The following is a 54153-nucleotide window of genomic DNA, read 5'->3' as shown; positions in this document are numbered from 1 at the left end:
AGCTCTCCTCCTGCGCGGCCCGCCCGTCGTCGCCGGTACGGAAGAAGTCCATCCCGGTCTCGCCGACGCCGCGGACCCGGTCCCGGCCGGCGAGCGTCTCGATCTCGCGCAGCGCCTCGTCCAGGTCGGCCAGCCGGGGCGCCTCGTTCGGGTGCAGCGCGACGGCGGCGAGCACCGGGGCGTACCGGTCGGCGACATCGGCGCTCCACCGGGACGAGTCGACGTCCACCCCGACCTGGACGAGCCGGTCCACGCCGGCCCGGGCGGCGACGTCGATCGCGGCGGCCACCGGGTCGTCACCGGAGGTGCCGCCGGGAGGCATGCCGAACTCGCCGACGGTGATGTCGAGGTGGGTGTGGCTGTCCGGCACGGGTACGGGCAGCGGCTCGGGGGCGGGCGGGAACTCCCCGGCCCGGCGGGCGGCGCGCTGCTTGCGGGTCTCGGTCTGCTCGGTCATCGCGGCCAGCATCACACACCCGCCCGGGGCGGCGTTCCCGGACCGCCATCGGCTGTTCACGTGCCCCACATCTGGCGGGCTTAGCGTCCTCCGGTGACCGTCACCGACCAGGCCGGCGGGCCCGCCTCCGACCGGGCCGGGTTGCGCGTGACGTACGGCGGCCGGGTGCATCCGGCCGAGGAGATCGCCCGGGGCGCGGCGTACGAGTTGTTCAGCGCCGACGAGGCGCCCGGTTTCGAGTGGTGTCCCCGGCCCGGCAACGGCTATCCGTGGCGCCGGTTCGTGCACGCGACCGAGGTCGACGCGGTGCACGGGGGCGCCGGTTCGGCCGACGACACGGACGCGCCGCTGCTGATGCCGGTGCACCGGGACCGGGGCTGGGCGTACCTGCACCAGCTCAGCCAGCAGCCTGGTGCGGCGGCCGATCCGACGCTCGCCGCCGTGCGGGCGTCGGCGGTGATCCGGCCGGGTACCCGGATGGTGAAGGTGCTCTCCGCCCGGCAGCTCGCCGGGTACGTGCGGGGCGTGCTGCCGCACGGCTTCTGCTACCGGGAGCACGACGTGGCGCACCTGCGGACACCGGCCGGGATGGCGGTGCTGCGGGGCGACTCCGAGGGCGGCGACGTGGCGTACGCGCTGCGCTGGCGGGCCGCCGACCCGGCCGACTACGACGTGCCAGTGGGCCCGGAGCACCGGGGGCTCATGGCGTTACCGCCCCGGGACCGGCTGGGACCGCCGGTGCTGGGTACCGGTTTCGTGCCGAGCGACGGGCAACTCGTACCGGAGTTCGTCACCCGGGAGTTCGCCGACCTGCCGATGCCGGCGAACGCCACCCTGCTCGCCTATCCGGCCGACGGGGTGGAGGTGGTCCTCTACACCTACCAGGCGGAGCAGCGGGGCTGGCTGCGCCTGGCCGGCCCGCAGTGGCGGCACCTGCTCGCCGCGGTGCCGGGTCTCTCCGCCGACCAGGAGTACGTGCCGACCGGCGAGGCGCCGCACTCCACCCGGCTCGTCGGCACGTACGCGGGGTCGGAGTACGAGGCGGTGGCCGACCAGCCGGGCGGGTTCCGGGTGCTGGCGATGACCCGGGCGGCGGTACCCGGTGGACGCGGCGGCCCGGCGGGTACGCACGGCGGCCTGGCGCGGGGTGCAGTGCCTGGTGCTGCGGGAGGAGGGCGGCTGGCTGCGGTTGCGGCTGCGCCGCCCGGATCCGGACGCGGTGGTCGCGACCGGCGCGCAGTGTCTGGAACGCGGCGTGTACGAGGTCTGGGCGCCGGGTGCCGAGCTGACCGACGACCGGGTGGTGGACCTGCCCTATCCGGCCCGGCACGAATAGCCGGGGGCAGGTCGGGAAGGCGTGCGGGGTCCGAGAACCCGCGCGAGGGGGAATCCCGACATGCCTTTCGTCACCGTCGGTACGGAGAACTCCGCACCCATCGACCTGTACTACGAGGATCACGGTTCCGGTCAGCCGATCGTGCTGATCCACGGTTTCCCGTTCAACGGGGCGACCTGGGAGAAGGTGAGCGGTCCGCTGCTGAACGCCGGATACCGGGTGATCACGTACGACAGGCGTGGATTCGGCAATTCCGCGCAGCCGGCCATGGGCTACGACTACGACACGTTCTCCGCCGACCTGGACGTGCTGATGACCGAACTGGACCTGCGGAACGCGATTCTGGTCGGGCACTCCATGGGCACCGGTGAGGTGACCCGCTACCTGGGCGCGTACGGGTCGGACCGGGTGGACCGGGCGGTGCTGATCGCGCCGTTGGCGCCGTACCTGCTGAAGACCGCCGACGACCCGCAGGGGGTCGACAAGAGCATGTTCGACGGATTCCAGCAGGCCGTCCTGGCGGACCGGTTCGCCTATCTGACCGCGTTCTGCGACGCGTTCTTCGACTCCGGCGGGAAGCGGGACCGGGCGGTCAGCGACGAGGCGTACCACGCCCACTGGCAGATCGGGGCCCAGGCGTCGGCGAAGGGCACCCACGACTCGGTGGACGCCTGGCTCACCGACTTCCGCCCCGACCTGCCGAACATCGACGTGCCGGTGCTGATCATCCAGGGCGACAAGGACGCGGTGCTGCCGTACCCGGCCACGGGCCAGCGGCTGGTGGACATGCTGTCCGACGCCCGCCTGGTCACGTTGCCCGGCGCGCCGCACGGCATCCCGTGGACCCACCCCACCGAGATCAACAAGGCGCTGATGGAGTTCATCGGCAAGCCGCGCATGGCCCGCGCCTGACCGGCGCACACGACCGCGGCCCGGGGAGATCCCCGGGCCGCGGCTCGCGCGTGTGCTCAGCCGGCCAGGCGGGCCAGCTCCTCCTCGACGATGGACGGGTCGAGCTTGCGGAACACCGGCTTCGGCGCCGCGAGCGGCCGGCCCACTTCCAGGGGTACGGACTCCCAGCGCGCCCCGACCGTGTAGTCACCGGTCAGCACCGGGTACGACGGGCCGCCGTCGAGGTCGTCGACCTCCTCGACGACAGGCATCGGCGCGTGCACGCCGGTGCCGCCGAGCAGCTCGTGGATCTTCTGGGCGGAGTGCGGCAGGAACGGGGTGAGCAGCGTGTTGGCGTCGCTGACCACCTGGAGCGCGACGTGCAGGATGGTGCCCATCCGGGGCTTGTCGTCAGCGCCCTTGAGCTTCCAGGGCGCCTGCTCGGAGAGGTACTTGTTGGCCTCGGCGACGACCTTCATGGCCTCGCCGATGGCCTGCTTCTGCCGGTGCCGGGCGATCAGGTCGCCGACCACCGCGAAGCCGGCCTTCGCGGTGTCCAGCAGCGCGTGGTCGGCCTCGGTGAGCCCGGCCGGGTCGACCGGCGGGATCACGCCGAAGTTCTTCGCCGCCATGGACACGGACCGGTTGACCAGGTTGCCCCAGCCGGCGACCAGCTCGTCGTTGTTGCGGCGCAGGAACTCGGCCCAGGTGAAGTCGGTGTCGTTGCTCTCCGGGCCGGCCACCGCGATGAAGTACCGCAGCGCGTCGGCGTCGTAGCGCTCCAGGAAGTCCCGGACGTAGATGACCACCTTGCGGGAGGAGGAGAACTTCCGGCCCTCCATGGTGAGGTATTCGCTGGAGACGACCTCGGTGGGCAGGTTGAGCCGGCCCAGCTCGCCCGGCTCGCCGTCGCGGGCGCCCTCACCGGAGTAGCCGCCGAGCAGCGCCGGCCAGATCACCGAGTGGAAGACGATGTTGTCCTTGCCCATGAAGTAGTAGGAGCGGGCGTCCTTCCCTTCCCCGTCCGCCGACCACCACTTGCGCCACGCCTCCGGGTCGCCGGTGCGCCGGGCCCACTCGATGGACGCGGACAGGTAGCCGATGACCGCGTCGAACCAGACGTAGATCCGCTTGTCCGGGCGGTCGCGCCAGTCGTCGAGCGGGATCGGCACGCCCCACTCCAGGTCGCGGGTGATGGCCCGGGGCTGGAGGTCGTCGAGCAGGTTGCGGGAGAACCGCAGCACGTTCGGGCGCCAGCCCTCGCGGGTGTCCAGCCACTGCCGCAGCGCGCCGGCCAGGGCGGGCAGGTCGAGGAAGAAGTGCTCGGTCTCGACGAACTCCGGCGTCTCCCCGTTGATCTTCGACTTGGGGTCGATCAGGTCGATCGGGTCGAGCTGGTTGCCGCAGTTGTCGCACTGGTCGCCGCGCGCGCTGTCGTAGCCGCAGATCGGGCAGGTGCCCTCGATGTAGCGGTCGGGCAGCGTCCGGCCGGTGGACGGGGAGATCGCCCCGGTGGTGACCTTCGGGACGATGTAGCCGTTGCGGTGCAGCCCGGTGAACAGCTCCTGCACCACCGCGTAGTGGTTGCGCGTGGTGGTGCGGGTGAACAGGTCGTACGACAGGCCCAGCGCCCGCAGGTCCTCGGCGATCACCCGGTTGTAGCGGTCGGCCAGTTCGCGCGGGGTGACCCCCTCGGCGTCGGCCTGCACCTGGATCGGGGTGCCGTGTTCGTCGGTGCCGGAGACCATGAGCACGTCGCGACCGGCCATCCGCATGTACCGGGAGAAGACGTCGGAGGGAACGCCGAATCCGGATACGTGGCCGATGTGGCGCGGGCCGTTGGCGTAGGGCCAGGCGACCGCGGCGAGAACGTGACTCATGAGCAGCAAGCCTAGTGATTGCCGTGGGCGTGCCGCGAACCAATGGGGTGCGCGCTCCGACCGTACGTCCGATTTGTCGCCGACACGCGGCGTGCGCTGCCCGAAAAGCCGGACGTACCGGTGTGAAATGAACATCGTGACCAGCAGACCAGCGGCGCCCGAGCCGTCGGCGGCCGCCACGCGGCGGGCGGCGCGGCCCACGCCGCCCGGCGCACCCGTCGCTCCGCAGCCACGGCTCGACCCGGCGGACCCGCCGGTGGAGGTGGAGCCGACCACCGGCGCGCCGGTGGACGCGGTGCCGAACCGGGTGCCGGTACGCCAGCCGCGCTGGCAGCGCGAGGCCGCGCCGTCCGGCGGCTGGGCGCCGATCGAGGAGGTCCACTGGGACGGCACGCCACTGCGCGACGAGCCGCGCCCGCGTCCCGGCCGGCCCCCGGCACGGCGGGAACGCGCCCGCCCGGCCGCGCCGCCGAGCCCGCCCGCCGGGCTGGCCGTGCTGCTGACGCTGAGCCTGCTCGCCGCGTTCTTCGCCTGGGTGAGCGCCGGGCCGTTCTGGCTGGCGGTGGGGCACTCGACCGGCGGCACCGTGATGATCACGGAGTGCGCGGGCGGCGGGCTCACCCAGCGCTGCCGGGGCATCTTCTCGGCCGACGGCGACCGGTTCCAGGCCCACGGGGTACGGGTCAGCGGCGTACCGGCCGGACGCACCGACACCGGGAGTTCGCTGCGGGCGCGGATGACCGGGCCGGGCGGGTCCACCGCCTACGCGGACACCGGGGTCGGACGGCACCTGCGCTGGCTGCTGGGGCTGGCCCTGGTGGCCGGCTGCGCCGCCGGGATCGCCAGGTGGACCGGGGCGACCCGGCTCGTGGACGAACGGCAGCGACGCCGGGCGGTCGGTCTGGCGCTGGCCGGCCCGCTGCTGATCACCGCCGGCTTCCTGGCCGCCGCCTGGTGAGGCGAGGTGTTGAGAGGGGCCCCCTCCTCTACCGCAGGCGTTAAGAAGGGGCCCTTCCTTTCAGCTGTGCACGACGGCGTACACCTCGCGCCGCCGCAGCCCGTACGCGGTGGCGACCTCGGTGATCGCGTCCCGCCGGGACAGGCCGGCCGCCTCGCGCTCGGCCACCGCGGCGCGCAGCGTCTCGTCGTCCGGCCGGACCGCGGGCATGGCCGGTGCGCCCGCCACGACGAGCGTGATCTCGCCCCGCGGATCGCCCTCGGCGGCCCACCCGGCCAGTTCGCCGAGCGGCCGGCGGACGACCTCCTCGTAGGTCTTGGTCAACTCGCGGCAGAGCGCGGCGGGCCGGTCCCCGCCGAACGCCTCGGCCAGGTCGGCGAGCGCACCGGCGATGCGGTGCGGCGCCTCGAAGAACACCAGCGTGCGGTCCTCGGCGGCGAGCGCGCGCAGCCGGGAGCGGCGGGCACCCGGGGTACGCGGCAGGAAGCCCTCGAAGCAGAACCTGTCGCAGGGCAGCCCGGACAGCGCCAGCGCGGTGGTGACGGCGCTCGGCCCGGGCGCGGCGGTGACCGGCACACCGGCGTCCAGCGCGGCCCGGACCAGCCGGTAGCCGGGGTCGGAGACGCTCGGCATGCCGCCGTCGGTGACCAGCGCGACCGTGTAGCCGGCGGCGAGCACCTCGGCCAGCTCCGGCGTACGCCGCTCCTCGTTGCCCTCGAAGTACGAGACGATCCGGCCGGGCACCGTCACGTCCAGGTCGCGGGCCAGCCGGGTGAGCCGCCGGGTGTCCTCGGCGGCGACCACGTCGGCGGCGGCCAGCACCTCGCGGAACCGGGCGGACGCGTCGGCCGGATTACCCAGCGGCGCACCGAGCAGCACGAGCCGCCCGACCTCGGACATTTCCCCCACTGCGTGCGCTCCCTCATCGACGGCCGTACCAATTTCGGAGACGACAGACGCCACCGGGCACCCTCGCAGCCTACGATCGCCGGGTGACGAGTGCGTCGACAGCACAGAGCGCGAGCCCGGACCCTTCCACCACCGACCGGGGCGACGGCGCCGGGCGCGGGCTTCCCGCCGCCGTACGGCGCCGGCTCGCCACCGTCGACGACCGCATCGGCCGAGGTCAGGCGTGGCTGGCGACAGCTGTGGTGGTGGGCATCGCGGCGATCCTGCGCTTCGTGGGGCTCAGTTTCCCGCCCGGGAAGATCTTCGACGAGACCTACTACGCCAAGGACGCGTACGGGCTGATCGACCGCGGCTTCGAGTGGAACTACAAGGACAACGGCCCCTCGTACGTGGTGCATCCACCGCTGGGCAAGTGGATGATCGGCATCGGCGAGTGGGCCTTCGGCTACCAGGACGCGGACAGCGGCGTCTCGGTGCCGGGCCACCTGATCACCACCTCGCCCGAGTTCGGCTGGCGGTTCGGAGCGGCGGTGGCCGGCACGCTGTCGGTGCTGCTGCTGGTCCGTGTCGGGCGGCGGATGTTCCGCTCCACGGTGCTCGGCTGCGCGGCCGGCCTGCTGCTCGCGCTCGACGGCTACCACCTGGTGCTGTCCCGCACGGCCATCCTCGACATCTTCCTGCTGCTGTTCGTGCTCGCCGCGTTCGGCGCGCTGGTGCTCGACCGGGACGCCCGGCGGCGGCGCTGGGCCCGGGCCCTGGAGGGCGGGCTCGACCCGACACAGCCGGGCCGGGCCGGCCGTCCGTCGTCGGGCTGGCGGGACTGGCCGTGGTGGCGGCTGGCGGCCGGTGTGCTGCTCGGCTGCGCCTGCTCGGTGAAATGGAGCGCGCTCTACTTCGTACCGGCGTTCGCGTTGCTGGTGCTGCTCTGGGAGGTGGGCGTCCGCCGCTCGTCCGGGGTACGCCGGCCGTGGCGCGACGCCGTGCTCGACGAGCTGCCGTGGCTGCTCGCCGCGGGCGTGCTGATGCTCGTGACCTACGTGGCGACCTGGTCGGGCTGGCTGCTCGGCCAGGACGGCTACTACCGCCTGGCGGAGCGCTACCCGAACAACCCGGAGCTGAGCGACACCCCGTTCGTCGGCGCGCTGATCAACCTGTGGGAGTACCACAAGGCGGCGTACGGCTTCCACACCCAGCTCGACGACCCGCACAAGTACCAGTCCTGGCCCTGGCAGTGGCTGCTGCTCGGCCGCCCGGTGGCGTTCCACTGGTCCGGGGACGGCAGTTGTGGCGCGCCGAGCTGCGCCTCGGAGGTGCTGCTGCTGGGCACGCCGCTGCTGTGGTGGTCGTTCCTGCCGGCGCTGGCCGCGACCGCCTGGCTCGGCCTGGCCCGGCGTGACTGGCGGGCGGGCGCGATCCTGCTCAGCGCCGCCGCCGGCCTGCTGCCCTGGTTCTGGTTCGCCCTCGACGGCCGGACGATGTTCTCCTTCTACGCCGCACCGGCGGTGCCGTTCCTGGTGCTCGCGGTGGTCTACGTGCTCGGCGCGATCGCCACCCCGGCGCCGGTGACGAACACGGCCGCGCCACCGGACCCGCAACAGGTCCACGACCGCCGGCTGGTGGGCGGGATCATCGCGGGCGCATACGTGTTGCTCGTGGCGCTCTGTTTCGCGTACTTCTACCCGATCTTCGTGGGCCGGGTGCTGCCGTACGCGGACTGGTCGGCGCGGATGTGGATGGACGGCCGCTGGATCTGACGCGGGACGCCGGGGACTGCGCGGCGCCGGGCACAAAGAAGCGCGCCCCGATCGCCTGCCACGGGGGAAGCGGGCGATTGGGGCGCGCAAGACAGAGCTTAACCACACTCCGGCAACGGCACAACGGGTGCGGGCCGGTCAGATTTCCGACGAGTGCACCACCGGCCGAAAGGTTTACATGGTGCAGCTAACGGTGGGTGGCCGCGTGCGAGCGTGACGGCCCCGGCGGACGCCGGAACGGGCCCTCGGAGGGCACCTCCGACCCGGATGATCTTCCAAAGTGGGTCTCACTACACTTCGCCCGGTGATCAACAAGAGACGATCGACGGCCGTCCTCATCGGACTGCTGGCGGCGGCCGCGATGATCGGGCCGAGCCCCGCCGGGGCCGACGACGAGACCACCGAGCCCGTCGCCGAACCACCCAAGGTCGAGCTGGTCCTCGACGTCAGCGGATCGATGCGGGCCCGCGACATCGACGGCCGCAGCCGGATCTCCGTCGCGCAGCAGGCGTTCAACGAGGTCGTCGACGCCCTGCCGGACGAGACACAGCTCGGCATCCGGGTGCTCGGCGCCACCTACCGGGGCAAGGACAAGAAGCAGGGCTGCCTGGACACCCAGCAGATCGTGCCGGTCGGCCCGGTGGACCGTACCCAGGCCAAGGCCGCAGTGGCCGGGCTGCGCCCGACCGGTTTCACACCGGTCGGGCTGGCGCTGCGCTCCGCCGCGCAGGACCTGGGCACCGGCAGCACCGCCCGCCGGATCGTGCTGATCACCGACGGTGAGGACACCTGCGCGCCGCCCGACCCGTGCGAGGTGGCCCGCGAGCTGGCCGCCCAGGGCACCCGCCTGGTGGTCGACACGCTCGGCCTGGCGCCCGACGAGAAGGTACGCAAGCAGTTGCTCTGCATCGCCGGCGCGACAGGGGGCACCTACACCGCCGCGCAGAGCGCCGACGAGCTGACCGGCCGGATCAAGCAGCTGGTCGACCGCGCCCGGGACACGTACACGGCCGCTCCGGCTGTGGTGGGCGGCGGCACGGCGTGCGAGGGCGCGCCGCTGCTCGCCCCCGGCGTCTACAGCGACCGGGAGGCGTTCTCCGAGCACCGCTGGTACCGGGTGCCGGTGCGTCCCGGGCAGGAACTGCGCGCCTCGGTGAGCGTCGCGCTGGACCGGCCGGTCAACCCGGACTACGGCGTGCTGCTGCGCGCCACCGCGCCGGACGGGCGGGAACTGGTCCGGGGCGTCGACGCCGGCAGCGGGCGTACCGACGTGGTCTCCGCCGGGCTGCGCTGGTCGGCCGCCGAAGAGGAGGAGGACGGGCCGAGCCCGGAGCCGAGCGCCGGCGGGGAGCAGGCCGTACGGACCGTCTGCCTGGTCGTCAGCAACTCGTTCGCGGCCAAGCCCGGCACCCAGGCCCGGCCCGGCATGCCGGTGGAACTGACAGTGGACGTGGTGGCCGCCTCTCCCGCGCCGGACGGGCCGGATCTGGGCCGCGGCTGGGTGCTGCTGCTCCTGCTCACGCTCGCCGGACTGCTCACCGGGCTGGTCGCCGGACTGCTCACCCGCTGGTGGGTGCACACGTGGAGGGTGAACTGAGCATGCGTACGCTGATCCGCGCCGCGGCGGCGACCACCGCCGTCGGACTCGCCCTCACCCCGGCGGCGGCCCTGGCCGCGCCCAGCCCGTCACCGGGCGCGACCACGGTGACCAAGGCCGGCACCTCGTTCCTTACCGCCACCACAGTCACCGCCGGCCAGCCGGTGCAGGTGGGCGCGTCGACCGGCGACCACCTGTACTGGTCGTTCCGCGCCGACGCCGGGCAGGTGCACGAGGTCACCGCGACCGTCACGTTCCCGAAGCCACGCAGCGGCGCGTCCACCTGGGCCGTCGACGTCTTCGACGGGCTGCGCCGCCGGCAGGCGTGCACGGCGGGCGCGCAGACCCCGACCGCTGACGCGTCGGCGACGAGCGTCGCGCTGGGCTGCACGCTGCGCCGGGTACGGCCGTGGGCCGAGCCCTGGTCGGGCGACCCGCTGCCCGGCACCTACTACGTCCGGCTCTCCGTCACCGACCTGCCCGAACCCGACCTCGGCCTGCCGATCGACGTGGAGATGCTCGTCGGCGCGACCGACGAGGGCGGCGCGTCCGGCGACGACGGCGACCTGGCCGCGCCGCTGGTACCGAACACCAGGGCCGGCACCGTGCTCAGCGCCGAGCCGACGCCCGAGCCGGTGGCCGACGAGGAGATCGACCTGACCGGGTGGCTCCCCGAGGCCGGATCACGCTGGGTGTGGACCACAGTGGGCGGCGTGCTCGCCGCCGTGGCCGGCGTGGTCGGCTTCGGGCTCACCCGGCGGCCGCGCCGCCCCTGAGGACCGCAGCCGGTGGCCGCCGCGAACCCGACGCGGCGGCCACCGGACGCGCTCACGCCTCAGCGGTACGCGGGCCGCGCGGCACCCAGCCGATGAACCGGTCCTGGAGCGCGGTGACCGGCACGGAACGCAGATCCTGCGTCGCCGCGGCGAGGCAGGATCCGAGATAGACGCTCAACGACGCCCGGTCCACCTGGTACTCGCGCAGCAGGTGATGACGTTTCGTGGCGCAGGGCCAGTCGTCACCGCACGAGCCGCAGGTCCAGTCGGGGGTCACCGGCGCGTGCTCGCCGCCGGTACTCCCCGAAACCTCCGCGCCAGGCGTCATCGGCCGCTCCTTCCGAGTCGGGAATGGTGGTGATGGACCGGTTGCCTCCCCGCAACGTGCCTTCAGCGCAGCGGCATGCCCAAGCGTTACGGTACGTTCACCGCGTGTCCCCGTCATCCACCTCTCGTGCGTGATCTGCTTCCGGCCGAGGTCGCCGTGGCGGTGGCCGGCGCGGCCGACTGGGCCGGTGAGCTGCTCCCGGCCGAGCTGCCCGCCCTGGGCGAGCGCGCGGTACCCGGCCGGCGGCGCGACTTCACCGCCGGGCGGGTCTGCGCCCGGCGGGCGCTCGGCGCGCTCGGCCTGCCCGCCACGCCGGTGCCGGCCGGCGCCGACCGGGCCCCGATCTGGCCGCCCGGCGTGGTCGGCGCCATCACCCACACCCGCGACTACTGCGCCGCAGCAGCCGCCCGCGCCACCGGCGTGCGCGCCGTCGGTATCGACGCCGAGCGTTACCGGCCGCTCTCCCCGGGGGTACGCCGGAAGGTGTGCCGCCCCGACGAGGAGGCGGACCTGGCCCGGCTGCCGCCCGGCACGCCCTGGCCGACCGTGTTGTTCAGCGCGAAGGAGACCGTCTACAAGGTCTGGCACCCGCTCGTCGGCACGTGGCTGGGCTTCGCCGACGCTCGCGTCGTGCTCGACCCGGAGACGGGCACCTTCCACGCCGCCATCGCCCCGGCCCGGCTCGCCGCCGCACCGGTGCCCGATCCGCCGTCAGCGGTGACCGGACGGTTCGCCGTGGACGACGACCTGGTCCGCACCGCGGCCGTCCTGCTCCGTCGATGAGGCACTGCCGGGCGGGTTGTGCCCGGCTTGTACCGTCGTTCCGACTGAAATTCCGAAGGCGCCCAAGGAGTACGGTGAGCCACCCTCAGCCTCCGTCCGGGTCACCGGACCCGAACCAGCAGCCGCAGGAACCGCCGACGCAGGCGTTCCCCACCGCCCCGATGCCTCCGGTGCCGGGCAACCCGTACGCGCCACCGCCCGCTCCGACCTCGGGCTCGCCCTACCCGCCGCCCTCGGACGCGCCGCAGCCGCCCCTCCCGGGCGCGCCGTACCCGCCGCCGGGCAGCGAGTACCAGCAGCCGGGTGCCGCGTACCAGCCGCCGGGCGGTGCGTACCCGCCGCCAGGTGGCGAGTATCAGCCCCCGGGCGCCGCGTACCAGCCCCCGGGCGGCGAGTACCAGCAGCCGGGTGGCTACCCGCCGCCGGGTGGTGGCGCGTACCCGCCGCCGCCCGGAGCGCCCTTCGGACCGCCGGCGAAGAAGTCGAACAAGAACGTCTGGATCACTGTCGGCATCATCGCGGTGATCCTGCTGCTGCTGTGCTGCGGTGGCGGCATCTTCGCCATCTACAGCGGCGCGAAGAAGACCCAGGAGGCGATCGACTCGCTGCCCACCCCGGGCGTCACCTACGGCCAGCCCACAGGTGACACACCGACGGGCGCTCCCACCGGCACGCCGCAGCCAGGCAACAGCGACGACAAGACGTTCAACATGCCGGCCGGCGACAAGCTGGTCGTCAACGACGACCGGGGCACCATCGAGATCACCGTCGGCAACTTCCGGACCAGGAACGCCGCCTGCAGCGAGGTCATGCCCGGTCCGAAGAACGGCATGTTCCTGATCGCCGACGTGACCGCCGAGATCACCAAGGGCACCGGCTCGATCAACCCGTTCTACTTCACCTGGGTCGCAGCGGACGGCACCGAGGAGAGCGGCATCGGCGGCGCCTTCTCGGGTTGCGGCAAGCTGATGACCTCGGGCACCAACCTGCCCGAGGGTTCCAAGCGCAGCGGCCAGCTCATCTTCGACGTGAAGGACCAGAACGGCGTCGTGGAGTACAAGCACCGCTTCCGTTCCGCCGGGTCCTGGAAGCCCTGACCCGAACGAGACCCCGCACGGGGGCCGGTCCACTACGGACCGGCCCCCGTGTCCGTTCGGACGGCGCCGGCAGCCGAACGGACATTTCCATGTGCGCGAGCCGGCCCTCGGTCGCCAGGCTCGGAGCATGGCGAACGAGACGACGATCCCGCTGCTGCCGTGCCGCTCCCTGGACGACGTGGCGCCCTTCTACCAGGCCCTCGGCTTCGAGGTCACGTACCGGCAGGAGCGCCCGAACCCGTACCTGACGCTGCGGCGGGAGGATCTCCATCTGCACTTCTTCGGGATGCCGCAGTTCGATCCCGCCGACTCGTACGGCTCCTGCCTGGTGGTGGTGGACGACCTGGTCGACATCCACCGGTCCTTCACCGACGGCATGCGTGCCACGTACGGCAAGGTGCTCGTCTCCGGCGTGCCCCGGATGACCCGGCCCCGGCCCCGCCGCAACCAGGAGGGCCACTTCGGGTTCAGCATCGTCGATCCCGGCGGCAACTGGATCCGGTTCGTCGGCCGGAGCGGTCCCACGGAGACCGACGACAGGGGCGGGCTGGCCCGTACGCTGCAGAACGCGGTGGTGCAGGCCGACTCCCGCGGCAATCCCCAGCAGGCCGCGCGGATCCTCGACGGCGTGCTCGCCCGCCCGGATGCCGCCGACGACCCGGCCGTCCTGGTGGAGGCGCTGGTCTACCGGGCGGAGCTGGCGCTGCAACTCGACGAGCCGGAGTCCGCGCGGGAGCTGGTGCGGCAGGCCCGCTCGGTCCCGCTGGACGACGGATCGCGCGACGCGCTGGCCGACACGCTGCGGCACGCCGAGGACCTGATCGCGAGCATGCCGCCCGCATAGCAGCCCGGCGTTGGCGGCCCGGGTCGAAGCGGCGCGGCCGGCTCGGTCGCGGCAGCAAAGCCGCCCGGGTCGAAGCGGTGCGGCCGGCTCGGGTCGCGTGGCGGAGGCGGGCCGGTGGCGGCGGTTTGCCGGCCGGGTCAGCGGGGACGCGACGCGACAGGTGGCGAGCGCCGCCACGCGACGATCCGGGGAGGCGGCATGAGCGTCGAGCGCGCGAAGAACGACCTGGAGGACCTGGCCGGTCCGGCCCGGGCGCGGCTCGGTGACCTGAACCAGGACGAACACGCCGAAGCGGACCGGGTACGCGAGCAGGACGAGATCCGGGGCAAGCGCCCCGGCGAGCACATCCAGGCGGACGCCCGCGACGCCGACGACAACTTCTCCGCCTGACCCTGCCCCGCCGGAGATCTTGGTACGAAACGGCCCCTCCGCCGAAACCTTCCAAGATCTCCCCGGACTGGCGTGGATGGGCAGTGTCGCCTGGTGGGGCGACTCGTGGCACCAGCAGCCGACCCCGATGACGCTCACCGGCGCGGCGGACGGGGTGTCGGCTGTCGAACTGAGCGCCGAGTACGGCGGCGGCTGGGGATGGCGGATCGTCCTCGACACCGCCGACCCGGCCCTCCTGCGGCTGCGGATGGAGAACGTCGTCCCCGCGGACCAGGCCGGGCCCGGCACACCGGCCGGGCCCTACCCCGCGATGCTCACCGAGGTGGGCCGGGCCTGAGCCCGATCAGGCGTCGAGGATCTCCCGCAGCCGGCGTGCGAACGCCTCCGGCTGCCCGGCGTGGCCCATCCCCTCGCCGAGGAACCCGCCGTGGTGGCTCGGGAAGACCGCGGCCTGTCCGCCGAGCAACTCGGCGGTGGCCACCGACGTCCGCGCGGTGAGGGTCTCCGCCGACTCCTCGCCCACCGCCACCACGACCCAGGTGGGCGCGGCGCGCAGCGCGTCGACGTCCGGCCGGTAGACGGTGACCGCCGCGGACCGGTCGGAGAGCAGTGGGTCGTCCCGGCTGCCGTCGTCCTCGGCCGGCATCCCGAACGCGGCCGGGTCCGGCGCGGGCTGCGCGAAGTAGTCGTCGGTGAACTCGCCGCGCCACGACGTCATGACGATGAACGCCGCCATGCCGGCACCCCAGCCGTTCTTCCGGTACGCCTCCTGGCAGGCGGCCATGGCCCGGCCGGTCGCCTCGGCGTCGGGGAGCAGCGTGACCAGCGGCGGCTCGTGCGCCACGAGCGTGGTCACCACGTCCGGGTAGGCGGCCACCAGGGCGAGCGCGGTCACCGCGCCGCCGCTGCTGGCGAACATGTCGACCGGGCCCACGCCGAGGGCGTCGACGATGTCGCGTACGTCCCGGGCCTGCACCTCGGGCAGCGAGTCGTTCCGGCCGTCCTTGCGGACGCTGCGGCCGAGCCCGCGCGGGTCGTACGTGATGACGGTCCGGTCCGGGAAGTACGACGCGAGCGTGGTGAAGCCGTCGGCGCACATGGGCTGAGCGATCATGAACAGGGGACGGTGCCCGGCTTCGGCCGCCGTGGGGGCGTGGACGTCGTAGACCAGGTCGACCTCGGGCGTCTGGAGAGTGAGCGTCTTCATGCCTGTGTCGACCGGCGCCGGCCCCGGAAATCATCGGTCCGGCGCACACGTGTTCCGGGCGCGGCTCGCGGCGGTGTCGACGCCCACCGCCGCGAGCAGTGCCGTAGCGGTCAGCTCACCGTGCCGGTGACGGTGCTGCCGGACTTGGTCACGTAGTAGGTCAGCTTCGTGCCGCTCCAGAAGTGGAACGTCAGCGTGACCCGCTGGCCGTCGTTGACCTCGGCGAAGAACTCCGGCTTCAGCGCGATCGTGTTGCCGGTGTAGTTCGGCGCGAACGTCACGTCGAACTCCTTGTACGAGGTCCAGTTGTGCGGCCCGGCGTTGCTGCCGTCGGCGTACTTCGCCTCCATCGTGGCCAGTTGGTCACCGCGGAACTGCGCCGGCAGCGTGAACGCGGCGGTGGTGCCCGTGGCGTTGGAGAGCACCGGCGGGTCGTACGTGATGATGCTGATCCGCCACGGCACGCCCGCGGAGAAGCGGGCCTGGAGGTTGGCGTTCACCCCGTACGCGCGGGAGCCGACCAGCCGGGTCAGCGCCGACGCGGTGAGCGTCAGGGTGCTGCCGGAGACCGTGTAGTCGGTGCCGTTCACCAGGTCGGTGGTGCCCTGGCGCAGCCCCTGGAACGTGGTGCCGTTCAGGTTGAGCGTCAGGCTCTTGGCGGTGATCGTGCCGGTGCGCGGCACGTACACCTGGTCGCTGGACGCGGTGCCGGAGCGGGTCGTCCAGCTCGACTTGATCTGCGCGAACAGCTCGGGGTCCTTCCACACGAACGACGTGCGGTCGAAGTGCTGGCCGTTGTCCCAGAGCTGGGTGGTCAGCTTGCGGCTGCGTGCGTAGTGGCCGAGGAACTCGAAGAACTTGAGCTTCTCGCCCTGCTCGATGGTGCCGGTGTGGCGGTCGAAGCCGAGCAGCCCGTACTCGCCGATGATCACCGGGATGTTGCGTGTGACGAAGGCGTTGTAGACCCGGTCGAACTGGTCGGTCAGGTCCTGCTGCACAGTCGCGTCGAACCGGGTTCCCCCGGCGACGTTCACGCTGAACGGCCAGTACCCGTAGAAGTGCACGGTGGCGATCAGGTTCGGGTCGTTGAGCGCGTTGAACGTGCTGACCAGCTCGTTCACCCGGGCCTGCTCGGCCGAGGTGTGCAGGGTCGGCAGGACCAGCAGCCGGGTGGCGTTGCCGCCGCCGGACTGGCGGACGACGCGGTGGAACGAGGTGTTCAGCTCGTTGAGCAGCGTGGCGTTCTGCGCGTCGCCGGAGCTGCCGGTGAACTGCGGCTCGTTGACGCTCTCGAAGGTCAGTCTCGGCGAGGAGTCCTTGAACGCGGCGGCGATCTGCGTCCAGAGCGCGTTGTAGCGGTTCAGCACGCCTGTGCGGTCGGTGGGCATCGTGTTGATCCACTGCCACGAGTCGTGGTGGATGTTGAGCACCACGTAGAAGCCGTCGGCGAGCGCCCAGCCGACCACCTCGCGTACCCGGTTCAGCCAGGCCGCGTCGATCGTGTAGTTCGGCGCGGCGCCGTGGTGGTTGCTCCAGGTCACCGGGATGCGGATGCTGTTGAAGCCCTGCGTCCGGACGTTGTCGAGCAGCGCCTCGGTGACCCGCGGGTTGCCCCATGCGGTCTCGTCCGCGCCGACCGCGTCGAAGGAGTTGCCGAGGTTCCAGCCGGGCTGCATGGCGGCGACGGCGGCCATGGCGTTGCCGGCGGGCGGCGGGGTCGTGGGCGGTGGCGTGGTGGGCGGCGGGGTGGTCGGGGGCGCAGTGGTCGGCGGTGGCGTGGTGGGCGGCGGCGGGGTGGTCCCGCCGACGCCGCCGGTGCAGGCCACGCCGTTGAGGGAGAACGCGGCGGGCGCGGTGTTCGCGCCGGACCAGGAGCCGTTGAAGCCGAACGAGACGCTGCCGTTGGTGGCGATGGATCCGTTGTAGCCGACGTTCGTGGCGGTGACGTCGGCGCCGGAGGAGGTGACTGTGGCGCTCCATGCCTGGGTGACCCGCTGGCCGGACGGGAACGTCCAGCGCAGGTTCCAGCCGTTGATCGGGTCACCGAGGTTGGTCACGTCGACGTTCGCGGTGAAGCCGCCGGGCCACTGGCTGGCGGTCGTGTAGGTGACGCGGCAGCCGGCCGCCGCCTGGGCGTTCGTCGCCATCACGGCGGTGCCTGTCACGAGTGCCGCGGCGGTCGCCGCGACCAGGCCGACCCGCAATCGGGCGGTACGGGGAGAGCGGAACATGGTGGTTCCTTCGTGGTGGGGTGGGGCGCGTGGACGGGGAAGGCGGGGCGCGCACCCGCCCAGCGCGAGAGTAAGTTTGGATTCCAAACATTGTCAATCGGCAGATGTGGATGCGGGCGGCCGGCGGGCGCATCAGGCCGGCGGCGTCTCGACGGTGAGGTGCGCCGACAGCGCGCGCAGGAAGTCCGGCGCGTCGAAGATCCGCCCGGCCGACGCGACACCGGCCGCCCGCGTCCGCCCGGTCAGGATCCGGTGGACCGCCTCGACCGCGAGCGGTGCGCTGATCGCGTAGATGTCCTGCCCGTGGGCCACCACCCGCCGGCGGACGTCACCCGCACGCACCACCACGTCGACTGTGAACGTCTGGGCCGACCGGCCACGCTCGTCCACGGCGGCCGGCGCCTCCCCGGCGGCCAGGTCGCCCGCCGCGTTCACCGTCATGTACGTGCACACCTCCGGGATCTCCAGGTGGCTCGGCACCGTCACCACGTCGGCCATGGTGAACTCGCCCAGCACCGGCCGGACGCCGAGCGGCGCCGGGAACTCCCAGTCCCGCCGGGGCAGGTCGCCGTCGGCGTACACCAGGCGCCCGCCGGCGAAGCGGACCCGCCGGCCGTCGCGGCGCTCGCGCGAGACGACGCCGGAGGCGACCGTCCCGGCCGTCGGGTGCCAGCTGCTCAGCCCGTACGCGACGTGCGCCTCGTCGGCCGCCGTCCAGTCCCCCATCGCGGTGGTGACCAGCAGGTCGCCGAGCCCGCCGAAGAACGCCATGGCGGGCACCACCGCGACTCCGGCGTTCTCGGCACGCTCGGCGTGGTGCGCGAACGTGTCCCGGTTCGCCTCGATCTCGGCCGCCACGTCGACGTAGAGGATCCCGGCCCGCAACGCGGCCCCGATCAGCGGCCCGGCGGTCGAGGCGAACGGCCCGGCGCAGTTGACCACCGCCGCCGCCCCGGCCAGCGCCCGGTCCAGCGAGGCCGGGTCGTCCACCGATGCCACCCGGTGCTCCACCTCCGGGAAAGCCGCCGCCAGCTTTCCCGCGTCGCGTCCGAGCGGCAGCGGCTCGTAGCCCCGCTCTCGCAGCTCCGCCACCACGAACCGTCCGGTGTGGCCGTACGCCCCGAACACCGCCACCTGCATGATGGTCCCCCTCGAAGATCGACTGGAATGATCCTCGCCGGGATCCGTGGGCCGGGCCAGCGTCGCAAACGACAATGCCCGTACAGTTTCGGACATGACCCTGATCGCGCTCGCCGCCACCGGCGGGATGCTGCACTTCGAGCTGGCGGCGGCCTGCGAGATCTTCGTGCGCGACCCGACCGGCCTGGCCGACCCCTGGTACGACCTGGTGGTCTGCGGTCCCTGCCCGGTCGGCGTCGGGCGGTTCGCGGTCACGCCCGACCACGGGCTGGACCACCTCGCCCGCGCCCACACGGTGATCGTCCCGGCGATCGAGGACACCGACGCCGAGCCGCCGTCCGACCTGGTCGACGCCGTCCGCGCCGCCCACCAGGCGGGCGCGCGGATGGTCTCGTTCTGCACCGGCGCGTTCGTCCTCGCCGCCGCCGGCATCCTCGACGGGCTGCGCGCCACCACCCACTGGGCGCACACCGACGCGCTCGCCGCGCGCTACCCGCGCGTGCAGGTCGACCCGGACGTGCTCTATGTGGACAACGGCGACGTGCTCGCCTCCGCCGGCAAGGCAGCCGCGATCGACCTGTGCCTGCACCTGATCCGCCGCGACCACGGCTCGACTGTCGCCAACGCCGTCGCCCGCCGCCTGGTGGTGCCGCCGCACCGCGCGGGCGGCCAGGCCCAGTACGTCACCACCCCGGTCCCGGCCCGCGAGGACCACCCGCTCGCCGCGCTGCTCCCCTGGGCGATGGCGCGGCTGGACCGCCCGCTGACAGTCGCCGACCTCGCCCGCCAGGCCACCATGAGCACCCGAAACCTGGTGCGGCACTTCACCGCCGCTACCGGCGCCACGCCGTCGCAGTGGCTGGCCACGCAGCGCATCCGGCGGGCGCAGGAGCTGCTGGAGAACACCGACGACGGCATCGACGCCGTCGCCGAGGCATCAGGCATGGGTACGGCGACGACGCTGCGCCGGCACTTCCAGCGCGCCGTCGGCGTGCCGCCGGACACCTACCGCCGCACGTTCCGCAGCGGCTGACCGGGTTGCCTCTGCATCCGGCTGGGCAGCAGACGCGTCATCGATCGACGAACGCGATCTACTTCCACGAACCCCAGTGATCATCGTCGGCCCGGGCGCCCGACGAACGTGCCGGCGCACGAGGTTTCGTCCGAGGCAGTGAGCGGGCCGACACCTGCCGGGGTGTAGGCAGACGGGTTGCCGGGTACCTCGCGCCCTACCCCGTACCCCTGCCCAGGAGGATCCCCATGACCGTCGTACTCGCCGTCGTCTGCGAAGACGGGGTGGTGATCGGCGCGGACTCCCAGATCACCGAGAGCGATCGCGGTCTGAGCTTCCCCGCCCAGAAGCTGCACCCGCTGGGCGACTGCGCCGCCTGGGGTGGCAGCGGCGCGCGGGGAGTGCTCAACGACCTGCGCCCCCTCCTCCAGGACTCGGCCACCGCCATCCTCGAAGCACCCGACATCGGCGACGAGTTGCAGGAGCGCGTCCTACCCGTCTTCAAGAAGCACTACGCGAACTACATTCCGGACGTACCCGGCGAGGGTGCCGGCGGCGGGGTGTCGGCGTACCTGCTCGCGGCCGGCTACAGCCAGGGCGGCCCGTGGATCGTGGAGATCAACCCCAACGGGCTCATCGGCCGCTACGAGGACGTGGGCTTCCACGCCATCGGCTCCGGCGCGCCCATGGCCCAGCAGGCCGGTGCGCTGCTGTCCCACTTCCGGATGACCACGCGCCCCGTCGAGTACGGCGTGGTGGGCGTGGTACGGGTGCTGGAGGCGCTGGAGCGGACCTCGCCGTCGGTCGGCGGCCCGTTCAGCGTCGCGTGCGTCCGCGAGGAGGGCGCGCACCACCTCGACGAGAAGGAGATCGCCAAGGCGCTGAAGGACGCCGAGCGCTGGCGCGACCTCGAACAGGAAGCGCTCGACCGGCTGTTCGACTGACGCGGACGGGTGCCGAGGATCTTGGGCAAACGCTGCTGAGGGAGATCGAAAAAGGCCGCTTCCGGCTGGCGGAAACGGCCCTTGAACTGGGTGGAGCTGAGGGGATTTGAACCCCTGACCCCCTCGATGCGAACGAGGTGCGCTACCGGTCTGCGCCACAGCCCCTCCGCCGGCGAACCAGCGTCGGTCCCACCCAGCTTTCACCGGGTGGGCCGGCGACAAGGCTAACAGGTCGCGCCCCCACGACGCGAACCACCCCACCGCCCTCGTAGATCTTCGAAGGGAAAGGCCCCCCGAGGGGCCCAAACCTTCCAAGATCGCCGCCAGCAAAGCGCCGGGCAAGGAAGTCAGGCGCCTCGGCCGGACTGGTAGGGGCGTCCGCGCAGGCCGCCCGCCCGCCGGTAGGAGACGGAGCCGCCGCTCGCCGCCGGTGGCAGGTCCGCCGGGCGGTCCAGCCCCATCGCCGTACGCCGGACCGCCTCGCGCTGGGCGGCCAGCCGGCGCTGCGCCTCCCGCCGGGCCGCCGCGCGCCGGGCCTGCTCGCGGCGCACCTCGGCCTGGCGGGCGGCCAGCCAGGCCGCCTCGCGGGCGTCCGCGCGCCGCCGCCGGCGTTCGGCCAGGGCACGCTGCCGCAGGTGCACGACGTACGCGACGAGCAGCGTGCCGGTGACCGAGACACTGATCCAGAACCCGGGTCCGACGAGCACCACGCCGCCCAGCTCGACCAGGTTGAGCAGCAGCAGTGCGGCCAGCACCCGGCGCCGGCGGTAGATCGCCGGGGTGTGCCGTCGCCGGGGCGGGTGCCGTCGGCGGGACTGGGCCGGCACCGCGGAGACGGGCCGGAGTCGCCCGGAGCGCCGGCGCAGGGGCGGCGCGGAGACCGGGCGGGCGAGACTGCCCGTGTCGGAATCTTCACTGAGGGTCACGACAAGGGAGCGCGGCGGGTGCAGCGGTCGCCGCCCGGGCACGGTGCGCCGTCGACGACGGCGCTGGAGCACCCGCGCCGTCGACTGCGCCCGCTCCGCCACCAGCCGCTCGGTGGCGTCGTACCGGCGGACCAGCGCCGGAGCGAGGGCGAGCAGACCGGCGGCGGCGAGGACGGCGAGGAGCACCGACGTGGGCACCCTCACCCCTCCCGTCACCAAAGTTCTCCGGCGAGCGCCGCCGCCGCAACTTCTTCCGTCTACCGTCGTTTACGGCGCACTAAGTGCGGGCGGGCAGCGCTTGCCACAGCTTGCAGTTACTTGAGGTTACGGGCCGCCGACCCGGTTCACAGTGCGCCGCGCCGGGCGTTCGCCTCAGCGGCGGTTGTCACGTACGCGGTGCCACCGCGCCAGCAGTCCGCCCTCGGCTACGACTTCCTCGCCCGTCATCGCGTATCCGATGTGGTCGCGCCAAGCGCCGTCGATGTGCATGTAGCGCACGTGATAGGCCTCCTCGCGGAAGCCGAGTTTCTCCACCACCCGCCGGGACGGCATGTTCTCCGGCCGGATGTTCACCTCGATCCGGTGCAGCCCGCCCGGTCCGAACGCGTGGTCAACGGCGAGCGCCACAGCGGTCGGGATCACGCCGCGACCGGCCACCCTGGAGTCCACCCAGTAACCCACGTACCCGGAGCAGAACGCCCGCCGCACGATGCTGCCCACGTTCACGTGGCCGACCAGCCGCTCCTGCCCGTTCTCGCGCAGGCAGACCGCGAACGGCATGCCCTCACCGGTACGCGCGGACCTGCGCTGGTCGGCGTGCACCAGACGGAACGCGGCGGGCGAGTTCGTCTCGTACCAGCCGCCGGGCACATGGGACTCCCACGGCGCCAGCCACTCGCGGTTCGCGCGCCGGATCTCCGACCAGGCGGTGGCGTCCGAACGCCGGTACGGCCGCATCACCACCGGACCGTCCACCAGCACCGCCGGCCACCCCGGCGCCCGCCGGAACCTCACCGAGCTTGCCTTCCGTTCGCGACTGCGGGGCTCGCAAGCTCACTCCTCGCGCTCACCGAGCTTGCCTTCCGTTCGCGACTGCGGGGCTCGCAAGCTCACTCCTCGCGCTCACCGGCGCCGGTCCAGTAGGAGCACATCCACCGTGGACCCGGCGGCCGCGGTGGTGACCCGCTCGCCGAGCACCAGCAGGCCGTTGGCCTCGGCCAGGCCGGAGAGCGTGTACGGGCCACCGGCGAGCGGCTGCACGGTGTACCCGCCGCCGCGCCGCTCGGCCACGTGCGCGGGCCGGAACTCGCGCAGCCCCACCGGGGACGAGACAGTCTCCAGCAGGTGCGCGCGGACACTCGGCCGGAACACCGGCTCGGCCCCCGCCAGCAGCTGGATGGCCGGGCGGGCCAGTACCTCGAAGCCGATCAGCGCCGCGCCGGGCTCACCGGGAAGACACACCACCGGCACCTCCTCGGCGCCGACCGTACCGAACCCGAGGGCCGTTCCGGGATAGAGGGCCACCTCTGTGAAGGTGACCGGCCCGGCCCGGCCGCCGTCGCGGCGGGACAGGATCCGGCGCACCATGTCGCCGGGACCGGTACCGGTGCCGCCGGTGGTGATGATCAGGTCGGCGCGCAGCGTCTGGTCCTCCAGCAGGCCGCGCAGCGCCTCCGGGTCGTCGTCGCAGATCCCCACCCGGTACGCGAGCGCGCCCGCCTCCGCCGCCGCCGCGGTCAGCGCGTGCGAGTTGGTGTCCACCACCTGGCCGGGCTGGCTGCCCCGGCCCACGTCCACCAGTTCGTCGCCGGTGGCCACGATGACCACACGCGGGCTGGGCCGCACCACCACGTGCCCGATGCCGGTGGCGGCGAACACCGCTACCAGGGCCGGTGAGACGTACGCCCCGGCGCGGGCGAGCAGCGTGCCGGCGACCAGTTCCTCCCCGGCGCGGCGCAGGCCGTACCCCCGTTTGGGCGCGCGGAAGATCTCGACGGCGGCCATGCCCTGGTCGGTCCACTCCACCGGGACGACCACGTCCGCGCCGATCGGCAGCGGCGCGCCCGCCGCGACCGAGAAGCAGGCGCCGGGGGTGAGCCGCACCGGTCGCCAGCTCGCCGCGCCCAGGTCACCCACCACGTTGATGCGGATGCTGCGGCCGCCGGGCATACCGGAGGGGGCCGGGACGTAGCCCGGCCCCCGACTCCCACCGGAGATGTCCTCCCAGCGCGCGGCGTACCCGTCCACCGCCGCCTGGTCGAAGGCGGGATACGAGTGCGGGGCGACCACGTCCTCGGCGAGCACGTTGCCGTACGCCTGGGTCAGGTCGAGGTCGAGTGGAGGCAGCGCGCGTAACCTGCGCAGCACACTGCCCAGGTAGTCGGCGAGCGGCGTCAACTCGTTCGCGGCCGCCTCGGCGTCGGCCGTCGCTGTCATGTATCGGCACCGCCGGACGCGTCGCGGATGCCGTCGAGGACCGCAGCGGTGACCGTCTCGTCACCGTTGTTGACGAACTCGGTCAGCCACTTGCGGAACTCGGCGCCCAGGTCCTCCCGCTCGGCGGCGATCTGCACCACGGTCTGGAGGTAGCCGAGCGGCATGCCGGTGTCGTAGCGGGTGCCCCGGTAGACGATGGCGTGCACCGGCACCCCCTCGGTACGCAGCAGCTCCATCGCGTCGGTCAGCTGGATCTCGCCGCCGCTGCCCGGTCGGGTACGCCGGATCGCGTCGAAGATCCTCCCGGGGAGCACGTACCGGCCGAGGACGGCGAGGTTGCTGGGGGCGTCCTCCGGGCTGGGCTTCTCCACCATGCCGGCGACCTTGACGACCTCGGCGATGTCGGAGTGTTCCGACTCGGCCGGCTCGACCGACGCGATGCCGTAGCGGCTGGTCTCGGCCGGGTCGACCTCGAAGAACGCGAGCACCACGCCGCCGGTGCGGGCCTGGAGTTCCAGCATGGCCGGCAGCAGCGGCTCGGACGGCTTGACGAACTCGTCGCCGAGCAGCACCGCGAAGGGCGCGTCGCCGACGTGCGACTCGGCGTACCCGACGGCGTGGCCGAGGCCGAGCTGCTCCGGCTGGCGGACCGTGTAGATCGCGGCCAGTTCCTCGGTGCGCTTGACCTCGGCCAGCAGCTCGGGCTTCTTGGCGAGCCGCTCCTCCAGGTCCGGCCGGCGGTCGAAGTGGTCCACCATCGAGGTCTTGCCGCGACCGGTGATCAGCAGGATGTCGTCGATGCCGGCCTGGGCGGCCTCCTCGACGATGTACTGCAACACCGGCCGGTCGACGACCGGCAGCAGTTCCTTGGGAACCGCCTTGGTGGCCGGCAGGAACCGGGTGGCCAGGCCGGCGGCCGGGATCACGGCCTTGACCGCGCGGGAGCGACCGGGGGCCGCTGAGAGGTTCGCTGAGTGCTCCGACATGTCGCGAGACTATCGGCCACGGCTCTGCCGCGGCGGGTGAGGACCGGAAGACGCGCCGCCCTGGACGGTGCCCGCCGGGTCCGCCGCGCCGGCCCGGGGCAGCCCGTCCGGCGGGCTGACACCGGCGGCCACCACCGGGATCTCCTGGGTGGGGACCGGATCGGGCTCCGGGGCCAGCCGGTAGCCGTCGCGTCCGGCGGCCTTCGCCGCGTACAACGCGTCGTCGGCGGCGTCGAGCACCTGCTGGCCGCCGGCCGCGTGGTCCGGGTAGACGGCGATGCCGACGGAGACGGTCACCGGCACCCGCACCGGCTCGTCGCCGCTCCCCTCGACCGCCACCGGCTGGTCGCGTACCACGGCGCCGAGCCGCTCGGCGACTATCGTGGCGCCCCGGGCGTCGGTCTCCGGCAGCAGCACCACGAACTCCTCGCCGCCCTGCCGGAACGCCAGGTCCACCTCGCGGATCACGCCGCGTACCCGGCGGGCGAACTCGACCAGCACGGCGTCCCCGGCGGCGTGGCCCCAGGTGTCGTTGACGTTCTTGAACCGGTCCAGGTCGAGCGCGAGGACGCTGAGCATCCGGCCGAACCGGTTCGCCCGCTCCACCTCGCGGCGGATCGACTCGCGCAGGTAGCGGTAGTTCCACAGCCCGGTCAGCGGATCGGTGAGGGAGAGCCGTTGCGCCTCCTCGTGCACCCGGACGTTCTCCACGGCGACCGCGGCGTGCCCGGCGAACGTCCGCAGCGTCACCACGTCGTCGTCGTGGAACTCGTGCCCGCCGAGCCGGTCGTAGAGCACGAGCACGCCGAGCGCCGCGCAGGCCGAGCCGGGCGGGTCGCCGTCGGCGGGCGGGTGGCCGGGCCGGTCCGGGCCGCGCGGCTCCGCGCCGCCGGGGGTGGCGAACGGCACCGCCACGTACGTCTCGCAGGACGGCTCCCCGGTCGGCGTGTCCGGCGGCGCCCACCGTCCGCGCAGCGGTTCGCCGGTGGCGGCCACCGCACCGAGCGCCCCCGCGCCGACCGCGACCCGCAGCGTCGCCGGGTCGGCCGGGTCGCTCGTCGGCCAGCGCCCGGTCAGCCCTTCCACGCACCGGCCGACGAGGACGCCGTCGCCGTCGACGAGCAGCACCGCGCCGGCCCGGGCGCCGGTGGCGGCGATCGCGCTGTCCAGGATCACGCGCAGGATGCGTTGCAGGTCGTGCGTGCTGGCGAGCGTGTCGCCGAGCACTGCGAGGTGGTTGCGGAGCTGGTCACGGCTGCTGGTCAGCGCCGTCACGTAGGTGCCGGTCTCCCTGGTCATCCGGTTGAACGCGCTGGCCAGCCGCCCGATCTCGTCGCGGCTGCGCACCGGCACCCGGGCACTCAGGTCGCCGCGCGCCACCCGGTCCACCGCGCCGGCCAGCTCACCGAGCGGCCGGGTGGTCACCCGGGCCAGTCGCCAGGCCGCGAGCACTGCGAGCAGGGCGGCGAGCGCGACCGCGGCGATCAGTGCCCCGTACAGGCCGGGCGCACGTTCCCCCGGCACCGACAGCACCAGCGGCAGCGGCTGACCGGGAGACGGACCGACCCGCCGCACGTACCGGCCGTCGCCGGTCCCGGTCACCCGGTTCCCGTCCGCCTTGCCGGCGGCGGCCAGCACCGCTGCGCGTACCCCCTGGTCCTCGGTCGTGTGGGTGATGCCGCCGGGGTCGTCGAGGAGGGTGACCGCGACACCGGTAACGGCGGCGAGCCGCGCCACGAAGGCCCGGTCGACGGGCTGGGCGGCGGCGACCGAGCCCAGGTCGGTGCCGGCCGGGTCGCGGAGCCGGACCTCGGCGGCCAGCGCGGCGACACCGGTGGCGGGCGCGCCGGCGCAGTCCTGCCAGCGCCCGGCCGGCCCGCCGGCCGTGGCGTAGGTGGTGCGGCCGGCGGCGTTGGCGATCAGCACGGCGGCGGCCAGGCCCCGCGCGACCACCTGGTCGGCCGTGCGCGACCGGACGACCGGGTCGCCGACGAGCGCGACCGCGTCGGCCGCCGCCCGGAGTTGCTGACAGAGCGCGTCGATCGAGGTACGGACACCGGCCGCGGCCAGGCCCAGCCGCTCGGTGGCGCGGCTGTGGTCGACGGCGCTGAGGGTGGCCCCGACGAAGAACGCGCCGAGCAGGACGGGGCCGAGGACCACCGTGAGGAAAGCCGCCGTCAACCGCCCGCGTAGCGTCAATCTTCCCCCCGGAAGTTCCGCTCCCTTGGTGCGATGCTGACACAGAGCGACCATTAGGCAAGCGTTGCGTCAGGAGTGTTGCGTGCCGGAATTTTCGGATGAAGCGCACGATGCGAAGCGGGAGATGCGCATCGCGCTACTCGCCGCGCGCCGGTCGCTGTCCGCGGCCGACCGCGCGGTGGCTGCGGCCGCCGTCCAGGCCGAGCTGGTGACGTTGGTACGCCGGCTGCGGCCGGCCAGGATGAGCGCGTACGTGCCGGTCGCCTCCGAGCCCGGCGGGGACGACCTGCCGGACGTGCTGCGGGCCGCGCTGCCGCCCGACGCCGAGTTGCTGCTGCCGGTGCTCCGCGAGGACCTGGACCTGGACTGGGCCTCGTACACCGGCCCGGAGTCGTTGCGCGCCGCCGGCCGGGGTCTGCGCGAGCCGACCGCACCGCCCCGGGGGCGTGCCGCGGTGGCCGGAGCCGCCCTGGTCGTGGTGCCGGCGGTCGCGGTGGACCGCCGCGGCATCCGGCTGGGCCGGGGCGGCGGCTCGTACGACCGCGCGCTGGCCCGGGTGCCCGCCACGGTGCCGACGGTGGCGCTGCTGCACGACGGCGAGCTGGTCGCGGCGGTGCCCGCCCTGCCGCACGACCGCCCGGTGCACTGTGTGATCACTCCGGCGGACGGGCTGGTGGCGGTCCCGGGTGTGGGCCCGGGCGCTTCCGCTGGACGAACCCGGGGGTCATGACGCACCATTGGCACTCGAAGACCACGAGTGCCAGAAGGCCGTGCCGAAGATCCGGAGGAGAACGTGCCCACGTACCAGTACGCCTGCACCACGTGCGGCCACCAGCTCGAGGCGGTGCAGTCCTTCTCGGACGAGCCGCTGACCGAGTGCCCGGCGTGTGAGGGGCAGCTGCGAAAGCTCTTCAACTCGGTGGGCATCGTGTTCAAGGGCTCCGGCTTCTACCGTACGGACTCCCGCTCGTCCGGTTCCGACAACGGCTCCTCGACGACGAACAAGCCGGCCAAGTCCGAGTCGTCCTCGTCCTCGTCGTCGGACTCCTCGTCGTCGTCAACGTCCTCCTCGGCCGGTTCGTCCTCTTCGTCCGGTTCCGGGTCGACGGCGAGCAAGGCGCCCGCGGCGTCCAGCTCGTCCTGACCCGCTGCTCGCACTCGACACGTGGCCGTTCCCGCTCGGGGGCGGCCACGTTCCGTTCGCGGCGGATGCTCGCCAGCTCGGCGAGGTTGCTGCATCCGCCGGTCCGGAAGCAGCAACCTCCCCGAGCTGGCGCACCGGGCCTGCGGGCTGGTGGGGGCGGGGCTCTCCCGGGGGGCTTTCACATGTCGGCGGGTTATCCACAGGGACGAGCGGTGGGGCGGCGGGAGCCGGTAGGCCGGGCCTAGCCTGCGGTCGGACGGTTGACCGGCGGCGGGAGGCAGCGGTGACGGATGGCGAGGCGACGTTGCGTCCGGTCCGCTGGCGCGGGCTGCCCCGGCGCCGGACGCTGCTGCGGGTGACGCTCGTCGCGGTGCTGCTCGGCCTGGCCGCTGCGGTGCTCCGGACGCCACCGTCCTGCCCACCACCCCGCGTCCTTCCGACCGCCTCGGCGGCGGCGTCGCCGTCCGGCGGCATCCGCGCCCTGCCGGCCGGTGCGGTCGGCGTGCCGATCCGGCTGGCCGAGCCGGCCGCGCTCGCGGTGCTGCGCCCGGGTGCCCGGGTCGACCTGCTCGTCGTGCCGGCCGGCGGTTCGCCCGACCCGACGCTGCTCGCCCCGCGCGCGCTGGTGCTCGACGTGGTCGGCGCCACCGGCGCGGTCGACGGCTCCTCGGCGCTCTACCTGGCGCTGCCGCCGGAGCAGGCCCGGCGGGCGGTCGGGTTGCCCGAGGGCAGTCGCTTCGCCGTGGTGGTACGCGGCTGACGCGATCAGCCCCAGTGCGGGGGGCGTTCCGCGAGCAGCCAGTCGTCGTTGCCGCCGGGGCGCTCGCCCCAGCCGCGGTCGGTGTCGTCGCTGGTCTGCTCGGGCAGCACCACGAAGTCGTCGCTGAGGTCGACCACGCGGTCGTCGTCGCCGCGCGGTGTCCGGATGGCGGGGTCGGTCACGAGCAGCAACGATACCGCCGAACGGGGCGCCGGCTCGATCCCCGGGACCGGCCGGATCGCCCTGGGCCCGGCCGTACCGGGCCGGAAGCCGTCGGCACGCCGCACACCGGGCGCGACGGGCCGGGGCGGCGGTGATCGACGCGTCGGGCGGCCGACCGGCCCGGGGCGTTGGTAGCGTCGGACGGCGTGACGACGCCGAGCGGTGGCAGCCCCGACGACGAGACCTGGCGACGCCCGGACCAACCGGCACCCGCCGGGGAGCACGCCCCCGGGGCGGTCCCCCGGGACGGCGCGGACAGCGCGGACGTCCACCCGGCCGGTCCCGGATCTCGGCCCGGTGACGCCGGTGACGCCGGTGACGCCGGTGACGCCGGTGACGCCGGTGGGGATCATGACCCGGACCGCACCGCCGAACCGGCCGGGGCCGCCGGGCAGCCCGAGCCGACCACCCTCCCAGCCGGACCGACCGCCCTCCCGGCGGAGCCGGCCGCCCTCACAGCAGAGCCGGCCGTCACCGAGGGCGTCGAGACAACCGGAGCAGTCGCCGACACCCCGACGGCGGCTGGGAACGCCAGCCCGTGGTCGCGCGAGGCGGCCACCGAGAGCCCGTGGGCCCGGCCGGAGGCGGCAGGCGGCTGGACGGTGGCCGGCGGCGCGTGGCCGGGCACGCCCGGTGCCGGCCCGCCCGCCGGTGGCCCGCCCGTCGGTGGCCCGCCCGCCGGTGGCCCGCAGTTCGGGGGCGGCGCGCCCGCCGGTGGCCCGCCTCCCTCGGGGTATGCGGGCCCGCCGCCGAGCACGCCTCCGCCGCCCGGGTGGCGGCCACCGGTACACGTGCAGCCGTCACCGCCCCGCCGGCTCCCGCCGCAGGACATGGCCGCGATGGACCAGGCGGAGCAGCGCGCGCAGCGGCTCACCTACGGCATCGGGGCAGCCGTCGCAGTGGTGCTGGTGCTGCTCACCTGCCTGCTCTGCTCGCGGGTGCTGTTCTGAGCCGTACCGGTCAGACGACGCCGTCCCAGACCATCTTGGCGCCGCTGTCCCCGGTCAGGTAGACGTACACGATCGCGAAGACCGCGAGCACCGCCACCACGACGGTGAGCACCACCGGGAGCCAGCGGGGCAGGTTCCGGCCCGCGACGAAGCGGCTCGTCGACAGCACGAGCAGCAGCGCCGCGACGCCGAGCCCGAGCGCGAACCAGAGCAGCGTGTCGCCGTACTCGGCGTGCTCGCTGATCTGCTGGAGCCGGTCCGGCGGGTAGCCCTTCGCGCGCAGGGCCCCCTCCAACTCCTCGCCGGACTCGGTCGCCACCCAGGCGACGATCGGAGTGACCACGGCGAGCACCGCGACCGCCCAACCGAGGCGGGGCCGCCAGCGGGGCAGCACCCCGTACGCGACGGCGAGCAGTGCCAGCAGCGGCACGAGCACCACCGCCGCGTGGATGACGAGCACGTGGACCGGCAGACCGTTGATTTCCCTGAACACCGACACCTCCGGCGAGTGGGTGGTTTGGGCGCGCTCAGCGTACGGCGTGACGCCGCCTTCCTCGATACACGCGGGCGCGGCGGTGCCGGTTCACCTGTGGCCCCGGCCACGGGTGGACGACGCTCGCTTGTCGGCCCGTCTGCCCCGTGCTGTCATGGATCCATGTCCACGGGTGAGGAGCTGCTCCGGTCGAGGGGCCTACGGGTCACCCGGCCGCGTCTCGCCGTGCTGGACGTGCTCTCCGCCGGCGGTCACCTGGAGGTCGACGAGATCACCCGGCGGGTCCGCCAGCGGATCGGCTCGGTCTCCACCCAGGCCGTCTACGACGTCCTCGGCGCCCTGTCCCGGGCCGGGCTGTCCCGCCGGATCGAGCCGGCCGGCAGTCCCGCGCGGTACGAGGCCCGGGTCGGCGACAACCACCACCACGTGGTGTGCCGGGGCTGCGGCGAGATCGCCGACGTGGACTGCGCGGTCGGCAGCGCCCCCTGCCTGGACCCGAACGTGGCGCACGGCTTCGAGCTGGACGAGGCGGAAGTGACCTTCTGGGGCCTCTGCCCGGCCTGCCAGTCGCGCCGCTCCGCCGACGACTGACCGTCGCACCGACGACTGACCGCCGCACCGACGACTGCCGCACCGTCGACTGGCCGCCGCACCGAGGACGGCGGGCGACGGCGCGTGGCACTCTTGATCGGTGGACACCGAAGACCTCGGCCTCTTCGGTCCGGGATCCGTCACGTGGAAGGTGCACGAGGAACCGATCCTGATCGTCGCCGGCCTGCGCTCGCTCTACCTTCAGGCGCTGCACCCCCGCGCGATGGCCGGCGTCGCCCAGAACAGCAACTACCGCACCGACGCCTGGGGGCGGCTGGTCCGCACGGCGACGTACGTGGGGACGACGATCTACGGCACCACCGCCGAAGCGGAGGCGGCCGGGCGACGGCTGCGGACGCGGCACGCCCGGATGCGCGCCACCGACCCGTTCACCGGTGAGGAGTTCCGCGTCGACGATCCGGAGCTGCTGCGCTGGGTGCACGTCACCGAGGTCGAGTCGTTCGTGAGCACCGCCCGGCGGGCCGGCCTGTCGCTCACCGACGACGAGGTGGACGGCTACTACACCGAGCAGCGCCGGTCGGCGGCCCTGGTCGGGCTGGACCCGGACGACGTGCCGGGGACCGCCGCCGAGGTGGCCGACTACTACCGGGACGTACGCCCGCGGTTGCGGATGACCCGGGAGGCGGCCGAGACCGCGGTGTTCCTGACCGCGCCGCCGATCCCGTGGAAGCTCAGCCTGCCGGCGCGGGTCGGCCTGAACCTGGGGCCGCCGCGCTGGGCGTACTTCGGGATCGCCGCCATCGCGCTGGGGATGCTGCCGCCGTGGGCGTTGCGGCTCTACGGCGGGCTGGGCCTGCCCACCACCGCTCTGTCGGCGGACCTGAGCGCGCGGGCTCTGCGACTGGCGCTGGCCGCGGTGCCCCGGCGCTACCGTGAGGGCCCGTTGCAGCAGGCGGCCAAGGAACGCGCCGCCCGCCTGACCGCGGCCTGACGGCGCCGCGCGCTCACTGCGGGTCGGCGAACCGCTCGACCGCCGACCAGGGTTCCTTGCCCGGGGTCTGCGCGCCGGTCGGGCACGTACGCCGGTAGTCGCACCAGCCGCACCGCGGACCCGGCTCGGCAGGGAACGCCGCGTCGGGGTCGGTGCCGTCGGCCACCGCACGCTCGGCGGCCATAATGTCGCGGGCGGTGGCCTCGGCGCGGGTGAGCTGCCGGTGCAGGGACTCCGGCGTGTGCTCGTGGGCGGCGACGGTGCCGGTGGGTAGGTGGTGCAGCTCGACCCGGCGGCACGGCTTGCGGAACACCCGCTCGGCCGCGTACGCGTAGAGCGCGAGCGCCTGCGAGCCGCGCGCGTCGTCGGCGTCGAGCCCGGTGCGGCCGGTCTTGTAGTCGACGATGACCAGCTCGGGCCGCCCGTCCGGGCCGGGACGCGAGTCGATCCGGTCGGTGCGGCCGTTGAACGCGAGCACCGCGGTCTTGACCGCGACGACCCGTTCCACGCCGAGCGGCTCGTCGGCCGGGTCGAGGCCCGCCACGTAGCTCTCCAGCCAGGTCAGCGCCCGCCGGAAGGCGTCGCGCTCCTGCTCGTCGTCGCGGTAGCCCTCGCGGACCCAGGTGCCCTTGAGCAGCGTGCCGAGCACCTCGGGGCGGCGGCGGTCGGAGGCCAGCGCGTACCAGTTCTTCAGCGCGGTGTGGACGCTCGCGCCGAGCGAGTTGTGCGCCCACGGCGGGCCCTTGGGCGGCGCGGGCCGGTCCACATAGGCGTAGCGGTAGCGGCGGGGACAGTCCGCGTACGCGCCGAGCTTGCTCGGTGTGCAGACGAACAGGCGCTCCGGCATGCCCTCGAAGCCGAGCTGCTCGGACTGCTCGGCGCGGGGGCGGGGAGCCCGGGAGCCGCTGGCTGCTGACTGTCGTCGCACGCTTGAATCCTGCCATCCGGGTACGACAGCGGACGGACCCGCTCAGGCGTTGTTGACGTACTGGGTCACGAACGCGGCGATCGCGTCGGCGATGAGCTGCACCGCGATGGCGGCCAGCAGCAGACCGGCGATCCGGGTCAGCACCTCGATGCCGCCGGGGCGCAGCACCTTGACGATCCCGCCGGAGAAGCGCAGCACCACCCAGACGGTGACCATCACCGCGACGATGGCGAGCCCGATGGCGAGGTAGTCGACGGCGCCGCCGGCCTGCTGCACGAACAGCATTGTCGCCACGATGGCGCCCGGCCCGGCCAGCAGCGGGGTGCCGAGCGGCACCAGCGCGATGTTGGAGGTGACCTGGTTGCTCGGGTCGTCCGCCTTGCCGGTCAGCAGCTCCAGCGCGACCAGGATCAGCAGCAGGCCGCCCGCCGCCTGGAGGGCGGGCAGGTCGACGTGCAGGTACGCCAGGATCGTCTGCCCCGCCACCGCGAAGATCACGATGACCCCGAGCGCCAGCGCCACGGCCTGCCAGGCGGCCCGGTTCCGGTCGCGCGCGGGCAGCGGCCCGGTCAGCGCGAGGAAGATGGGCATCATTCCGGGCGGGTCGACGATCACCAGCAGGGTCACGAAGACCTCGCCGAAGAGCTTGAGATCCACGCGGACACGGTAGCCGTGCCGCCGGATCGCTTCAGCTCGAAGCGACAGGGGTCACCCCGCGGGCCAGCGCGACGATCCGCTCGTACGCCTCGGGGTCTGTGGTGTGCGCGCCGAGCCGCACGGTCTTGTGCGTGCCGTGGAAGTCGGACGAGCCGGTGACCAGCAGTCCCAGGTCGGCGGCGAGCCCGCGGACGTGCGCCCGCTCGGCCGGGTCGTGGTCCTCGTGGTCGGCCTCCAGCCCGGCCAGGCCCGCCGACGCCAGGTCCGCGATCAGCTCGTCCGGCACGATCCGGCAGCGCCTGCTGGCCCTCGGGTGGGCGAAGACGGGCACGCCACCGGCCGCCCGCACCAGCGCCACCGCTTGAAACACGTCGATGTCGTCCTTCGGCAGCCGGTACCGCTCGCCGAGCCAGTCCGGCCCGAACGCCTCGGTGGTGGTGGCGACCAGGCCGGCCCGGATCAGCGCCTGCGCGATGTGCGGGCGGCCGACAGTGCCGCCGCCCGCACCCGCCAGGATCTCCGTCCAGCTCACCGGGATGCCGTCGGCCTGGAGCAGCCGGACGATGCGCTCGCCGCGAACCTCGCGGGCCCGGCGGACCCGGGCCAGCTCCGCGGCCAGGTGCGGCTCGGCCGGGTCGAAGAGGTAGGCGAGGAGGTGCAGCGGGATCGCCGGTTCGGCGCCGGACCAGCGGCAGGAGATCTCCGCGCCGCGGATCAGCGCGAGGCCGGGCGGCAGGGCGGCGACGGCTGGTGCCCAGCCCGCAGTGGTGTCGTGGTCGGTGAGTGCCACCACGTCGAGCCCGGCCCCGGCGGCGGCCCGGACCAGTTCGGCGGGCGTCAGGGTGCCGTCGCTGGCGGTGGAGTGGGTGTGCAGGTCGATGCGGGCAGGGACGCTCACCCGCCCGACGCTACGCCCCGTCCGGCACCGTGGGGACGTCGGCCACCACCACGGGGTGGTCCTCCGGCGCCAGCCCTTCGACCTTCGAGGCCGTGGGCCGGTCACCGGTCAGCACCCGCTCGGGCTTGACCCGGACCAGCCCGCCGCTCGCGTCCACGTGCAGCGCCACGCCGCCCCGGGTCCAGGCCACGCCGCCGGCCAGCACCGGGCCGGCCGGGTGGGTGACCGGGCTGGCCGGGTCGGCCAGGTCCACCAGGAGGGCGGTGCGCGACGTGCCGTTCGCGAGCAGCCACCGGCCGTCGAACGAGACGGCGCCGAGTCCGTCGGTGGCCAGCTTCACGCCGCATCCGGTACGCACCGGGGCGAGGTCCCGGGCCGGGTCGAGCAGAGCCAGGCAGAGCTGCTGATCCCGGCCGGCGGCGACCAGGCCGACCACCCGGCCGTCGGGCCGGGTGCCGTAGACGGTGCGGACGTCCGGGTTCACCGGGCCCGGCTGTCCGCCCAGCGCGCGGTCCCAGACGCTCATCCCGCCGTCGCCGGGCTGCCGGATCAGCACGGTGTCGCCGGCGAAGCCGACCGGCACGGCGCCCTCCGGCGCGGCGGTCCGGACCGGCGCGATGAGCTGGCCGGCGACCACACCGGCGGCGATCACGTCCGTGCCGTCCCGCCAGGCGACCTGGCGGCCGTCCGGGGAGATCGCCACCGCGTCCGCGGCGGCGAGCATGACCTGCGGTGCGGCGCCACCGACCGGCACCCACCAGAGGGTACGGCCGGCGACGGTGGCCGCCGAGGTGAGCAGCCAGCCCTCCTGCTCGTGGATCCGCTGCGCCCGTTCGACGCCGCTCACACCGGTCAGCTGCCGCCGTTCGCCGCCGCTGGTGTCCAGCCGGTCACCGACGAGCAGGTCGAGTTCGGCGCGGACCGGCCCGAAGCGGGTGACCGAGGACGGCTCGGAGGTCTGCGGGGACGGGAAGAGGACGGGCGGGTCGCCGAGCACCACTGTGGGCGTGCCGCCGTCGCCGCCCGGTGCGCTGAACTGGGCCACTCCGGTAGTGATGACCGCTGTGGCGACCCCGGCCAGGGCCAGGCCGGTGAGCGTACGCCGCCGGCCCGCACGCCGCGCTCGGCGCAGGACCTCCCCGGCCGGGTCGGCGGGCAGCGGACGGGACGTCGCGACGCGGCGGGTCAGGGTCTCCCGCAGCGCCCGCTCCAGCTCGTCGTCGCCCACGGGGAATGGACGCTCCGGGCTGCCCGTCCGGTTGTCACCGTGCTGCCGGGTGCCGCTCATCGGCTTTCCGCCGGGATCGGGGCGGCGGGGCGGACCGGAGTCGCGGGTGGGAGCGGTCGGGGCACCCGGGCGGCGGGCCGTCGCGCCGGGACACGGGTCGGCTCGGCGCCCCGGGCCGGCGGGACGGACCGGCCGGCTGCGGCGGGCCCGGGCGAGGCGGACGGGGTCGCGGCGGGCGCGTCGGCCGGCGTGGGCAGGCTCAGGGCCGCCTCGGAGCCGAGCCGGCGGCGCAGCGTGTTGAGCGCCCGGGAGGTCTGGCTCTTGACTGTGCCCGGGGATATCTCCAGCAGCGCGGCTGTCTGCGCCTCGGACATGTCCTCGTAGAAGCGCAGCACCAGCACGGCGCGCTGCCGGGCCGGCAGCGCCTGGAGGTGCCGCCAGAGCGCGTCCCGGTCGAGTTGCTGCTCGATCTCGTCGACACCGGCGCGCTCCGGCAGCACCTCGGTGGGGCGCTCGCCGTGCCAGCGGCGCCGCCACCAGCTGGTGGACGTGTTGACCATGACCCGGCGGGCGTACGGCTCGATGGCGTCGATCCCGCCGAGCCGCTTCCAGGCCAGGTAGGTCTTGGTCAGCGCGGTCTGGAGCAGATCCTCGGCGGTGGCCCAGTCACCGGCGAGCAGGTACGCGGTGCGCAGCAGTGCGCCGGACCGGGCCGCGACGAACTCGCGGAACTCCTCCTCCAGCGGGTCTCTGCTCACCACCACACTCATCTCCCCCGTCCTGCCTGGCAGAATGCCACGGCCTGCCCGGTCGGGTCGATGGCGGAAGGTGTGCAGTTCCTCCGATGTTCGGACGAAAAGTTTCAGGCCCCGTCGTCGGCCTTGGCCTCGTCGGCCTCCTTGCCCAGCCGCGCCTCGACCGCCTGCGGCTCGTACATCTCCTCGACCACGCGCAGGTAGAGTTCGTTCGGGTTGGGCAGGTTCTTGATCACTCGGAGTGCCTGTTCCTGACCGGCGGACTCCAGCACGAACGTGCCGTAGTTGAGGGCGCGGCCGGTCGGGCTCTGCTCGTACTTCATGTCGGTGACCCGGGTGAGCGGCATCATCGCGACCTGCCGGGTGATGATCCCGTTGACCACCATCACCCGCTTGTTAGTCAGGATGAACCGGTCGTACCACCAGTCGGCGACCTTCCAGGCGACCCAGCCCATCACGCCGAACCAGAGCAGCACGGCGACCGTGGTCAATGCGCCGACGTCCCGCCCGGCGAGGAAGCCGGAGAGGTAGCCGAGCACGAACGTGGCCGCCACGCCGACGATGATCGGGGTGGTGAGGTGGATCCAGTGCCGCTTCCACTCGCCCCGGTAGCGCTCGGTGGGGAAGAGGTAACGCGCCACGAGCGAGCTGGGCTCGTCCTCCAGCGGCAGCACCCGGCGGGGTGCCATGCCGGTGGCGTCGGACCGCAGCCCGGCCAGTTCCTCCTCGGAGATCGGCTGGTCCGGGAAGCCGTCCGGATCCCGTGCCCAGGCCCGGCCGGACCGACCCTCACCGGTGTACGCGCTGCCGTAGCCGGCGTCGTCCGCGTCCGCGTACGGACCGGGACCGTAGCCGGCCGGGTCGTCCGGGTCGATCCGGGGGATCGGCTCGGTGTCGCGCTCCCGGCGTGCCCGGTCGGGGTCGTCCGGATCGAAGGGTGGACCGGAGGGGCTTCCCATGGGCGGCTAGGCGACGAGGTTGGTGAAGAAGTCGCCGAAGCCCTGCGCGATGTCCATGATGCCGCCGCCGAGAGACTTGAAGACGTCGGCGGCGGAGTTGGGCCGGTACGCAACAAAGAAGATCAAGAATGCGATGCCGGCCCAGGTGAGGACCTTCTTGACCATAGCGGGCCATCCTCTCGCGCGGCGCCGGGTCCGTTTACCGCAGCGGCACCCAGAGTATCAGCATGGTGTCTTACCGTGAATATCTGCGTCCGCTCTCCGACTCGCCGTGGCGAGCCGGTCAGGCCCGCCCGTGCAGGTACGGAGACGGTGCGCCGTACACGAGTTCGGGCGGTGTCCACTCGGTGAGGTCGTGCAGCACGACTTCTTCCGCGAGGAGGTGACCCGCACTCGCCGGCCAGGCTATCGCATGGAGCCACATTCCCCGAGCCTCGCCGGCGTACGCGCTTCGATCCGTTTCGGAGCGAACGAGCCACAGTGGAGTCGGATGGCCGCCCACCCGGATCTTCGCGTGCGGCAGGCGTTCGGGATGACCAGGGCCGGGATCGGTGAGCGCCTCCTCCACCTGCGGGCCCGGATCTGGTCCGGGCAGTCCCGCGAAACGGGAACCGAGACCGACGCCGGGTTCCTCGGCGACGAAGATCAGGTCGGCCGGCCCACCGTCCAGGGGGGCCGGACCGGCGCAGGCGACGAGCGTGGCCCGTACGCCCGCGCGGTCGTCGCCCGCCCATGCCACGCCGGTGAGCGTCCAGCCCGGCGGGAGCGGCCACGGGCACCACAGCGGCATCCGGAGCCGGTCGGCCGGGTCCGGATCGGCGGCCACCCGCTCGACCACGCTGGCCATGATCTCGGCGCTGATGTGCTCCGGTACGTGCAGCGGCGCGACCGGCCCGCAGCGCACGCATCGATACTCGGCGTGCATCAGGTCCGGCTCGCGCACCGGGCCCGCGCATCTCGGACAACTCACCGCGACAGTCACACCCTCACCGTCGCCCCGGACCCGCGAGGCGTCAAGCGGGGCGGGCCGACGAGCATGGGATTTCCGTCCCGTGGTGGACCCACGCGGGGTTCAGGCCGGCGGCGGCCCGGCGTACGACCGGACCCAGGCGTGCATGGCGATGCCGCTGGCCACACCCGCGTTGATGGACCGGGTCGAGCCGTACTGGGCGATCGAGAACAGCGCCTCGCACGCCGACCGGGCCACCGCCGACAGACCGGGCCCCTCCTGGCCGAACAGGAGCACGCAGCGGCGCGGCAGCACCGCCGTCTCCATCGGCCGGGAGCCGGGCAGGTTGTCGATCCCGACCACCGGCAACCGCTCGTCGCGCGCCCACGCGACGAACTCCTCGATCGTCGGGTGGTGCCGGACGTGCTGGTAGCGGTCGGTCACCATGGCACCCCGCCGGTTCCACCGCCGCCGCCCGACGATGTGCACCTCGGCGGCGAGGAAGGCGTTGGCGTTACGGACCACGGTGCCGATGTTGAAGTCGTGCTGCCAGTTCTCGATCGCCACGTGGAAGTCGTGCCGGCGCCGGTCCAGGTCGGCCACCACCGCCTCGCGCCGCCAGTAGCGGTAGCGGTCCACCACGTTGCGCCGGTCCCCGGCGGCGAGCAGCTCCGGATCGTAGCGCGGGTCGTCCGGCGGGTCACCGGGCCACGGCCCCACACCCACGTCGAGCTGGTCGTCGGTCACGGTTGCCGAGGGTACGGCCCGGCGGCGTCCCCGGTCAGCGCAGGTCGAGCGCGCCGCCCAGCCGGTCGAGGAAGCGCGTGTCGGCGGGGCTCGGCGTGGTCTGCCCGGCCCGGCACACCCGGGCCGCGACCGACTCCACCCACTGCCGGTACGCCGCCGAGTCGGCCGGGTCGGCCCGGCGGCCCAGCACCCGTACCGCGGCCCGGGCGGCGGCCAGCAGGTCGACCAGGTCGGTGAGGCGCTCGTCCCGTTCGGTGGTCCCGTCGTGGCGGGCGTAGATGACGGCCACCACGGCGCGGACGAGATCGCTGTCGAAGGCCCGGCCGGCGGCCACCGCGTCCAGGCCGGCCAGACCGGCGGCGACGCCGCGCGGCGGGCGCCCGGGGCCGGGTGAGGCGGCGGCGACGAGGACGCGGCCCGGCAGGTCGGTCAGCAGGTCCCACTCCGCCGCCGAGTAGGCGGCGGTGGTGGGTGGTGCGGCGCGGCGACCGGCGGAAGGCGGCTCTCCGGCTACGGAGTGGCTCATGGGCACCTCCAGCCCGAGCATAAGCCCCCGGACGCGGTCCGGGCCCCGTCCCCGCCGAACGGAGAACGAGGCCCGGTGGCCGGACGGAACACGAGGTCAGCGCGGCTCGGGGAAGCTGGGGCGCTCCGGGTCGACGCCGTCCGGGACGGCGGCGGCCGCGTACTCCTTCTTGGGGACCATGACCTTGCGGCGGAACACGCAGACGAGCGTGCCGTCCTGGTTGTAGCCGCGGGTCTCGACCGCGACCACGCCGCGGTCGGGCTTCGAGGCCGACTCCCGCTTGTCCAGCACCGTCGTCTCGCCGTAGATGGTGTCGCCGTGGAACGTGGGCGCGACGTGCCGCAGCGACTCGATCTCCAGGTTGGCGATCGCCTTGCCGCTGACGTCCGGCACGGACATGCCCAGCAGCAGCGAGTAGATGTAGTTGCCGACCACCACGTTGCGCTTGAACTGCGAGGCGGACTCGGCGTAGTGCGCGTCCATGTGCAGTGGGTGATGGTTCATGGTGAGCAGGCAGAAGAGGTGGTCGTCGTACTCGGTGACCGTCTTGCCCGGCCAGTGCCGGTAGACCGCGCCGACCTCGAACTCCTCGTAGTAGCGGCCGAACTGCATCCTTGTCCCCTTCACGGGCGGCGATGGAGTTCGGCACAGCATGCCTTATCACTTGTTAAGGCGAGGGGCCGGGCGCTCGCCCGGCGGAAATGTCACACCGGGGGCACCGAGGTCCGGACGCAATGAGCGGCGGGGCCCTCCCCGGCACCCGCCGCCCACGCTCTGATGCGAAGAATTCTGCCGTACGACCACCCGTCGCCAACAGAGACGGAGGTCACATTTACCCTTTCGTAACACTACTCCGAGTAATCGAGTCGAGGTCGGTAAGCGATCTCCGCAGGCAGGATAGATGCTTGTCAAGCCTGAAGTTACCGATACGTAGCCGCAACTCAGCGTGATCTCCCTGGAAGCGCTCCCATCACGTCCCGTCACGCAAGTGCGACATGCATTTGCGTTCCGCACGAACGAAGCGGACAGATGGTGTTCGATGTGCCCAGGGTCACCGTCCCGGCGCTCAGCGTTTCGTCACCCGCGCGACGGGAATTCGGACGGACCGACCCTGGTTCCACCGGACGTACGACAATCCGCGGTGATCGGAGAGAGCAAATGGCAACGGTTGAGCTGACCACGGCCAACTTTGACGAGGTGACCGGGCGCGACGGGATCGTCCTGCTCGACTTCTGGGCGGACTGGTGCGGCCCGTGCAAGCGCTTCGCCCCGGTCTACGAGCGCTCCTCGGAGAAGCACCCGGAGATCGCCTTCGGCAAGGTCGACACCGAGGCGCAGCAGGATCTGGCGGCGAAGTTCAACATCAGCTCCATCCCGACGATCATGGCGATCCGTGACGGTGTGATCGTCTTCGCCCAGCCGGGCGCGCTGCCGGAGTCGGCCCTGGAGAACCTCATCGAGCAGGTCCAGGCGCTGGACATGGACGACGTCCGCAAGAAGCTGGCCGAGCACAACCACTGACGTTCCACACGCCGCCGGCCGGCGCCCCGTTTCGGGCACCGGCCGGCGGCGTTCGCGTATCCGCCTGACCCGGCGGGACGGACAGTGAGGAATGGCCGACTGAGCGATACTTTCAGCCGCTTCACTCCCGTATCGTCACCAGGCGATGGAGACCTTGACCGCCCGCGGGCGCGCGGTCCGCGCGGGCGTCACCCTGCTCGGCCTGGCGCTGCTGCTCCTGGGCACCGTGCGCGGCACCGACGATCACTTCCCGTTCGGACCGTTCCGGATGTACTCCACCTCCGACCCGCCGAACGCACCCGCCCCGGACACCCGGGTCGAGGGCGTCGACCGCACCGGAACGGTGATCCCGCTCGGCCAGGACGCCACCGGCATCCGCCGGGCCGAGATCGAGGGCCAGCAGGACCGGTATGCCGCCGACCCGAGCCTGCTGCGGACCGTCGCCGACGCGTACGCCGAACGCCACCCCGGCGCTCCCGAGTTGGTCGAGGTGCGCATCATGGTCCGCTGGTTCGACATCCTGAGCGGCCGCCCGACCGGCAAGTGGACCGACGAAACCGCCGTACGCTGGGAGATCGGCGGATGACCGCCTGGCTGACCGAGGCGGTTCCGCGCGGCCGGATCGCCGCCTTCCGGACCCTGATCTACCTCTTCGTCGCTGCCGACCTGGTCGTCTTCACCCCGTGGGTACGCACCCGGGTCGATGTTCCCGGCGACCTCTATCAACCGTTGTTCGTCGGCCGGCTGCTCCCGCTCCCCACGCCTGCCCCCGCCGTGGTCGGCGTGGTGTTCTGGGCCCTGCTGATCACCGCGCTGCTCGCCGCGACCGGCCGGGCGCACCGGCTGCTCGGCTGGACGGTCTTCGCGCTGTACTTCGAGTGGATGATCGTGGCGATGAGCTACGGGAAGGTCGACCACGATCGTTTCGCGCTGCTCGTGGCGCTGGCCGTGCTACCCACCGCCGGCCGCGCCCGGCACGGCGATCCGACCCGCACCGAGGCCGGCGGCTGGGCGTTGCGGGTCACCCAGATCTCGGTCATCTGCACGTACTTCCTCGCCGCCTGGGCCAAGTTCCGCTTCGGCGGATGGGACTGGGCGAACGGCTCGGTGCTGGCCCGGGCGATCATCCGGCGCGGCACCGATCTCGCCGACCTGATCGCGCAAGTGCCGCACCTGCTGATCGCGGCGCAGTTCGGCATCCTCGCGTTCGAGCTGCTCAGCCCGCTGGTGTTCGTGCTGCCGGCGCGATGGCGGACGACGATCGTCGGCTTCTTCTACTCGTTCCACCTGGTGACCATCGCAACGATCACCATCTCGTTCGCGCCGCACCTGGTGGCGATGACCAGTTTCCTGGCGCTGGAGAAGGTCCGCCCGGTGGTGTTCGTCAGGCGCCTGCTCGGCCGCCCGCCTCCCGCCGCGCAGACCTCTCCCACGACGACGCCCGTCGAGGCGGCACCGGCCCCCGACCGGTCCGCGACGGCGACCGCCTGAGCACAGGTACGCCACTCAGTCGGTCGTCCCCGGGCGGGCAGCCGGGCCGTACAGCCGTTCCCGGGCCTCCTGCGGCAACGCGCAAGCGGCAGTGCCGCCCGGCATCCGATGCCGGTTGCGGGCCACCCAGCGGTACGCGGGCCAGGCCGCCGCACGGATCGGCGGGAGGCGCAGCCCGGCCCCGGCGAACCGCCAGAGCGGCCCACTGTCGCCGAGCAGCCGGGCGATGGCGTCCGGCCCGGCGGCCCGGTGGCCGTCGACGCCCACCCACTGGACCGCCTCCTCGCACTCGGCCTCCGTCAGGCCCAGCGCCGCCAGGTCTGCGAACTGCCACGGCACCACCCGGGCGCCGGTCGGGATACGACGCTCGATGAACTGCGCGCAGCTGGTGCAGAAGGCGCAGTCGCCGTCGTAGACGAAGGTCGGCCTCTCCATGCTTCCATCCTGCACCAGTCCCGGAACGGGGCGGCACGCGGTGTTCGCAGCGCCACTTGCGCTCACTTAGTACATATGTTCGAATGAACTCCATGCGCTGGGACAACCTCTCCGCTCCCCCGGACGAGGGGACTCCCGATCGGGCGGCGCCGGCGGCTCCACCCCTGCCGCTGGCGCTGCCCGGCGCCGTCGCCCGCACGTTCGACACACCGGGCTTCGCCGGCATGACCTTCTACGAGGTCCACGCCAAGTCGATCATCAACCGGGTGCCCGGCCAGTCGCGCGTGCCGTTCGAGTGGACCATCAACCCCTACCGGGGCTGCTCGCACGCCTGCGTCTACTGCCTGGGCGGCGACACACCGATCCTGATGGCCGACGGCCGCACCAGGGCGATCAGCGAACTGGAGCCCGGCGACCGGATCTACGGCACCCGGCGGCGCGGCGCCTACCGCCACTACGTCGTCACCACGGTGCTCGACAAGTGGTCCACCGTGAAGCGGGCCTACCGGATCACACTGGCCGACGGCACCACGCTCGTCGCCAGCGGCGACCACCGGTTCCTCACCGAACGCGGCTGGAAGCACGTCACCGGGACAATGCGCGGCGGTGGACGCCGTCCGCACCTGACCACCCGCAACCGCCTGCTCGGCACCGGCGGGTTCGTGGTGGCGCCGAAGCGCTCGGCCGACTACCGCCGGGGCTACCTGCACGCGCTGGTCCGCCACGACGGCCCCGCCGGTGACCGGCGCGGCACCCGGTTCCGGCTGGCCACCGCCGAGGCGGAGGCGCTCGACCGGGCCGAGCGCCACCTGGCCGACGCCGGGGTCACCGTCGAGCGGGTCACGATCGCCCGGGTGGGCCGCCGGGCGACGACCACTGTGGTACGCACAGCCGGCCCGGCCGATGTCGTCACCGGGCTGTTCGCGCCACCCGACGAGACGACTGACGACTGGGCGCTCGGCTACCTGGCCGGCATGTTCGACGCCACCGGGACGTGCCACCGGGGCGTGTTCCGGATCAGCGTCGCCGACGACGAGAGCCGGGCCCGCGCGGCCGCCGCACTGGAGCGTTTCGACTTCCGGTGGGCGCTCGACGTGCCGGGCGCACCGGGTGCGGCGCGTCAGCTCCGGCTGACCGGCGGGCTGCCGGAGCGGCTGCGCTTCTTCCACCTCACCGACCCGGCCGTCACCGCCCGGCGTTCGATCGAGGGCATGGCGCTCAAGTGCGCGGCGCGACTCCAGGTGACAGCCGTCGAAGATCTCGGCCTGGAGCTTCCGCTGTGGGACATCACCACCGGCACCGGCGACTTCATCGCCAACGGCGTGGTCAGCCACAACTGCTTTGCCCGCAACACCCACACCTACCTCGACCTGGACCCGGGCGCCGACTTCGACCGCAAGGTGATCGTCAAGGTCAACGCGGGCGAGCTGGTCCGCCGCGAACTGGCCGCGCCTCGCTGGCGCGGCGCGCACGTCGCCATGGGCACCAACGTGGACTGTTACCAGCGGGCCGAGGGCCGCTACCGGCTGATGCCGCCGATCATCGAGGCGCTGCGGGACTTCGCGAACCCGTTCTCCATCCTGACCAAGGGCACCCTGCTGCTGCGCGACCTGCCCCTGTTGCGCCAGGCAGCCGAGGTGGCACGGGTCGGGCTGTCGTACTCGGTGGGGTTCGTCGACGAGGCACTCTGGCGGGCGGCCGAGCCTGGTACGCCGAGCCCGCGCCGCCGCCTCGACGCGGTCCGCACCCTCACCGACTCCGGATTCTCCGTCGGCGTGCTGATGGCGCCGATCCTGCCCGGTCTCAGCGACGACGAGGAGTCCATCGACGCCACTGTCGCGGCCATCGCCGCCTCCGGGGCGGCCGGCGTGACGCCGTTGCCGCTGCATCTGCGGCCCGGCGCCCGGGAGTGGTACGCCCGCTGGCTGGCCCGGGAGTTCCCCCACCTGGTGCCCCGCTACCGGCAGCTCTACCAGGCCGGCTCGTACGCACCGCAGGCGTACCAGCGGGAGGTGACAGCGCGGGTGCGGATGGCGGCACGCCGGCACGGGTTGCACCGGGGCGGGACCGGCGACAATCGCCGGCTGCCGGAGACTCCCCCACCCGCCCCGGCCGCCGAGCAGCTCTCCCTGCTCTAGCGACCGGGGGAACCCGCACCCGCGGGGCTAGGCTCGGGGGATGCGTTCCGCTCAGCAGATCCTCGCCGACTCCGCCGTGATCGCCGTCGTGGGCGCCTCCCGTGATCCGGGCAAGGCCGCGCACCGCGTACCGCTGGAGATGCAGCGGCACGGGTGGCGGATCATCCCGGTCAACCCGACTGCGGACGAGTTGTTCGGCGAGAAGGCGTACCCGACGCTCGCCGACATCCCGCACCCGGTCGACCTGGTCGACGTGTTCCGCCCGGCCCGTGACGCGGTCGACGTGGTGCGGCAGGCGGTGGCGATCGGCGCCCCGGCGGTGTGGTTGCAGCTCGGGATCTTCTCGGACGAGGCGCGCCGGATCGCCGAGGAGGCCGGCCTCGACTACGTCGAGGACAAATGCCTCATCGTCGAGCGGGCCGCCGCCGGCCTGACCCGTCGCGGCTGACGGCGCGGGGCGGCGGTTCGGGTCCGAAGACCAGGTCGAGCTGGGCGTCGAGCGCGGCCAACGCGGTCTCCGGGGGGTAGTGGCCGCCGAGCACGTAGATGCCGAGACCCTCCATCACGGCGAGCAGCCCGACCGCAGCCCGTTCCGGATCCACCCGGCCGTCCGCGGCGAGCGGTGAGCCGGCGGCGATCTGCCCGGCCACGAAGGCCAGCAGCGCGGCCGTCTCGTCGTGCAGCGCGGCGGCCACGGCCGGCCGGACGGCGGTGTACGCGAGGAACGCCAGGGCCACCCGTCCGCCCGCCCGCCGGTCCTCGTCCAGCGGCAGCAGCTCGGCCAGCATGGCCCGCAGCAGCGCCCGGGGCGCCGGAGTCGTGCCGAGCGGCTCGACCGCCCTCCGGACCCGGGCCTCGTTGCGCTCGCGCACCACTGCGAGCGCGAAGACCATCATCTCGTCCCGCGTGCGGAAGTAGTGCTGCACCATCCCGGGGCTGACCTCGGCCGCCGCGGCCACGTGGCGCAGGCTGACCGCCTCCAGCCCCTGCTCGGCGGCGACCCGCATCAGCGCGTCGGCGATCAGCGCGCGACGCTCCCGGTGGTCGACCCGCTTCGGCATGCCCCCATGGTTTCACAATACGACTGCATTGACACCCCGCCCACGCGCGTTTACATTGCAGTCGTATTGAAAAAGAGGGGGTGCGGTGATGGGACGGGCGATCCGGCTGGCGCGGCGTGCGGTGGCGTACGAGTGGGGCATGTGGCGCAGCCTCACCCGGTGGATCCTGCGCCGCCCGTATCCGGTCGCGCCGGGCGCGCAGACGTACGCCTACGTCGGCGGCGTGCAGCCGATCCTGCTGGCCTTCATCGCCCTGTCCACGATCGAGATCCCGATCCTCGACGTGATCCTCCGGCACACGGTCGACCAGCCGGCGGTGCGGCACGCGGCGATCGCGCTCGGCGTCTGGGGTGTGCTGTGGATGATCGGGCTGCTGGCCGCCCTCCGGATCCATCCGCACGTCGTCGACGACGCCGGCCTGCGGGTGCGCAACGGCGTCTCGGTCGACGTCACGATCCCGTGGAGCGCGGTCGCCCGGGTGGCGCTCCGCCGCAGGTCGCTGCCGTCCAGCCGGGCCGTCCAGTACGAAGCGGACGACCCGGCGGTGCTCAACCTCGGCGTCGGCAGCCAGACGGCGGTCGACGTGGTGCTGCGCGAGCCGCTGTCGGTGCGGCTGCCGAAGGGGCCGAGCGAGCCGGTGCGGGAGATCCGGCTGTACGCCGACGACCCGACGGCGCTGGTCGAGCACGCGCGGCGGCACCTGCCCGCCGCCGAGCAGGCCGCCCACCGGCCCGAGCGGTGAGCAGGGCCGTTACTGCTTGTACTGCTTGAGCAGACCGCGCGAGATGATCGTCTTCTGGATCTCCGAGGTGCCCTCGCCGATCAGCAGGAACGGCGCCTCGCGCATCAGGCGCTCGATCTCGTACTCCTTGGAGTAGCCGTAGCCGCCGTGGATCCGGAACGCCTCCTGGACCACCTCGGCGCAGTACTCGGACGCCAGCAGCTTCGCCATGCCCGCCTCGACGTCGTTGCGCTGGCCGGCGTCCTTGAGCCGGGCCGCGTTGACCATGAGCGCGTGCGCGGCCTCGATCTTCGTACCCATCTCGGCGAGCTTGAACGCGACGGCCTGGTGCTTGGCGAGCGGCTGGCCGAAGGTGTGGCGCTGCTGGGCGTACGCGACCGCCAGCTCGAACGCCCGGATCGAGATGCCGCAGGCGCGGGCCGCGACGTTCACCCGGCCGACCTCGATGCCGTCCATCATCTGGTAGAAGCCACGGCCGACCTTCTCCTCGCCGCCGAGCACCGCGGAGGCGGGCACCGTGACGCCGTCGAGCACCATCTCGGTGGTCTCGACACCCTTGTAGCCCATCTTGTCGATCTTGCCGGGGATGGTGAGGCCGGGCGCGGTCTCGCCGAAGCCGGGCTCCTTCTCCAGCAGGAAGGTGCTCATGTTGCCGTAGACCGAGTCGGCCCCGGTGTCGGTCTTGACCAGGGTGGCGACCACCGAGGAGTACGCCCCGTTGGTGAGCCACATCTTCTGGCCGTTGAGGACGTAGTTGTCGCCGTCGCGGACGGCCTTCGACTTGATCGCCGAGACGTCCGAGCCGCACTCGGGCTCCGACATCGAGAACGCGCCGCGCACCTCGCCGGTGGCCATCCGGGGCAGCAGCCGGGCCTTCTGGTCGGCCGAGCCGTGCTGCGAGATGAGGTACGCCACGATGAAGTGGGTGTTGACGATGCCGGAGATCGACATCCAGCCCCGGGACAGTTCCTCGACCACCAGGGCGTAGGTCAGCAGGGACTCGCCCAGGCCGCCGTACTCCTCGTCGATGGTGAGGCCGAACAGCCCCATCTCGCGCATCCCGTCGAGGATGTCGCTCGGGTACTCGTCGGCGTGCTCCAGCCGCTGCGCGTGCGGGATGATCTCCTTGTCGGCGAACTCCCGGACGGTTTCCAGGATCGACCGCTGCACGTCGGTCAGTCCGGGTGTCTGGGCGAGTCGGGCCATCTCAGCCTCCGGGGTCAGCGCCTTACTCATGGGTAACTGAACGCTCGGTCAGTATCGGTCCCGCGACCGGCCGCGCCAAGGTGACCAGTCCACACAACCGCTGTGAAAAGGTTCACCGCTGCGGGTAGCGTCCGCAAGAGAGAGGGCCGTCGACCTGGGGGAAGGGGCGCCCGTGACCGACGAGCAGCCACCGTCGCCGTACGAGCCGCCGTCGCACGGCCAGCCGTACGGGCAGCCGCAGTACGGCCAGCAGCACCCGCAGTGGGGCCAGCAACCCCCGTACGCACCGCAGCCGCCCTACGGCCAGTACGGCCCGCCCGGCCAGGGACCGGGACCAGGCCCCCGTGGCACGAACGTGCTCGCCATCCTGTCGCTCGTCTTCGCGTTCGTCTTCGCGCCCGCCGGCATCGTCTGCGGCCACCTGGCCAAGCGGCAGATCCGGCAGACCGGCGAGGACGGCGACCAGCTCGCCACCTGGGGTCTGATCCTCAGCTACATCTTCACCGCGATCGGCCTGCTGGTCTGCTGCGGCTGGATCGGGCTGGCGATCTGGGCCAGCTCCGACAACGGCACCTACTGACCGTCAGCGGAACTGCGCCTCCCGGACGCTGTTGCCGCCGTCGACCACGAGCATCTGCCCGGTGATGTACGACGCGGCCGGCGAGCAGAGGAACGCGATCGCCGCGGCCACCTCGTCCGGCGTGCCGGGACGACCGACCGGCGTACCGAGGCCCTGCTTGATCTCGGCCATCGTGGACGCCGCGGTGTGGATGATTCCGGGCGCGACCGCGTTCACCGTCACCCCGTCGGCGATCATCTCCATCGCCAGCGCCCGGGTCAGCCCGACCACGCCGGCCTTGGCCGCCGCGTAGGCCGCCTCGGTGGGCAGCGCGTTCACCGGCCCGGCGGTGGCTGCCAGGTTGACGATCCGGCCCCAGCCCCGCTCGGCCATGCCGCCGATGAACGCACGGCTGCACAGGAACGCGGTGGTCAGGTTGCGGTCGATCTCGCCGCGCCACTCGTCGTACGTCAGCTGGGCCACCGGCCGCAGCACCTCCGGGCTGGCCCGGCTGGCCAGGCCCGCGTTGTTCACCAGCACCTCGACGTCGCCGAGCTGCTCGGCCACCGCGTCGGCGAGCGCGCCCACCTCCGACTCGTCGGTGAGGTCGGCGACGAAACCGGTGACACCCAGCTCGCCCGCGCGTTCGTGGATGCGCCTCGTGGTGGACACGATCGCCACCCGGGCGCCCAGGTCCGACAGCCGGCGCGCGGTCGCGTACCCGATGCCGTCCGGGCTGCCCGCACCGGTCACCAGGGCGACCCGGCCGTCCAGGCGCATGGTGGCCGGTTCCGGCAGCGGCGCCGGCCGTTCGGAGTCGGCGGCGCCGACCGGCTCGCCGCCGCGCGGGCGCCGCACCGACCCCGGCCGGCTCATGTCCCGTCGCGACCGACCCCCACGCGCGTCAAGTGCCATGCCCAGGATCCTGCCCGGTGCCGACCCCACGGGCAACGCGGTGGCCGGAAAGGGGACGTCCGTGTCGCGCGCAAGGTGGCTACCCTGAGCGCGACCACGTACCTGGAGATGATCAGATGACCTATCCCCCACCGTCCGGTGGCTGGCAGGACCCCTCGGCGGCCGGGCCGCAGTCGAGCCCACCGGCCGACCCGATGCTGCCGATGGCCGGCAACCCCATCCCCGCCCAGCCCACCTCGGCGGACCCGTACGCGCCCGCCGACCCGTACGCCGGCATGAAGTCCGCCGACCCGTACGCGGCGGCCGGCTACCCGCCGGGCGCCTATCCGCAGCCGGGCGCGTACCCGCCCCCGGGTGGTTATCCCGGATACGGGTACCCCTCCGGACCGAAGCAGAACGGCCTGGCCATCGCCGCGATGATCGTTTCGATAGTCGGCGCGCTCGGCCTCTGCGGTTACGGCCTCGGCGGCTACATCGGCGTGGTGGGCGCGATCCTCGGCCACGTATCCCGTAAGCAGATCAGGGAACGCGGCGAGGGCGGCGAGGGCTTCGCCACCGCAGGCATCATCGTCGGCTGGATCGCCACCGTGCTGGCCGTGCTGGCCACCGCCGCCATCGTGATCTTCATTGTCTGGGCGGCCAACCACGACCCGTCCAGCTACGACAGCACGACCTACTGAACTCGGCGGGCCGCCCCGCGACCTCGGGGCGGCCCGGGCCGGTCACTCCGAGGGCGGGGTGAACGAGGAGGTACGGGACATGCCGGCGGCGCGTCCCTTGGCGGCGATCACCAGCGCCATCTTGCGGGACGCCTCGTCGATCATCTCGTCGCCGAGCATCACCGCGCCGAGCTTCCCGCCCACCTCCGAGGTGTAGTAGTCGTACGCGTCGAGGATCAGCTCGGCGTGGTCGTAGTCGGCCTGCGCCGGGGAGTAGACCTCGTTCGCGGCGTCGATCTGGCCGGGATGCAGCACCCACTTGCCGTCGAAGCCCAGCGCCGCCGAGCGCTTCGCCACCTCGCGGAACGCGTCCACGTCCCGGATCTGCAGGAACGGGCCGTCGACGGCCTGCTTGTCGTGCATCCGCGCGGCCATCAGGATGCGCATGAGGATGTAGTGGTACGGGTCGCCCGGGTAGTCCGGGATCAGCGCGCCGACCACGAGCGACTTCATGTTGATCGAGGCCATGAAGTCGGCGGGGCCGAAAATGATCGTCTCGACCCGGGGCGAGGCGCCGGCGATGGCGTCCACGTTCACCAGCCCGGCCGCGTTCTCGATCTGCGCCTCGATGCCGATCCGGCCCACCTCCAGGCCGAGCGTCTTCTCGATCTGGGTGAGCAGCAGGTCCAGCCAGTGCACCTGCTCGGCGTTCTGCACCTTCGGCAGCATGATGCAGTCCAGGTTCGCCCCGGCGCCCTCGACCACCTCGATGACGTCCCGGTAGGTCCACGGCGTGGTCAGGTCGTTGACCCGGACCACGCGGGTCTTGCCCGCCCAGTCGCCCTCGTTCAGCGTGGCCACGATGTTCTTGCGCGCGTCCGGCTTGGCCAGCGGGGCGACCGCGTCCTCCAGGTCCAGGAAGACCTGGTCGGCGGGGAGGCCCTGCGCCTTGCCGAGCATTTTGACGCTGGAGCCGGGGACCGCCAGGCAGGATCGGCGGGGACGACCGACAGCGGTCATGGATGCGCTCCTTCCAGCGTCCGGCGCGGGGTGCCGGCGCAGCGGTGGACTCCGAGAACTCAACGATCCCTAAGGGCGTGGTGACGCCACGGTAACCTCGTGCCGTGACCGGGGTGAATGGACCTGTGGAAGATCTCACTGAGCGTCGGATCGTGGTGCTGACCGGGGCCAGCTCCGGCATCGGGCTGGCCGCCGCGGAGGAACTGGCCCGCCGCGGTGACCAGGTGGTGCTGGTCGGCCGCGACCCGGCCCGGCTGCGCGCCGCGGGCGAGCGGGTCCGCGAGTGCTGCGGCGAGCAGCCGGAGCTGTTCCGCGCCGACTTCGCCGTGCTCGACGACGTACGCGGGCTCGCCGAGCGGCTGCGCGAGCGGTACGACCGGATCGACGTGCTCGCCAACAACGCCGGCGCGATCGTGCTGGAACCGATCACCACGGTCGACGGGTTCGAGCTGAGCATGCAGGCCAACCACCTCGCCCCGTTCCTGCTCAGCAACCTGCTGCGGGACCGGATCGGGCGGATGGTGGTCACCGGATCGGACGCGCACCGCAGCGGTGTGCTGGACCCGGACGACCTCAACTCCGCGCTGCGCTCCTACCGGCCGTTCCGCGCGTACGGCACCAGCAAGCAGGCGAACATCCTGTTCACCGCCGAGGCGGCGCGACGCTGGCCGGAGGTGCCGGCGCACGTGTTCCACCCCGGCGTGGTGCGTACCCGCTTCGGCAACGAGAGCCGGATCGTGGCGCTCGGCATGCGGCTGCTGCCGTTCCGCAGCCCGCAGAAGGGCGCGGAGACGCTCGTCTGGCTCGCCTGCCAGGATCCGTCCCGGCTGACCGGCGGCGGCTACTACGCCGACCGCAAGCCGCACCGGCCCCGGCCCAAGGCCGCCGACCCGGCGCTGGCCGCCCGGCTCTGGACGGCCAGCGCGAAGGCGCTCGGGCTGGACGCCTGACGGAACCGGGAGGAACACATGACCACGGAGCAGCGGTCCTGCTGGTCGCGCTCGTCGACCTGAGCGCCGACGTGGACGCCGGGCAGCGCTACGAGTAGGTCACGACACGTGCACCGGGACGCTCGTGACCACCACGCCGGGCAGCGCGCGCAACGCGGCCCGTAGCCGCTGCTCGGCGCGGCTGTGCAGCAGCCGGTACCGCCGCCGGCGCAGCACCACCTCCGGCACGATCACGGTGAGCGTCAGGTCGGGGCTCGCGGCGTGCAACGCCTCCAGGTAGTGCGCCAGCGGCCCGATCACCGCCCGGTACGGCGACACGATCGTCTCCAGCCGCAGGTGGTCGCCCCAGGCCCGCCACTGCTCCCGGAACCGGTCCGCCTCGGCCTCCTCGGGAGCCAGGTGCACGGCGAGCGTCGGCCGACCGAGTGACGTCGCGTACGCCAGCGCGCGCAGCGACGCCCGGTTCAGCCGGGCCACCGGCACGACCACCAGGTGGCGTACCTGCTGGGGCAGTTCGTCGCCCTCGGCGGGCGGTACGGGTGGCGGCGGATGCAGGGCCAGCGCGTGGTGCAGCCGGGCGTAGTGCCTGTGGATCCGGCGGAACAGCAGCACGAGCAGCGGCACCGCGAGCACCACCACCCAGGCGCCCTCGGTGAACTTGGCGACCGCCGCGGTCAGCAGCACCAGCCCGGACAGCGCCGCCCCGGCCGCGTTGGCGGCGAGCCGGCGGCGCCATCCCGGCCCCCGGTGGCGCCGCCAGTGCACCACCATCCCGGTCTGGGACAGCGTGAAGGCGAGGAACACGCCCACCGCGTACAGCGGGATCAGCCGCTCGGTGTGCCCGCCGAACGCGACGAACACCGCCGCGGCGGTCAGCGCCAGCGCCACCAGCCCGTTGCTGAACGCCAGCCGGTCACCCATGTGCAGGAACCGGCGCGGCACGTGCCCGTCGCGGGCCATGAAGAACAGCAGCCGGGGGAAGTCGTTGAACGCCGTGTTCGCGGCGAGCAGCAGGATCAGCGCGGTGGTGGCCTGGAGGATCGCGTACCCGGGCCCGCTCGGGAACGTCACCCGGCCGAGTTGGGACAGCAGCATCTCGTCCGCCCGGGGCACCAGGCCGTCGAGGTGGATCAGCCCGACCAGGCCGGCGAACAGCGTGACCAGCATGGCGACCATCCAGCCGAGCGTGGTGCGGGCGTTGCGCCACTCGGTCGGGCGGAACGCGGGCACCGCGTTGGAGACCGCCTCGATGCCGGTCATCGACACCGCGCCGGAGGAGAACGCCCGCAGCACCAGCAGCAGGCCCAGGCCCTCGGCCGCGGGCACCGAGGGCGGTGGCACCGGCGCGAAACCCCGCGATGCGGCCTTCGTGTAACCGATCGCCAGCACCGCGACCAGCACCACCACGAACGCGTACGTGGGCAGCACGAAGATGTTCCCGGCGGTGCGTACGCCGCGCAGGTTGCCGGCGAGCAGCACGACGATCACCAGCACCCCGAGCGGCACCGCCCACGAGCTGAGCCCGGGTAGCGCCGAGGTGACCGCGTGCACCCCGGCCGCCACCGACACGGACACGGTCAGCACGTAGTCGAGCATCAGCCCGGCCGCGGCGGCGA

The 54153-nt window shown here is 73.2% G+C and carries 58 protein-coding genes, 1 tRNA gene and 2 pseudogenes (2 of these 61 running past the window's edge); 28 read left to right on the top strand and 33 right to left on the bottom strand.

The window, feature by feature from the left end:
• Positions 1 to 469: the 5' portion of a TatD family hydrolase gene (locus O7622_RS07800; protein ID WP_282314076.1), read on the bottom strand. It extends 437 nt beyond the left edge of the window; only the first 469 of its 906 coding nucleotides appear in the window; the start codon lies at positions 467 to 469; its stop codon lies off the left edge, out of view.
• Positions 470 to 550: 81 nt separating this feature from the next.
• Between O7622_RS07800 and O7622_RS07795 the strand changes: the two are divergent.
• Positions 551 to 1793 (top strand): annotated as a pseudogene (locus O7622_RS07795) (hypothetical protein).
• 60 nt (positions 1794 to 1853) lie between these two features.
• Positions 1854 to 2705: an alpha/beta hydrolase gene (locus tag O7622_RS07790; RefSeq protein ID WP_282312596.1), complete on the top strand. Its 852-nt coding sequence runs from the start codon at positions 1854 to 1856 to the stop codon at positions 2703 to 2705.
• Positions 2706 to 2761: 56 nt separating this feature from the next.
• Here O7622_RS07790 and metG read toward each other — a convergent pair whose 3' ends face one another.
• On the bottom strand, positions 2762 to 4564 hold the full coding sequence (gene metG, locus O7622_RS07785) for a methionine--tRNA ligase (RefSeq protein WP_282312595.1): 1803 nt from the start codon (positions 4562 to 4564) through the stop codon (positions 2762 to 2764).
• A gap of 127 nt (positions 4565 to 4691) precedes the next feature.
• Here metG and O7622_RS07780 point away from each other — a divergent pair, with 127 nt between their 5' ends.
• Positions 4692 to 5522 carry a hypothetical protein gene (locus O7622_RS07780; RefSeq protein ID WP_282312593.1) on the top strand — a complete coding sequence of 277 codons (831 nt, stop codon included), beginning with the start codon at positions 4692 to 4694 and terminating at the stop codon, positions 5520 to 5522.
• A gap of 60 nt (positions 5523 to 5582) precedes the next feature.
• On the opposite strand, the gene rsmI is transcribed toward O7622_RS07780, so the two are convergent.
• The gene (rsmI, locus tag O7622_RS07775; protein ID WP_282312592.1) at positions 5583 to 6431 is read right to left on the bottom strand and encodes a 16S rRNA (cytidine(1402)-2'-O)-methyltransferase; all 849 of its coding nucleotides are present in this window, start codon (positions 6429 to 6431) and stop codon (positions 5583 to 5585) included.
• 83 nt (positions 6432 to 6514) lie between these two features.
• On the opposite strand from rsmI, the gene O7622_RS07770 reads away from it, so the two are divergent.
• The 3 genes from O7622_RS07770 to O7622_RS07760 all read left to right on the top strand — a co-directional run bounded on the left by O7622_RS07770 (position 6515) and on the right by O7622_RS07760 (position 10558).
• Positions 6515 to 8185, top strand: coding sequence for a phospholipid carrier-dependent glycosyltransferase (locus O7622_RS07770; protein ID WP_282312591.1), 1671 nt, complete (start codon positions 6515 to 6517; stop codon positions 8183 to 8185).
• Between the two features lie 304 nt (positions 8186 to 8489).
• On the top strand, positions 8490 to 9782 hold the full coding sequence (locus O7622_RS07765) for a VWA domain-containing protein (protein WP_282312590.1): 1293 nt from the start codon (positions 8490 to 8492) through the stop codon (positions 9780 to 9782).
• A gap of 2 nt (positions 9783 to 9784) precedes the next feature.
• Complete coding sequence (locus tag O7622_RS07760; RefSeq protein ID WP_282312589.1) at positions 9785 to 10558, top strand: peptidase; 774 nt, start codon at positions 9785 to 9787, stop codon at positions 10556 to 10558.
• A 52-nt stretch (positions 10559 to 10610) separates the two neighbouring features.
• Here the strand turns inward: O7622_RS07760 and O7622_RS07755 are convergent, their stop codons facing one another.
• A complete protein-coding gene (locus O7622_RS07755; protein WP_282312587.1) occupies positions 10611 to 10886 on the bottom strand; it encodes a hypothetical protein in 276 nt (91 codons plus the stop codon).
• A gap of 126 nt (positions 10887 to 11012) precedes the next feature.
• Between O7622_RS07755 and O7622_RS07750 the strand changes: the two genes are divergently transcribed.
• The 5 genes from O7622_RS07750 (at position 11013) to O7622_RS07730 (ending at position 14337) form a co-directional block, all read left to right on the top strand.
• Positions 11013 to 11669 (top strand): 4'-phosphopantetheinyl transferase superfamily protein, encoded by a 657-nt coding sequence (locus tag O7622_RS07750; protein ID WP_282312586.1) that lies wholly within the window; start codon positions 11013 to 11015, stop codon positions 11667 to 11669.
• A gap of 74 nt (positions 11670 to 11743) precedes the next feature.
• Positions 11744 to 12766: a hypothetical protein gene (locus O7622_RS07745; RefSeq protein WP_282312584.1), complete on the top strand. Its 1023-nt coding sequence runs from the start codon at positions 11744 to 11746 to the stop codon at positions 12764 to 12766.
• A 127-nt stretch (positions 12767 to 12893) separates the two neighbouring features.
• Positions 12894 to 13610, top strand: coding sequence for a VOC family protein (locus O7622_RS07740; protein ID WP_282312582.1), 717 nt, complete (start codon positions 12894 to 12896; stop codon positions 13608 to 13610).
• 198 nt (positions 13611 to 13808) lie between these two features.
• Positions 13809 to 14000, top strand: a complete 192-nt coding sequence (locus tag O7622_RS07735) for a general stress protein CsbD (protein ID WP_120571734.1) — start codon at positions 13809 to 13811, stop codon at positions 13998 to 14000.
• A 76-nt stretch (positions 14001 to 14076) separates the two neighbouring features.
• On the top strand, positions 14077 to 14337 hold the full coding sequence (locus tag O7622_RS07730; RefSeq protein WP_282312581.1) for a hypothetical protein: 261 nt from the start codon (positions 14077 to 14079) through the stop codon (positions 14335 to 14337).
• Positions 14338 to 14343: 6 nt separating this feature from the next.
• On the opposite strand, the gene O7622_RS07725 is transcribed toward O7622_RS07730, so the two are convergent.
• From O7622_RS07725 to O7622_RS07715, 3 genes are all read right to left on the bottom strand, one after another.
• Positions 14344 to 15207 (bottom strand): alpha/beta hydrolase, encoded by an 864-nt coding sequence (locus tag O7622_RS07725; RefSeq protein ID WP_282312580.1) that lies wholly within the window; start codon positions 15205 to 15207, stop codon positions 14344 to 14346.
• Positions 15208 to 15317: 110 nt separating this feature from the next.
• A complete protein-coding gene (locus O7622_RS07720; protein ID WP_282312579.1) occupies positions 15318 to 17438 on the bottom strand; it encodes a cellulase family glycosylhydrolase in 2121 nt (706 codons plus the stop codon).
• 132 nt (positions 17439 to 17570) lie between these two features.
• The gene (locus tag O7622_RS07715) at positions 17571 to 18578 is read right to left on the bottom strand and encodes a saccharopine dehydrogenase NADP-binding domain-containing protein (protein ID WP_282312577.1); all 1008 of its coding nucleotides are present in this window, start codon (positions 18576 to 18578) and stop codon (positions 17571 to 17573) included.
• 94 nt (positions 18579 to 18672) lie between these two features.
• On the opposite strand from O7622_RS07715, the gene O7622_RS07710 reads away from it, so the two are divergent.
• A complete protein-coding gene (locus O7622_RS07710; RefSeq protein WP_282312576.1) occupies positions 18673 to 19611 on the top strand; it encodes a helix-turn-helix domain-containing protein in 939 nt (312 codons plus the stop codon).
• A gap of 227 nt (positions 19612 to 19838) precedes the next feature.
• On the top strand, positions 19839 to 20534 hold the full coding sequence (locus tag O7622_RS07705) for a proteasome protein (protein WP_282312575.1): 696 nt from the start codon (positions 19839 to 19841) through the stop codon (positions 20532 to 20534).
• 91 nt (positions 20535 to 20625) lie between these two features.
• Here the strand turns inward: O7622_RS07705 and O7622_RS07700 are convergent.
• From O7622_RS07700 to O7622_RS07675, 6 genes are all read right to left on the bottom strand, one after another.
• Positions 20626 to 20699: transfer RNA gene (locus O7622_RS07700), tRNA-Ala, on the bottom strand.
• Between the two features lie 182 nt (positions 20700 to 20881).
• Positions 20882 to 21664 carry a hypothetical protein gene (locus tag O7622_RS07695; RefSeq protein WP_269696085.1) on the bottom strand — a complete coding sequence of 261 codons (783 nt, stop codon included), beginning with the start codon at positions 21662 to 21664 and terminating at the stop codon, positions 20882 to 20884.
• A gap of 168 nt (positions 21665 to 21832) precedes the next feature.
• On the bottom strand, positions 21833 to 22417 hold the full coding sequence (locus O7622_RS07690; RefSeq protein WP_282314075.1) for a GNAT family protein: 585 nt from the start codon (positions 22415 to 22417) through the stop codon (positions 21833 to 21835).
• Between the two features lie 165 nt (positions 22418 to 22582).
• Positions 22583 to 23896, bottom strand: coding sequence for a gephyrin-like molybdotransferase Glp (gene glp / locus O7622_RS07685; RefSeq protein ID WP_282312574.1), 1314 nt, complete (start codon positions 23894 to 23896; stop codon positions 22583 to 22585).
• The gene (locus O7622_RS07680; RefSeq protein WP_282312573.1) at positions 23893 to 24882 is read right to left on the bottom strand and encodes a UTP--glucose-1-phosphate uridylyltransferase; all 990 of its coding nucleotides are present in this window, start codon (positions 24880 to 24882) and stop codon (positions 23893 to 23895) included. Before O7622_RS07680 ends, glp begins: the two co-directional genes overlap by 4 nt.
• A 9-nt stretch (positions 24883 to 24891) precedes the next feature.
• Positions 24892 to 27081 (bottom strand): diguanylate cyclase, encoded by a 2190-nt coding sequence (locus O7622_RS07675; protein WP_282312572.1) that lies wholly within the window; start codon positions 27079 to 27081, stop codon positions 24892 to 24894.
• 124 nt (positions 27082 to 27205) lie between these two features.
• On the opposite strand from O7622_RS07675, the gene O7622_RS07670 reads away from it, so the two are divergent.
• Both O7622_RS07670 and O7622_RS07665 read left to right on the top strand, forming a co-directional pair.
• Positions 27206 to 27811, top strand: a complete 606-nt coding sequence (locus O7622_RS07670) for a 5-formyltetrahydrofolate cyclo-ligase (protein WP_282312571.1) — start codon at positions 27206 to 27208, stop codon at positions 27809 to 27811.
• A 27-nt stretch (positions 27812 to 27838) separates the two neighbouring features.
• Positions 27839 to 28015 (top strand): annotated as a pseudogene (locus tag O7622_RS07665) (FmdB family zinc ribbon protein); the annotation flags it as partial.
• 14 nt (positions 28016 to 28029) lie between these two features.
• Here the strand turns inward: O7622_RS07665 and O7622_RS07660 are convergent.
• Positions 28030 to 28239 (bottom strand): hypothetical protein, encoded by a 210-nt coding sequence (locus O7622_RS07660; protein WP_282312570.1) that lies wholly within the window; start codon positions 28237 to 28239, stop codon positions 28030 to 28032.
• Between the two features lie 269 nt (positions 28240 to 28508).
• Between O7622_RS07660 and O7622_RS07655 the strand changes: the two genes are divergently transcribed.
• Positions 28509 to 28985: a flagellar biosynthesis protein FlgA gene (locus O7622_RS07655; RefSeq protein WP_282312569.1), complete on the top strand. Its 477-nt coding sequence runs from the start codon at positions 28509 to 28511 to the stop codon at positions 28983 to 28985.
• A 5-nt stretch (positions 28986 to 28990) separates the two neighbouring features.
• Here O7622_RS07655 and O7622_RS07650 read toward each other — a convergent pair whose 3' ends face one another.
• Complete coding sequence (locus O7622_RS07650; protein ID WP_282314278.1) at positions 28991 to 29167, bottom strand: hypothetical protein; 177 nt, start codon at positions 29165 to 29167, stop codon at positions 28991 to 28993.
• 186 nt (positions 29168 to 29353) lie between these two features.
• On the opposite strand from O7622_RS07650, the gene O7622_RS07645 reads away from it, so the two are divergent.
• Positions 29354 to 30157 (top strand): hypothetical protein, encoded by an 804-nt coding sequence (locus tag O7622_RS07645; protein WP_282312568.1) that lies wholly within the window; start codon positions 29354 to 29356, stop codon positions 30155 to 30157.
• Positions 30158 to 30167: 10 nt separating this feature from the next.
• Here the strand turns inward: O7622_RS07645 and O7622_RS07640 are convergent, their stop codons facing one another.
• On the bottom strand, positions 30168 to 30650 hold the full coding sequence (locus O7622_RS07640) for a DUF2231 domain-containing protein (RefSeq protein WP_282312567.1): 483 nt from the start codon (positions 30648 to 30650) through the stop codon (positions 30168 to 30170).
• A gap of 162 nt (positions 30651 to 30812) precedes the next feature.
• Between O7622_RS07640 and O7622_RS07635 the strand changes: the two genes are divergently transcribed.
• Positions 30813 to 31241: a Fur family transcriptional regulator gene (locus O7622_RS07635; RefSeq protein ID WP_282312566.1), complete on the top strand. Its 429-nt coding sequence runs from the start codon at positions 30813 to 30815 to the stop codon at positions 31239 to 31241.
• Positions 31242 to 31341: 100 nt separating this feature from the next.
• Positions 31342 to 32193: an oxygenase MpaB family protein gene (locus tag O7622_RS07630; protein ID WP_282312565.1), complete on the top strand. Its 852-nt coding sequence runs from the start codon at positions 31342 to 31344 to the stop codon at positions 32191 to 32193.
• A gap of 13 nt (positions 32194 to 32206) precedes the next feature.
• Here O7622_RS07630 and O7622_RS07625 read toward each other — a convergent pair whose 3' ends face one another.
• The 11 genes from O7622_RS07625 to O7622_RS07575 form a co-directional block, all read right to left on the bottom strand.
• A complete protein-coding gene (locus O7622_RS07625; protein ID WP_282314074.1) occupies positions 32207 to 33040 on the bottom strand; it encodes a PD-(D/E)XK nuclease family protein in 834 nt (277 codons plus the stop codon).
• Between the two features lie 123 nt (positions 33041 to 33163).
• Positions 33164 to 33778 carry a MarC family protein gene (locus O7622_RS07620; RefSeq protein WP_282312564.1) on the bottom strand — a complete coding sequence of 205 codons (615 nt, stop codon included), beginning with the start codon at positions 33776 to 33778 and terminating at the stop codon, positions 33164 to 33166.
• Between the two features lie 31 nt (positions 33779 to 33809).
• Positions 33810 to 34676, bottom strand: coding sequence for a PHP domain-containing protein (locus O7622_RS07615; RefSeq protein ID WP_282312563.1), 867 nt, complete (start codon positions 34674 to 34676; stop codon positions 33810 to 33812).
• 10 nt (positions 34677 to 34686) lie between these two features.
• Entirely contained in the window at positions 34687 to 35964 is a 1278-nt protein-coding gene (locus O7622_RS07610; protein WP_282312562.1) for a hypothetical protein, read from the bottom strand.
• Positions 35961 to 36674, bottom strand: a complete 714-nt coding sequence (locus tag O7622_RS07605; RefSeq protein ID WP_282312561.1) for a SigE family RNA polymerase sigma factor — start codon at positions 36672 to 36674, stop codon at positions 35961 to 35963. Before O7622_RS07605 ends, O7622_RS07610 begins: the two co-directional genes overlap by 4 nt.
• A gap of 92 nt (positions 36675 to 36766) precedes the next feature.
• Positions 36767 to 37618 carry a PH domain-containing protein gene (locus O7622_RS07600; RefSeq protein WP_030501108.1) on the bottom strand — a complete coding sequence of 284 codons (852 nt, stop codon included), beginning with the start codon at positions 37616 to 37618 and terminating at the stop codon, positions 36767 to 36769.
• Between the two features lie 6 nt (positions 37619 to 37624).
• Positions 37625 to 37783: a hypothetical protein gene (locus tag O7622_RS07595; RefSeq protein ID WP_013283898.1), complete on the bottom strand. Its 159-nt coding sequence runs from the start codon at positions 37781 to 37783 to the stop codon at positions 37625 to 37627.
• Positions 37784 to 37901: 118 nt separating this feature from the next.
• Positions 37902 to 38588: a DUF6758 family protein gene (locus O7622_RS07590; RefSeq protein ID WP_348774053.1), complete on the bottom strand. Its 687-nt coding sequence runs from the start codon at positions 38586 to 38588 to the stop codon at positions 37902 to 37904.
• A gap of 102 nt (positions 38589 to 38690) precedes the next feature.
• Positions 38691 to 39314 (bottom strand): RNA methyltransferase, encoded by a 624-nt coding sequence (locus tag O7622_RS07585; RefSeq protein WP_282312560.1) that lies wholly within the window; start codon positions 39312 to 39314, stop codon positions 38691 to 38693.
• A gap of 34 nt (positions 39315 to 39348) precedes the next feature.
• Positions 39349 to 39840 carry a hypothetical protein gene (locus O7622_RS07580; protein ID WP_282312559.1) on the bottom strand — a complete coding sequence of 164 codons (492 nt, stop codon included), beginning with the start codon at positions 39838 to 39840 and terminating at the stop codon, positions 39349 to 39351.
• A gap of 96 nt (positions 39841 to 39936) precedes the next feature.
• Positions 39937 to 40452 carry a MaoC family dehydratase gene (locus O7622_RS07575; RefSeq protein ID WP_013283894.1) on the bottom strand — a complete coding sequence of 172 codons (516 nt, stop codon included), beginning with the start codon at positions 40450 to 40452 and terminating at the stop codon, positions 39937 to 39939.
• Between the two features lie 546 nt (positions 40453 to 40998).
• Here O7622_RS07575 and trxA point away from each other — a divergent pair.
• The 3 genes from trxA to O7622_RS07560 all read left to right on the top strand — a co-directional run bounded on the left by trxA (position 40999) and on the right by O7622_RS07560 (position 42852).
• Positions 40999 to 41361 (top strand): thioredoxin, encoded by a 363-nt coding sequence (gene trxA, locus O7622_RS07570; RefSeq protein ID WP_282312558.1) that lies wholly within the window; start codon positions 40999 to 41001, stop codon positions 41359 to 41361.
• A gap of 145 nt (positions 41362 to 41506) precedes the next feature.
• Entirely contained in the window at positions 41507 to 41947 is a 441-nt protein-coding gene (locus tag O7622_RS07565) for a hypothetical protein (protein ID WP_282312557.1), read from the top strand.
• Complete coding sequence (locus O7622_RS07560; RefSeq protein WP_282312556.1) at positions 41944 to 42852, top strand: MFS transporter permease; 909 nt, start codon at positions 41944 to 41946, stop codon at positions 42850 to 42852. The genes O7622_RS07565 and O7622_RS07560 overlap by 4 nt, the downstream gene beginning before the upstream one ends.
• 15 nt (positions 42853 to 42867) lie before the next feature.
• Here the strand turns inward: O7622_RS07560 and O7622_RS07555 are convergent, their stop codons facing one another.
• On the bottom strand, positions 42868 to 43287 hold the full coding sequence (locus tag O7622_RS07555; protein WP_282312555.1) for a DUF393 domain-containing protein: 420 nt from the start codon (positions 43285 to 43287) through the stop codon (positions 42868 to 42870).
• An 83-nt stretch (positions 43288 to 43370) separates the two neighbouring features.
• Between O7622_RS07555 and O7622_RS07550 the strand changes: the two genes are divergently transcribed.
• Positions 43371 to 45425, top strand: a complete 2055-nt coding sequence (locus tag O7622_RS07550) for an intein-containing Rv2578c family radical SAM protein (RefSeq protein WP_348774052.1) — start codon at positions 43371 to 43373, stop codon at positions 45423 to 45425.
• Between the two features lie 40 nt (positions 45426 to 45465).
• Complete coding sequence (locus tag O7622_RS07545; RefSeq protein ID WP_282312553.1) at positions 45466 to 45873, top strand: CoA-binding protein; 408 nt, start codon at positions 45466 to 45468, stop codon at positions 45871 to 45873.
• Here O7622_RS07545 and O7622_RS07540 read toward each other — a convergent pair.
• The gene (locus O7622_RS07540) at positions 45830 to 46486 is read right to left on the bottom strand and encodes a TetR family transcriptional regulator C-terminal domain-containing protein (protein WP_282312552.1); all 657 of its coding nucleotides are present in this window, start codon (positions 46484 to 46486) and stop codon (positions 45830 to 45832) included. The two genes, O7622_RS07545 and O7622_RS07540, sit on opposite strands and share 44 nt — an antisense overlap.
• An 88-nt stretch (positions 46487 to 46574) precedes the next feature.
• Between O7622_RS07540 and O7622_RS07535 the strand changes: the two genes are divergently transcribed.
• Positions 46575 to 47228 (top strand): hypothetical protein, encoded by a 654-nt coding sequence (locus tag O7622_RS07535; protein WP_282312551.1) that lies wholly within the window; start codon positions 46575 to 46577, stop codon positions 47226 to 47228.
• A 9-nt stretch (positions 47229 to 47237) separates the two neighbouring features.
• Here O7622_RS07535 and O7622_RS07530 read toward each other — a convergent pair whose 3' ends face one another.
• Positions 47238 to 48434 (bottom strand): acyl-CoA dehydrogenase family protein, encoded by a 1197-nt coding sequence (locus O7622_RS07530; RefSeq protein ID WP_073825580.1) that lies wholly within the window; start codon positions 48432 to 48434, stop codon positions 47238 to 47240.
• Positions 48435 to 48606: 172 nt separating this feature from the next.
• On the opposite strand from O7622_RS07530, the gene O7622_RS07525 reads away from it, so the two are divergent.
• Positions 48607 to 49014: a DUF4190 domain-containing protein gene (locus tag O7622_RS07525; RefSeq protein WP_282312550.1), complete on the top strand. Its 408-nt coding sequence runs from the start codon at positions 48607 to 48609 to the stop codon at positions 49012 to 49014.
• 3 nt (positions 49015 to 49017) lie between these two features.
• On the opposite strand, the gene O7622_RS07520 is transcribed toward O7622_RS07525, so the two are convergent.
• A complete protein-coding gene (locus O7622_RS07520) occupies positions 49018 to 49869 on the bottom strand; it encodes an SDR family NAD(P)-dependent oxidoreductase (RefSeq protein WP_030273642.1) in 852 nt (283 codons plus the stop codon).
• A gap of 155 nt (positions 49870 to 50024) precedes the next feature.
• Here O7622_RS07520 and O7622_RS07515 point away from each other — a divergent pair, with 155 nt between their 5' ends.
• On the top strand, positions 50025 to 50588 hold the full coding sequence (locus O7622_RS07515; RefSeq protein WP_282312549.1) for a DUF4190 domain-containing protein: 564 nt from the start codon (positions 50025 to 50027) through the stop codon (positions 50586 to 50588).
• A 42-nt stretch (positions 50589 to 50630) separates the two neighbouring features.
• Here the strand turns inward: O7622_RS07515 and O7622_RS07510 are convergent, their stop codons facing one another.
• Positions 50631 to 51587, bottom strand: a complete 957-nt coding sequence (locus tag O7622_RS07510; RefSeq protein WP_282312548.1) for a CoA ester lyase — start codon at positions 51585 to 51587, stop codon at positions 50631 to 50633.
• Positions 51588 to 51712: 125 nt separating this feature from the next.
• Here O7622_RS07510 and O7622_RS07505 point away from each other — a divergent pair, with 125 nt between their 5' ends.
• Positions 51713 to 52537 carry an SDR family NAD(P)-dependent oxidoreductase gene (locus tag O7622_RS07505; RefSeq protein ID WP_282312547.1) on the top strand — a complete coding sequence of 275 codons (825 nt, stop codon included), beginning with the start codon at positions 51713 to 51715 and terminating at the stop codon, positions 52535 to 52537.
• Between the two features lie 99 nt (positions 52538 to 52636).
• Here the strand turns inward: O7622_RS07505 and O7622_RS07500 are convergent, their stop codons facing one another.
• Positions 52637 to 54153, bottom strand: partial view of an APC family permease gene (locus O7622_RS07500; protein ID WP_282312546.1) — the 3' portion only. The gene runs 616 nt beyond the window's last position; 1517 of the gene's 2133 nt are visible here — the last part of the coding sequence; its start codon lies beyond the right edge, outside the window; it ends in the stop codon at positions 52637 to 52639.

This window comes from Micromonospora sp. WMMD1076, assembly GCF_029581475.1.
GTDB classification, from domain to species: Bacteria; Actinomycetota; Actinomycetes; order Mycobacteriales; family Micromonosporaceae; genus Micromonospora; species Micromonospora aurantiaca.
Note: the sequence above shows the minus strand (reverse complement) of the source record. Positions and strands in the feature narration are given on the sequence as shown.

What these genes read in the sequence shown, in the direction of transcription:
- O7622_RS07790 (WP_282312596.1), top strand. Translation starts at nt 1,854, where the DNA reads ATGCCTTTCGTCACCGTCGGTACGGAGAACTCCGCACCCATCGACCTG.
- metG (WP_282312595.1), bottom strand. Translation starts at nt 4,564, where the DNA reads ATGAGTCACGTTCTCGCCGCGGTCGCCTGGCCCTACGCCAACGGCCCG.
- O7622_RS07780 (WP_282312593.1), top strand. Translation starts at nt 4,692, where the DNA reads ATGAACATCGTGACCAGCAGACCAGCGGCGCCCGAGCCGTCGGCGGCC.
- O7622_RS07760 (WP_282312589.1), top strand. Translation starts at nt 9,785, where the DNA reads ATGCGTACGCTGATCCGCGCCGCGGCGGCGACCACCGCCGTCGGACTC.
- O7622_RS07755 (WP_282312587.1), bottom strand. Translation starts at nt 10,886, where the DNA reads ATGACGCCTGGCGCGGAGGTTTCGGGGAGTACCGGCGGCGAGCACGCG.
- O7622_RS07740 (WP_282312582.1), top strand. Translation starts at nt 12,894, where the DNA reads ATGGCGAACGAGACGACGATCCCGCTGCTGCCGTGCCGCTCCCTGGAC.
- O7622_RS07735 (WP_120571734.1), top strand. Translation starts at nt 13,809, where the DNA reads ATGAGCGTCGAGCGCGCGAAGAACGACCTGGAGGACCTGGCCGGTCCG.
- O7622_RS07730 (WP_282312581.1), top strand. Translation starts at nt 14,077, where the DNA reads ATGGGCAGTGTCGCCTGGTGGGGCGACTCGTGGCACCAGCAGCCGACC.
- O7622_RS07725 (WP_282312580.1), bottom strand. Translation starts at nt 15,207, where the DNA reads ATGAAGACGCTCACTCTCCAGACGCCCGAGGTCGACCTGGTCTACGAC.
- O7622_RS07720 (WP_282312579.1), bottom strand. Translation starts at nt 17,438, where the DNA reads ATGTTCCGCTCTCCCCGTACCGCCCGATTGCGGGTCGGCCTGGTCGCG.
- O7622_RS07715 (WP_282312577.1), bottom strand. Translation starts at nt 18,578, where the DNA reads ATGCAGGTGGCGGTGTTCGGGGCGTACGGCCACACCGGACGGTTCGTG.
- O7622_RS07710 (WP_282312576.1), top strand. Translation starts at nt 18,673, where the DNA reads ATGACCCTGATCGCGCTCGCCGCCACCGGCGGGATGCTGCACTTCGAG.
- O7622_RS07705 (WP_282312575.1), top strand. Translation starts at nt 19,839, where the DNA reads ATGACCGTCGTACTCGCCGTCGTCTGCGAAGACGGGGTGGTGATCGGC.
- O7622_RS07690 (WP_282314075.1), bottom strand. Translation starts at nt 22,417, where the DNA reads ATGCGGCCGTACCGGCGTTCGGACGCCACCGCCTGGTCGGAGATCCGG.
- glp (WP_282312574.1), bottom strand. Translation starts at nt 23,896, where the DNA reads ATGACAGCGACGGCCGACGCCGAGGCGGCCGCGAACGAGTTGACGCCG.
- O7622_RS07680 (WP_282312573.1), bottom strand. Translation starts at nt 24,882, where the DNA reads ATGTCGGAGCACTCAGCGAACCTCTCAGCGGCCCCCGGTCGCTCCCGC.
- O7622_RS07670 (WP_282312571.1), top strand. Translation starts at nt 27,206, where the DNA reads ATGCGCATCGCGCTACTCGCCGCGCGCCGGTCGCTGTCCGCGGCCGAC.
- O7622_RS07635 (WP_282312566.1), top strand. Translation starts at nt 30,813, where the DNA reads ATGTCCACGGGTGAGGAGCTGCTCCGGTCGAGGGGCCTACGGGTCACC.
- O7622_RS07625 (WP_282314074.1), bottom strand. Translation starts at nt 33,040, where the DNA reads ATGCCGGAGCGCCTGTTCGTCTGCACACCGAGCAAGCTCGGCGCGTAC.
- O7622_RS07610 (WP_282312562.1), bottom strand. Translation starts at nt 35,964, where the DNA reads ATGAGCGGCACCCGGCAGCACGGTGACAACCGGACGGGCAGCCCGGAG.
- O7622_RS07605 (WP_282312561.1), bottom strand. Translation starts at nt 36,674, where the DNA reads ATGAGTGTGGTGGTGAGCAGAGACCCGCTGGAGGAGGAGTTCCGCGAG.
- O7622_RS07600 (WP_030501108.1), bottom strand. Translation starts at nt 37,618, where the DNA reads ATGGGAAGCCCCTCCGGTCCACCCTTCGATCCGGACGACCCCGACCGG.
- O7622_RS07595 (WP_013283898.1), bottom strand. Translation starts at nt 37,783, where the DNA reads ATGGTCAAGAAGGTCCTCACCTGGGCCGGCATCGCATTCTTGATCTTC.
- O7622_RS07580 (WP_282312559.1), bottom strand. Translation starts at nt 39,840, where the DNA reads ATGAGCCACTCCGTAGCCGGAGAGCCGCCTTCCGCCGGTCGCCGCGCC.
- O7622_RS07575 (WP_013283894.1), bottom strand. Translation starts at nt 40,452, where the DNA reads ATGCAGTTCGGCCGCTACTACGAGGAGTTCGAGGTCGGCGCGGTCTAC.
- trxA (WP_282312558.1), top strand. Translation starts at nt 40,999, where the DNA reads ATGGCAACGGTTGAGCTGACCACGGCCAACTTTGACGAGGTGACCGGG.
- O7622_RS07565 (WP_282312557.1), top strand. Translation starts at nt 41,507, where the DNA reads ATGGAGACCTTGACCGCCCGCGGGCGCGCGGTCCGCGCGGGCGTCACC.
- O7622_RS07560 (WP_282312556.1), top strand. Translation starts at nt 41,944, where the DNA reads ATGACCGCCTGGCTGACCGAGGCGGTTCCGCGCGGCCGGATCGCCGCC.
- O7622_RS07555 (WP_282312555.1), bottom strand. Translation starts at nt 43,287, where the DNA reads ATGGAGAGGCCGACCTTCGTCTACGACGGCGACTGCGCCTTCTGCACC.
- O7622_RS07550 (WP_348774052.1), top strand. Translation starts at nt 43,371, where the DNA reads ATGAACTCCATGCGCTGGGACAACCTCTCCGCTCCCCCGGACGAGGGG.
- O7622_RS07545 (WP_282312553.1), top strand. Translation starts at nt 45,466, where the DNA reads ATGCGTTCCGCTCAGCAGATCCTCGCCGACTCCGCCGTGATCGCCGTC.
- O7622_RS07540 (WP_282312552.1), bottom strand. Translation starts at nt 46,486, where the DNA reads ATGCCGAAGCGGGTCGACCACCGGGAGCGTCGCGCGCTGATCGCCGAC.
- O7622_RS07535 (WP_282312551.1), top strand. Translation starts at nt 46,575, where the DNA reads ATGGGACGGGCGATCCGGCTGGCGCGGCGTGCGGTGGCGTACGAGTGG.
- O7622_RS07530 (WP_073825580.1), bottom strand. Translation starts at nt 48,434, where the DNA reads ATGGCCCGACTCGCCCAGACACCCGGACTGACCGACGTGCAGCGGTCG.
- O7622_RS07520 (WP_030273642.1), bottom strand. Translation starts at nt 49,869, where the DNA reads ATGAGCCGGCCGGGGTCGGTGCGGCGCCCGCGCGGCGGCGAGCCGGTC.
- O7622_RS07515 (WP_282312549.1), top strand. Translation starts at nt 50,025, where the DNA reads ATGACCTATCCCCCACCGTCCGGTGGCTGGCAGGACCCCTCGGCGGCC.
- O7622_RS07510 (WP_282312548.1), bottom strand. Translation starts at nt 51,587, where the DNA reads ATGACCGCTGTCGGTCGTCCCCGCCGATCCTGCCTGGCGGTCCCCGGC.